Raw genomic sequence first — 45595 nt, forward strand, 5'->3', positions numbered from 1 at the left:
ATGTATCCCCGGTTTGGTCAGCCTGTGTCACGCGTTAGCGTATCTTGAGGGCTATCTTGGAAACCGGGGGATTATAGCTCCCCCACGCCCCCTCTTTTCTCTAAGCCCCTGCTCCTGGCTGGGGTCTTTCCGTGGGGGCCACGGGGGGTGGGCTAGGAGGCAGGAGGAGGAGCCTGAGCACCTCTCCCACCTCCTCCACGAAGGTGATCTCCAGGTCCTTGAGGATTTCCTCCGGAACCTCCTTGAGCTCGGGTTCATTCTCCTTGGGCAGGACCACGCGGAAGATGCCCGCTTGGTGGGCGGCCAGGAGTTTTTCCTTCACCCCGCCGATGGCCAGGACCTTGCCCCTGAGGGTGATCTCCCCGGTCATAGCGATGTCCATGCGCACGGGGCGCCCCGTGAGGGCACTGGCCAGGGCTGTGGCCATGGTGATGCCGGCGGAGGGGCCGTCCTTGGGGGTGGCGCCCTCGGGGACATGGATGTGGAGGTCGTATTCCTTGTGGAAGCCTTCCGGCAGACCCCACTCCTCCCGGTGGGCCCGGAGGTAGGTGAGGGCGGCGTGGGCCGATTCCTTCATCACCTCCCCCAGGTTGCCGGTGAGGTTCACCTTGCCTGTCCCGGGTACGGCCACGGCCTCAATGGTGAGAAGGGCACCGCCATAGGGCGTCCAGGCCAGACCCTGAGCCACCCCCACCTGGGGGGCCTTCTCCGCCCGGTCCGGGCGGTACTTGGGCACGCCCAGGTAGGCCTCGAGGTCCTGGGCGTCCACCACCCGCACGCCCTCCCAGGGGCTTTCCAGGTAGTCCTTGGCTGCCTTACGGGCCACCTTGGAAAGCTCCCGGTCCAGGTTCCGCACCCCTGCCTCCCGGGTGTACTCCTGCACGATGCGCTCTATGGCCCGGTCGGTGATCTCCAGTTTGCCCTCGAGGCCCGCTTCCTTCACCTGGAAGGGCCAGCGGAAGTGACGGGCGATGGCCCGCTTCTCCGGGAGGGTGTAGCCTGGGATCTCAATGACCTCCATCCGGTCCAGAAGGGGCTTGGGAATGGTGGAAAGGGTATTGGCGGTGGTGATGAAAAAGACCCGGGAAAGGTCGTAGGGAACGTCCAGGTAGTGGTCGGTGAAGGTGTGATTCTGCTCGGGGTCCAAGACCTCCAAAAGGGCCGAGGCCGGGTCCCCCCGCCAATCGGAGGAGAGCTTGTCAATCTCGTCCAGGAGGAAGACGGGGTTCACCACCCCCACCTGCTTCATCCCCTGGATGATCTTCCCTGGAAGCGCCCCAATGTAGGTGCGCCGGTGGCCCCGGATCTCCGCCTCGTCCCGCACGCCACCTAAAGAGATGCGGTGGAACTTGCGGTTCATGCTTCGGGCGATGCTCTTGCCCAAGGAGGTCTTGCCTACCCCGGGAGGCCCCACGAAGCAAAGGATGGGAGCGTGGCCCTTGACCTCCTTCTCCTTGGTCAGCTGGCGCACCGCAAGATACTCCAGGATGCGCTCCTTTACATCCTTGAGGCCATAGTGGTCCTCGTCCAGGACCCGCTTGGTTACAGCAATATCCAGGACCTCCGAGTCGGCTTCGGTCCAGGGAACCTCCAGAAGCCAGTCCAGATAGGTCCGGCTCACCGTGGCCTCGGGAGAGCCGGGTTGCATGCGCTCCAGGCGCTTTAGCTCCTTTAAGGCCTTTTCCTTGACGGCCTCGGGCATGCCCTTTTTCTCAATCCGCTCGCGGAGCTCCTCGATCTCAGAGAGGAAATCCTCCCCACCCCCGAGCTCCTTCTGGATGGCCTTCATCTGCTCCCGGAGGTAGTACTCCCGTTGATTCTGGTCCATCTGCTCCTTGACCCGGGCGGCGATCTTCTTGTCCAGCTCAAAGCGCTCCAGGTCGCGAAGAAGCAGGGCCAGGACCTTTTTAAGCCTTTCCTCCACCTCCGGGGTTTCCAGGATGGCCTGTTTGTCCAAAAGGTCCCAGGTGGCGTGGTGGGCCACCAGGTCGGCCAGGATGGCGGGGTCTAGGGTGCTCTTGACTGCTTCCTGCTGGTAGCGGTCCAGGCGCAGGGTTTTGTGGTTTTGCAGGTAGCGTTCAAAGGCCTCCTGCACCTCGTTCACCAGGACCCGGGCGAGGCTTGGGTCCTGCAGGGGAGGCTCGGACAACACCTCTCCCACGGCCCTCAGGTAGGGGGCGGCCACATAGGAAACCAGGCGGGCCCGGTTCCTGGCCTCCACCATCACCTGCAGGGTGCCGTCGGGGAGGCGCATGGCCTGCTTGACCACCGCCAGGGTGCCCACCGCGAAAAGGTCCTCAGGGGTGGGGTCGTCCACCTCGGGGTCCTTCTGGGTGACCAGGAAGATGTAACGATCGGCGTTAAGGGCCTCCTCCACCGCCCTTTTGCTCTTGGGGCGGCCCACGTCCACCCCGGTGGTGGTGTGGGGGAGGATCACGGTGTTCCTCAGGGGAAGTACGGGAAGTTCCAGGCGCAAGACGTCCTTCATCTAGCCCTATCATAGCGCCGGCAGGGGCAAAGAAAAAACCCGGGGGCACAAAGGACCCCGGGGGTATGGTCTTGGTCCACTACAGGCCTACCGTCACCGTGGCCTTGGCGTTTTTGAGGGTGAAGGTCACCATGCTGGAGGGCAGGCTCTGAGCCTCGAGGCCCAGCCAGAACTGGCCCTGAGCGATGCCTTGGGTGAGCTTGGCGCCTTGGAGGGTAAGAGAAGCTTGTGTGCCCTGGAACTGCGCTTCCCCCACCTTTTCATCGGCAGGCCCAACAGGGCAAGCGTAAGCGGGAATGCCGTAAAGGGAAAGGTCTTGGCAGGTCTTGCTGGGGTCCTCGAGGCGCACGTAAAAGCTAATGGTGGTGTTCAGGGTCTGGCTGGCCTCGAGGGTCCCGGTGAGCACCACGCTCTTGGGCGCTACAGGAGGCGGGTTAAATCTGGTGGCTTCCTTAGGGTAGAGGATCTGGCCTTGGGGGTTCGGCAGAGCCTGCGCTTGGAAATCTTTGTCAGGGATATCCACGGTAACGGTGAAAGAGCAGGCAGCCAGGGTTAGAAGAAGGCTTCCCAGTAGCCACAAGAGGGGGCGCTTCATGGCGGAGATTTTATCCTTCCTCCTTGAGCGGTCGTCAAGATACCATGGACCCGTATGCACCGCCTGCTCTTTGCCCTGGATCCGGAGGAAGCGCATGAACTCAGCCTGAGGCTCCTTTCCCTGTGGTCGGAGAGGGGCCCCATTTTGGAGATTCCCGCCAAGCTTCTACGGGTGGAGGACCCAAGGCTTGTGGTGGAGGCCATGGGGCTTCGTTTTCCCAATCCCTTAGGCCTGGCGGCGGGGATGGATAAGGACGCCCGGGCCTTGGGGGCCTGGTGGGCTTTGGGCTTCGGCTTCACCGAGGTGGGTACCCTCACCCCCAGGCCCCAGGAGGGGAACCCCAGACCCCGGCTTTTTCGGCTGGTGGAGGACCATGCCCTTATCAACCGCATGGGTTTCAACAACCAAGGGGCCGAGGAGGCGGCCAGGAGGCTTAAGCGCTTCCGGGAAAGGGGGCTTCCTTTCCCCGTGGGGGTGAACCTGGGGAAGAACCGGGATACCCCTTTGGAAAAAGCGGCGGAGGACTACCTGGAAGCCTTGCGCATCCTGGAGCCCTATGGGGATTACTTTGTTTTGAACGTCAGTTCCCCCAATACCCCTGGGCTTCGCACCCTGCAGGAGGGTCCCTTTTTGGACGAGCTGCTTTCAAAGCTCCGCCCAGCCACAAGTAAGCCCCTTCTCCTCAAGGTGGCCCCGGACCTCAGTTTTGAGGCCTTGGACCAGGTGGTGGAGCTTTGCCGAAAACATGGGTTAGAGGGCCTGGTGGCGGTGAACACCACCCTAGAGCGGCCTGGCCTGAAAAGCCCATTGGCGGAGGAGGCTGGGGGGTTATCGGGAAGGCCTTTAAAAAGGCGGTCTCTGGAAGTGCTCCGTTACCTTGCGGGGGTGAAGGACCTAACCCTGGTGAGCGTGGGTGGGGTGGAGGGCCCCATGGATGTGTGGGAGCGGCTTAAGCTGGGGGCCCGGTTGGTGCAGGTTTATACCGGTTTTGTCTATGGAGGCCCCCTTTTCCCCCGTAGGACCCTGAAAGGCCTCCTAAGGCTGATGGAGGCGGAAGGGGTGAGGAGCTTAACGGAGCTTTGGGTCTCTATACCGTGAGGGTGCAGCCGCAAAGGAGTTCCAGCTCCACCGGGGATACGTGCCGCCAGGCGCCATCGTGGCGTAGGTGGAGGACGAGAAGGGTGTGGGGGTCAAAGACCACCACGTCCTTGACCCCTTGGGACAGGTAGAACCGGGGGGCGATCTCCAGGTCCTTGGCCTCGTAGCCCCGGCTCACCACCTCCACCACCGCTTCCGGGAGCAGGGTGATGGCCTCGTCCAGCTCCTCGGGTTCCCGGCAAAAGAGGGCGATGTCGGGGCGCTGGTAGGACCCGTCGGGAAAGCGCACGTAGACGTCGGCCACGTGGATGCAGGGGCAGGAAGATGCTTCCTTCGGGCGGATGCTCTGCCGGATGCGGTCCACCGCTTTTTGATGCCGGTAAGTGGGCTGGGCTTCCCAAAGGGGGAGCCCTCCCACCCATTCCAGGCGTAGCCCCAGCTGATCGGCCTCCAAGAGTTTTTTTAGCATGCCCCTATTCTAGCGCCTGGTGCACCACCTGCCCCTCCACCAGGGTTAAGACCGGCCACCCCCCTAAGACCCATCCTGCCCAGGGGGAAAACCGGGCCTTGGAGGCGAAGTTCCTGGGCTCCACGGGGCGCTCCTTGGGGTCCAGGAGGACAAGGCTGGCCTCGGCTCCCTCCTCCAGATGGATGGGCTTCAGGCCCAGGATGCTTCGGGGACCGTCGGTGAAGAGCTCCACCAGGCGCTTCAGAGGGAAGCCCCGCTTCAGGTGAAGCTCGGTGTATAGAAGGGGAAAGGCCACCTCGAGGCTCGGAATCCCAAAGGGAGCCCTTAAGAGGTCCATTTCCTTTTCCGCCTGGGTGTGGGGGGCGTGGTCGGTGGCGATGGCGTCCAGGGTGCCATCCAGAAGCCCTTCTATAAGGGCTTCCAGATCCTCCTGGGTGCGGAGGGGTGGGGCCACCTTGAGGATGGGGTCAAAGGACTTTAGGGCCTCCTCGGTGAGGGTCAGGTGGTGGGGGGTGGCCTCGGCGGTCACGGGGAGCCCGGCCTTTTTGGCTTCCCTTATGAGCTCCAGTCCCCGCTTGGTGGAAAGGTGCTGGATGTGGAGATGGGGACGGGTGGGGCTTCGGCGTACGGCGTAGCGCAGGACCTCGAGGTCCCGGGCGATCCGGGCGGCTTCCGCCTCCTTCGGGTTTCCTGGAAGGCCCAAAAGGTCGGCCAGGGGGCCATCGTTCATGACTCCACCCCGGCGCAAGGAGGCATCCTCCGCGTGCACCGCCACGGGGAGGCCGAAGGCGGAAGCCTGCAGAAGCCCTGCCGCCAAGATTCCAGCATCCTCGTTGGTGTGGCCGTCGTCGGTGAGGAGGGAGGCACCGGCCTCCTTAAGGAGGCCGGCTTCCGTGAGGGCCTTTCCCTCTTGGCCCTGGGTCAGGGCGGCCGCGGGGTGGAGCCGGGCGAGGCTTAGGGCGTGGGCCTTTTTCTTAAGGGCCCGCACGGCTTCCGGGGTGTCCACGGGGGGGGTGGTGTTGGGCATGGAAACCACATCCGTGTACCCTCCTCGCACGGCAGCCAAAAGCCCGGTGGCAAGCTCCTCCTTTACCTCCTGCCCGGGTTCCCTAAGGTGGGCGTGGAGGTCCAAAAAGCCGGGGGCCAGGAAGAGACCCGTTCCGTCAATGACCGTTTCCGCCTCCCCGCCATCAAGGCTCAGGATTTTGCCTTCCCCGATGAGCACATCCGCAGGACCCCGTTTCCCTGAGGCATCCACCAGCGTGACATTCTTGATGAGCAGCATGCTTTCCTCTCCCTTCAAAGGGGTCTTTTACCCTTCCCTCCCCACCAGGAGGTGGTAAAGCACCGCCATGCGCACCGCCACCCCGTTCCGCACCTGGCGGTTCACCAGGCTTCTTTCCGAGTCCGCCAGGGTGCCTTCCAGCTCAATGTCCCGGTTCATGGGGCCAGGGTGGAGGAGGAAAGCCCCTGGTTTGGCCTTCTTCAGACGCGCTTCCGTTACCTGGTAATGGGCAATATAGTCCTGCAGGTGGATGAGGCCGGCTTCCATGCGCTCCTTCTGGAGCCTCAGCACCATAACCGCATCCGCTTCCGCCAAAGCCTCGTCCAGGTGAGGGGTGAGCCTGGCTCCGGGAAGGCTTTGGGGGAGAAGGGTGGGGGGGCCTGCCACCCACACCTCAGCCCCGAGAAGAGGGAGAAGCTCCACGTTGGAGCGGGCCACCCGGGAGTGAAGGATATCCCCCACGATGGCGATCTTCCTGCCCTCCAGGGTTCCCAGGGCCTCCAGGAGGGTGTAGGCGTCCAGAAGAGCCTGGGTGGGATGGGCCCGGCGGCCATCCCCCCCGTTCACCACCACTCCCTTTACCCATCGGGTGGCCTGGTGGGGAACCCCGGCGCTGTCGGCGCGGATGATGTAGGCATCTATGCCCATGGCCTCGAGGGTAAGCAGGGTGTCCTTGTAGCTTTCCCCCTTTTGCAGGCTGCTGGCCTGGGCCGCGAAGGACACCACATCCGCGGACATGCGCCGGGCTGCCAGTTCAAAGGAGATGCGGGTGCGGGTGGAGGGCTCAAAGAACACCGTGGCCACGGTGAAGCCCTGGAGGGCGGGCACCTTCTTCACCGGCCTTTCCAGCACCTCGGCCATCACCCTAGCGGTGTCCAGGGTGTTTTCCACCTGGGCTTTGGTCCAGCCCTGGAAATCCAGGAGGTGCCTCATGCTTCCTCCCTTTCCCAAAGCTCCACCCGGTCCTCCCCGTCCACTTCCTCCACCTTCACCTTGACCACCTCGTTTTTGGCCGTGGGGACGTTCTTGCCCACGAAGTCGGCCCGGATGGGGAGTTCCCTGTGCCCCCGGTCCACCAGGACTGCCAGGTAGATGCGCCTGGGACGGCCTAGGTCCATGAGGGCATCCAAGGCTGCCCTGGCGGTGCGGCCCGTGTAGAGCACATCGTCCACCAGGACCAGGGCCTTCCCCGTGATGTCAAAGGGAATCCGGGTCTGGCGCACCTGGGGTCGGATCCCGATCTCGGAAAGATCATCCCGGTAGAGGGTGATGTCCAGCATTCCCACCGGTACCTCCTTCCCCTCAAACTCCCGGATGTAACGGGCGATGCGTTCGGCTAAGGGAATGCCCCGGGTGTGGATGCCCACAAGGGCCAAGCCCTCCACTCCCTTGTTGGCCTCCACGATCTCGTGGGCGATGCGGTAGAGGGCCCGGCGCATCTCCTCGGCGTTTAAAAGCTCGGCCTTAAAACGCACGGTTCACCTCCAAAAAGAAGCGGAGGCCAAGGCCTCCGCCCAGCTTCTTTCTTTTGCCGTTCTGGTATCGTTCCATTTTCCCCCTTTCCGGCCTCGCGGGACCGGTTTAAAGGCCACCCCTACCTTACACCCCCTGACCCGCCCAGACAAGGGGAACCCCCGCCCGAGCGAGACCCCGGGCAGGGGCCAGGCGGCCTAGGCTTAGGCTGCCTTGGGCGTTTCCCGGGTGACGCTCAAGGCCAGGGCCCCTACCAGAACGCCCACGATCACCGCGTTCCACAGGGCGTTGGCCATCCCGCTAAACCCCAGGATCCAGGGGGAGAGGATGAGCCAGATGCCCAGGACCACGTTCACCCACTCCTCCCACAAGGGGCCACCCCGGAGGTGCATGAGGGCCATGAGCCCCACCACTACCCCCACGATGACCGCGTTCCACATGGCGGCGGGGGTGCCGCTAAAGCCCAAAAGCCACGGGGAAAGGATGAGCCAGACGCCAAGGACAAGGTTAGCCCAGTCCTGCCAACGCCGCATACACCCTCACCTCCTTCCAACCGAAGCTTAACCTCCTTGAGTCCAACAAATAGTGAGATTACTTACTTTCTCCGGCTGGGGAGCGGAGGTACCGCCAGGAAGTCCATAAGAGCACCATGGCGAAGACCACGCGCAGGGTGGCCTCGGGTAGAAAGTGGGCGGCTTCGCCTCCCAAAAAGGTGCCCAAGAGTACCCCAGGTACCAGGCCAGGGGCCAGGAGGGTGTCCACGTTACCCAGGCGGTAGTGGGTGTAGGCTCCCACCAGGCTGGCGGGTACCATGGCGAGGAGGCTCGTGCCCTGGGCAGTGTGCTGGTCCATGCCCAAGACCAGGACCATGGCCGGAACCATGATGGTCCCTCCCCCCACCCCCATCATGCCCGAGAGGAAGCCGGTGAGGCCTCCCGCCAGGAGAAGGGTGAGATCCTCCCAAACCTCGCCCCGCACCAGGCCCACGGGGGCCAGGTAGGGTTTCAGGAGAAGCAGAAGGGAAACAAAAAGGAGGAAAAACCCAAAGGCCCGCTTGAGGTCCTTTTCCGCCAGGCTGTGGGCGTAGCGGGCCCCTAGGCGGGCGGTGAGGATGGCGGTAGCCGCCAAAAACAAGGCGGCCTTGAGGCTCAAGGACCCCTGGAGCCCGTAGGTGAGGGCTCCCATGAGCCCGGTGAAGAAGACCGCCACCAGGCTGGTGCCGTGGGCCTTGTGCTGGGAAAGCCTGAGAATCCCCACCATCAGGGGGATCATCACCGTGCCTCCCCCAAGCCCCACGAGCCCCCCAAAGCCCCCACCGAGAAGGCCGATGACGAAGCTCATGGGGCTCATACTACCGGGTTTGGTGGCTCCCTGCCCTCCAGGGCAAAGAGGAGGTTCTCCACCGCTATCTCCGCCATGCGTTCCCGGGTTCGCCTTCCTGCCGAGCCAATGTGGGGGGTGATGACGGCGTTGGGAAGGGTGTAAAGGGGATGCCCTGGGGGCAGGGGCTCGGGATCGGTGACGTCCAGGCCAGCTCCGAAAAGATGCCCCTTTAGGGCCTCCACCAGGGCTTCCGTGTCCACGAGGCCTCCCCGGGCGGTGTTGATCAGGATGCTTCCCGGCCTCATGGCGAAAAGCCTTTCCCGGTTCATGAGGCGGTGGGTTTCGGGGGTCAAGGGGGTGTGAAGGCTCACGATGTCGGATGTGGCCAGGAGTTCCTCCAGGGAAAGGTGAGGGTAGGGGAGGGGCTTTGGAGCACGGCTCGTATAGACCACCTTCATCCCGAAGGCCTCGGCCCTTTGGGCCACCGCCTGGCCGATACGGCCCATGCCCACGATGCCCAGGGTGGCGCCCTGGAGGTCCATTCCCAGAAGGAGTTCGGGATGCCAGGCCCGCCAAAGGCCCCTTCGGGCGTAGTCCACTCCCTCCACCACCCGCCTGGCCACCGCCAGGAGAAGGGCCAAGGTGAGGTCAGCGGTAGCCTCAGTGAGCACCCCGGGGGTGTGGGTCACGCGGATGCCCCGGGCTTTGGCCGCCTCGAGGTCCACGTGATCCACTCCCACGCTGTAACAGGCGATGACCTTAAGGCCTGGGGCGCGGTCCATGACCTCGGCGTCGATCCGGTCCTCCACGGTGGGGATGAGGCCTATGGCTCCCTCCACCCTCTTGAGGAGATCTTCCCGGGGAAGGAAAAGCCCTTCGTGGACCTCCACCTGGTAACCTGCTTCCCGTAAACGGTCCAAGGCCTTTCCCGGAAGGCTGCGGGTTACAAGGATTTTTCCCTTGGGCATCAGGGCACCACCTCGAGCTCAGGGAAGGCAAGCCGGTAAGGCCTGGGGTCAAAGGTGGCCAAGCGTAGGCCGTGGAAAAGGGCATGGGAACCAATAAGGAAGTCGGCTAGGATGCGGCGGGGCAAGCGGGCTTTTCGCCTCTTTTGAGCGTAAAGGCCAAAGCGCTCGCCGGCCAGTTCCCAGACCGGAAGGGGCATCCCATCTTGCAGGCGGATACTGAACTGGTCAAGGAAAGCCTCTACTAAGGACCAACCGGGTCCGGCCCGCAGTTCAGCGTAGACCGGAGGGCTGACAAAAAGGGCTTGCCGGGATAGCCCATCCAGCAAGGCGATGGCCTTCTCATGTTGGGCATCCTTGGGGTCCAGGGCAGAAAGGATGACGTTGGTGTCCAGGCTGGTCATCCCTTACGCAGTTTCCGAATATAGCCCACGGCATCGTGCCCTGTGGTCTTTTGCAGGGCTTCGGCCTCATCGGGATAGGCCTCGAGAAGTTCCTGCAAAAGCTGCCGCACCGGTGGGCGCCAAGGGCGTAAGCGGATTTCTCCTTCCACCACTTCCACCAGGAGCTTTTCCCCGGGATGGAGCCCCAAAGCCTGCCGAACCTCGGCGGGAAGGGTGATCTGGTATTTGGGGCTGATGGTGACCGTGGCCATGCCTTTAGCTTAGCAAAAACCACTAAGCGTATTTTGCTTTACCCTATGCCCCGGCAAAGGAGAGCTCCGCCACCGCCACCGTGGGGCTACCGTAGGCGGCGTCCAGGAGGGTCCAGTCCAGGTCGTCCCCCACCGCCTCCACCCCCTGGAGAAGCTCCAGGAGGTTCCCGGCCACGGCGAAGTTCTCCACCGCGTGCCGCACCTCCCCCTCCTCCACCCAAAGCCCTAGGGCCTGGAGAGAGAAGTCCAGGCTCACCGGGTTCGCCCCGGCGTGGAGGCCCATGAACTCGGTTATCAGGACCCCCTTTTCCAGGCGCAGGTTGCCCACGGGTTCCAGGTAGAGGTTGGTGGGAGCCACGTCCAGGATTCCGCGGTAGGTGCGGAAGGCGTGGCCGGTGTTCTCCTGGCCCAAGGCCCTGGCGGTTTCTGCGTTGTGGAGGAAGGTTTTGAATACCCCCTTCTCCACCACCACCGTGCGCCGGGCCGGGGTGCCCTCGGCGTCGAAGGGGCGGGAAAGGAAGCCCTTTTCCAAGGTGGGGTCGTCCACCAGGGTGACCCACTCCGAGGCGATTCGCTCCCCAAGCCGGTTTAAGAGGCGGCTTTTGCCCTCGAGGGCGCTTTTGGCGGAAAGGGAGCGGGAAAGCACCAGGAGAAGCTCTGCCATGGCTTTAGGCTCCAGATAGGCCCGGTAGCGGCCCGTGGGGAGAGGTTTGGCGTTCAAAAGCCTCGCGGTCTTCTCCCGGATCTCCAAGGCGGTGCGGCCGGGGTCCAGGGCGTGGAACTCCTTGGCCAGCTTGAAGTCCCAGCCTTGCTTGAGGCTTGGGCCATCCCCCATCACCAGGCTACCCCCCAGCCCAGCGAGTCCAGTGCGGAGGGCACCCTCGGCCCCTAAGGTGCTGGAGAGGGCCATCCGGACCTCCTTTTCCATGTAGCCCCCCATGAGGACGCTTCGGGTTCGGGGGTCGTCCCGTAAGGCCCTTTCCAGTTCTAGGGCGCTTTGCTTCTTGGCTTCCAGGGGGGCAGAAAGGCCCTCTCCCAGAAGGTCGTGGCTTCCCAAAGCCTGGCCCGGGGGGATGAAGCCCTCCTTTCCCGCAAGAAGGGCGTTATCCCTGGCCTCCGATAGGGCCCACTCTAAAGCCTCCGGGGAAAGCTCTTCCGTGTAGGCGTAGCCCACGTGGCCTTGGACCACCACCCTGAGGCCGATTCCCCCCTGGCGGGCCTCCTTGATCTCCTCCAGGGTACCTTGCCGGGCCCTTAAGGAAAGCTCCCGCTCCTCCTGGAAGAGGACTTCCGCCTCGAGGCCCAGTTCCTTCGCCCGTCTTAACAGGTACCGCTTGGCTTCCTCCAGCGTCATGCCCTACCTCCCACCACGATCTCGGAGACCAGCACATGGGGCTGGCCCACCTCCACGGGCACCATTCCCGAGAGGCTCCCGCACATCCCGGGGGCGTTTTCCCAGTCCTTGGCCACGGCCACCACCTTCCTGATGGTCTCCGGCCCCTTGCCCACCAGCATGGCCCCGCGCACGGGTTCTTCCAGGCGCCCGTGGCGGATGATGTATCCCTCCTGCACGGCGAAGTTGTACTCCCCCGAGCCCGGCTTCACCTGGCCGCCTCCCAACTCCTTGGCGTAGAGGCCGAACTCCACGCTGGCGATGAGGTCTTCCACCTCCTTGTCCCCCGGGGCGATGAAGGTGTTGCGCATCCTCGAGGTGGGGGCGAAGGTGTAGTCCTGCCTGCGGCCCGAGCCGGTCATGGGGTAGCCGGTGAGAAGGTGGCCCAGGCGGTCCACCATGTAGCTTTTGAGGATGCCCCTTTCGATGAGCACCGTGCGCTCCGTGGGGCGGCCCTCGTCGTCCACCTCCGTGGAACCCCAGGCGTGGGGGAGGGTGCCGTCGTCGATGTAGGTCACCGCGGGGCTTGCCACCTCCTCCCCAAGCCTATCGGCCAGGACGCTGGCCTTTTTGGCCACACTGGTGGTTTCCAAGAGATGTCCCAGGGCCTCGTGGAAGATAACCCCGCCGAAGGCGTTCCCCACCACCACGGGCATGGTCCCGGCGGGGGCGGGCTTGGCCCGCAGGTTGGTGAGGGCCTGGCGGGCGGCCTTGGCCCCCACCTCCTTGGGGGGGAAGAGGTCGAAGAGTTCCAGCCCCACGCTCTTGCCAGGGGCCGCGTAGCCCGTTTGCACCTCCGTGCCGTCTTGGGCCACCGCCAGCACGAAAAGCCGGGTGCGGACCCTCTTTTCCTCGGCCCACGTGCCCTCCGTGTTGGCGATCAGGACTTCCTGCTCCCATTCCTGGAGGCTGGCCTCCACCTGCCTGATCTCCGGGGCGATCCTGGCCCCGGCCTCCGCCTCCAGAAGCCTTTCCAGACGGTAGCGCTTGTCCTTTTCCTCGTAGGGCGTTCTGGGGGTGTGAAGGCCCTTGGGCAAAGCCTTGCGGAAGTCCAGGCCTCCGGCACCCCGCTCGTCCACCTGGCCCAGGGCTCCCTTGGCCCGGAGGAGGGTTTCCAGGGCTTCCAGAAGGCCTTCGCGGGTGAGCTGGTTGGTGTAGGCGTAGACCACCTCGGTGCCGAAGAAGAGGCGGAGGCCCGCCCCATAGTCCAGGCCGGAGATGGCCTCCTCCAGGCGGCCCGAACGCACGATCACGCGCCGCCTCCGGGAGCGCTCCGCATAGATCTCGGCGAAGTCGGCTCCGCCGTTTAGGGCTTGCCGCAGGAGGGTTTCCACCAGATCTGGGCTTAGCATGGAAGGAGGCTAACCCAGGACTGACCCGCGGGTCAACTCCTTAGGGGAGAATTCCCTGGAGGACTCCTTTGGGGAGTCTCACGCAGGTTCTGCCGGGGTGAGGTGGAGGAGGGTGTAGACCGCCCTTTCCAGGGCCAGCCAGGGATCCTTGCCCTCCTTGGCCCGGCGCTCCGCCTGGATCAAGGCGTCCAGGCTGGCCTCGAGGGCTTCCTTCGAGAGGCCTCGAGCCAGCTCCAGCGCCCTCTTGGCCGCGTAGGGATGGGCCTCGAGGCGGGCGAGGTCGGCTTCCGTGGGCCTGGGGTTTTCCTCAAGGAGCATCCAGGTCCTGGCCAGAAGGGAAAACTGCCAGGCGAAGGCCCCAAGGAGCCTTAGGGGCTCCTCCCCCTCCTCCCTTAGCCGCCTTAGGTGGCGAAAGGCGGCCTTGGCCTCCCCTTCCAAAACCGCCCGCACCAGGTCAAACCCGCTTACGGGGGGCTTTAGGGCCACCACCCGTTCCACCTTCTCCAGGGTGAGGGGAGGTGGGAGAAGGGCGAGCTTCTCCAGCTCCCGTTCCAGGGCCTCGAGGTCCCCTTCCAGGGAGGCCAGGTACTGGGCGATGCCGGCGGGTAGCCTGAACCCCAGCCGCTTGGCCCGGTTTTCCAGGTGGCGGACGAGGTCCTTGCCCTTCGGGGTGGGGAAGTCCCGCCGCTCCCGGGTGCGGTAGAAGGCGGCCCGGGCGGTGGTGGGCTTGGGATCAAGGATAAGCACGGCCACCTCCTCGGGGACGTTTTCCAGAAGGGGCTTTAACGCCTTCCACTCCCCCTCGCTCACCTCCCTCAGGTCCAGCATGGCCCCGGCTTGCCCGAAAAGCCCGGGGCTTAGGGTCTCCGCCAGGGCTTCCGGGGTGGGTTCGCTGAAGTGGGTGAGGCCCCGAAGGGAGGCCTCCTGGAGGAGGGCCTCCTTGGCCAGAAAGGGATCCCCTGTGAAGGCGATGACCATGCTTTAGAAGGCGCTCAGCCCCGTGGCCTCCCGCCCCAGGACCAGAGTGTGGATGTCGTGGGTGCCCTCGTAGGTGTAGACGGTTTCCAGGTTGAGCATGTGGCGGATGGCGTGGTACTCCAGGGTGATGCCGCTTCCCCCCAGGATGTCCCGGGCTAGGCGGGCGGCCTTAAGAGCCTTCCACACGTTCTGCCGCTTGGCCAGGGAAACCTGGGCCGGCTTGAGCTTCCCCTCGTCCTTTAGCCGGGCCAGGCGCCAGGCGAGAAGCAGCCCCTCCGTGTGATCCGCCAGCATCTCCGCCAGCTTGGCCTGCACCAGCTGCTTTTTGGCGATGGGCTCGCCGAAGGTGCTCCGGCTTTTGGCGAACTCCACTGCCTCGGTGTACACCGCCTCCAAGGCTCCCAGAACCCCCCAGGCGATGCCGAAGCGAGCCTGGGTGAGGCAGGAAAGGGGGGCCTTGAGGCTCTCAGCCTTGGGCAGGCGCAGGGCCTCGGGCACCCTCACCTCCTCCAGCACCAGCTCGCTGGTCACCGAGGCCCTCAGGCTCATCTTGTGCTTCACCTCCTGGGCCTGGAAGCCCGGGGTGTCGGTGGGAACGATGAAGCCCAGAACCCGCCCCTCCTCGTCCTTGGCCCAGATGAGGGCGATATGGGCCAGGTTGCCGTTGGTGATCCACATCTTGGTGCCGTTCAGGACCCAGGTGTTCCCCTCGAGGCGGGCTTTGGTCTTCATGTTGCCGTAGGGGTCCGACCCCCCATCGGGTTCGGTGAGGCCGAAAGCCCCCACCATCTCCCCCCGGGCCAGCTTGGGCAGGAACTCCCGCTTCTGCTCCTCGCTGCCAAAGGCGTAGATGGGGTACATGACCAGGGAGCTTTGCACGCTCACGAAGCTCCTAAGCCCTGAGTCCACCCGTTCCAGCTCGTAGGCGATGAGCCCGTAGGCGGCGCTGGAAACTCCTGCCCCTCCGTACTCCGGGGGCAGGGTGGGGCCTAGGAAGCCCAGCTCCGCGAACCGGGGTATGAGGTGGGTGGGGAAGACGCCGCCTTCCTCCCACCAATCCCGGATATAGGGCAGGGCCTCCTTTTCCAGGAAGCGACGGGCGGCCTTTTGGATCCCCTTCTCCTCCGGGGTGAGGAGGTCTTCTAGGGCGTAGAAGTCCAGCATGGGGCACCTCGAGGGGCAGTTTACCGGAAGAGGAGGGGGAATAGCCCCTCATGACACCTCGGCGAAAGCCAAGGTGGGGTGGCATCAGAGCATCCCCGCCAAAAAGCCCTCTTCCCGGATGGTGCGGAGGAGGTCCATCACCGTCAGGACCTGGGGGTCGTACTCCACCAGGACCTGGGCAGGGCCGGTGGCCTGGACCTGGGAGGTGCCCTCGAGGTCCCGTAGCGCCTTAAGGATCCGCTCCATCCCCTCGGGGGTAGGTTCTCCCCGGATGCCGATGAGAACCCGGTTCATGGTCCCTATTCTAGGACGCCCCGGGTTTCTCCCCTTTGCCCCCGGCTTCCCAGGACCCTCACCGCCAGGACCAAGGGTCCGATGGCAAATCCCTGGGCCTGTAAGGCCGCCTGAAGGTCCTCCCGTGTGGGGTCCAGGTGCAGGGCCACCTCGTAGACCCCAGCGTCGTAGGCGCTTTTCACCACGGCGGCCAGGAGGCCCTCCAGAACGGCCTGGTTCCTGCCCTCCACCCGGGTGACGAGAACCGTGGTGGCCTCCCCCTGCCACACCGCCTGGGCCAGGGCGAAGCCCATGGGCTCCTCCCCCTCTTCCGCCAGGAAGGAGTGGCCGGTGCGGGCGAAAAAGCGCACGGCGCCCAGGCTCAAGGGCCGGCTACCCGCCACCCGGTTGAGGAGGTGCAGATCCAGCTCGGTGAAAGGACGGAAGCGCATGGGCCCATTATGCTTCCTGGGCCCGGGGTTTGGGGCGGAAGAGAAGGGCCTCGAGGAGGAGCACCAAGGCGGCGAGGAGGGCGAGGAACCGGCCTGTCCCTCCCTGGCTTGGAGGAAGAAAGCTGGGTCCGGGGGTGGGAAGAAGGGTTTCCACAGGGGCAAGGAGGCCCGTGCGCACCTCCCGGTAGGGTTTGAGGAAGTTGTAGACCAGGAGGGGGAAGAAGGGGCGCTCCTGGATGGCGGCCAAAGGAGGCAGGTAAAGCCCTCCTTCCGCGAAGTAGACAAGGCCCACCCCATCCTCCCCTTCCACCAGGGGCCGCCAGGAACTGGGGGGCGGGGGAGGAGGGGGCAGGCGCTCCCCCAAAAGGGCCACTCCTTCCAGGAGGGGATGAGGCGTAGCGAGGAGAACCGGGATAGGGTTTCCCCCAGAGGGGGCCAGGTAGAGGGTTGGCCTATCGGGAAGCCCCTGGGGTACCCCGATGCGCACCCGCACCTCGTCCCCAGGGGTGGTGCCCAGGAGGCGGAAAAGCCGGGTTAGGGCTGGAAGGGGTGGGTAGTCTACCCCAAGCCGCTTAAGGCCGAAGCTGGCTTCGTCGTCCAGATCCAGGGCACCTCCATTCAGGAGCCGGGCGGTAAAGGTGGAGGGAAGGTTCTCCAACTGGGCGAAGCCCCGAGGCGGAACCCGCACCTCCTCCACCCTGCCCCCCACCTCTACCTGGGCGACGAGGGTGCGGCTTGCGCTATTCCCTAAGGCCAAAAACCCCTGGGCCACGGCCACGATCCCCAGGTTCTCCCTGGGGCTTCCTACCCCGATGTACCCCTCTGCCCCAGGGGGCGGGGGGCCGTCCGTGGCCACCAGGACCGGAGCCTTTAGAAGCCTCCGTCCCAGGGCGATGGCCTCCTCCAGCCGGGCTTCCCGGTCCCTTGCCTCCAGCGCCAGGAGCTGGGTCCTCAGGGCGATGCCGGGGGCAGGGCCATAGGCTTCTGGCTTTTCCCCAGCCCGCACCAAGACGGCCTCCGGGGTTCTTTCCAAAAGGGGGAGAAGCCTTTCCTTGGCCAGGTCCAAACGGGTCTTGGCTCCTTCCCGAGTGGCCATACTGGCGGAGGCGTCCACCACGAAGATCATGGGGGAGGGACCCAAGGGGGGATCCTCGAGGGCCAAGACCATCAAGGCGGCCGCCAGGAGAAGTAGGAAAAGCCTTAGGTCCAGCCGGGGCCGAAAGCGCTTCCTCCTGCCCCTCTGCCAAAGCCACACCCCGGCCCAGGGGCGCACCCTGGGCCTCCTCGCCCGGTAAAGGAGGTAGACGAGGAGGAGCACCGGAAGGAGGAGCCAAAGCATTGCCCTTAGCCTAGTCCCTTCTTGAGGGTATCTGCTAGAGTAACAGGAGGTGATACCATGCCCGGGGTGCTGGTGCACTTGAGGCTTCCGGAAGAGCTTGTAAAGCGCCTGGACGAGGAGCGGAAGGGGCGTTCCCGAAGCGAGGTGGTGGCGGAGGCCCTGGAAGACTACCTCAGGCGGGTGCGGCTTCTCTCCCTGGTGGAGGAGGTGGCGGGTTCCGTGGGTTTTGAGGAGGCTCCCCACTGGGCCACGCCGGAGGATGTGGTGGGCTATGTCCGGACTTTGAGGGGGGAAGCGGAGGCCCGTTTGGATGCGTTATCTCCTGGACAGCACGGTGATCATTGATCTCTTCCGGGGCCATCCCCGGGTGGTGGCCGCTCGGTGCTGGATCCGGGGGAAGGATAGCCATGTGGATTTTGGGCATTGACACCTCCTGCGACGACACGGGGGTGGGCCTGGTGAAGGACGGGGAAGTGGTGGTGAACCTGGTGGCCAGCCAGGTGGCCCTGCACCAGGCTTTCGGCGGCGTGGTGCCGGAGCTCGCCAGCCGGGAGCACCTGAAGGCCCTCCCGGCCCTGGTCCAGAGGGCCCTGGCCGAGGCGGGGATAGGGCCCAAGGATCTTTCCTTGGTGGCGGCTACCCGTGGCCCTGGGCTCATCGGGGCCCTGCTGGTGGGGTACACCTTCGCCAAGGGCCTGGCCTGGGCTTTGAGGAAGCCCTTCTATGCCATCCATCACCTCGAGGCCCACATCGCCGCTGCCTGGCCTCCTGGCCTGAACCCCCCTTTCTTGGCCCTGGTGGCCTCGGGTGGGCACACCCACCTTTTCGCGGTGGAGGCCCTGGGCCGCTACCGGCTTCTCGGGGCTACCCGGGATGATGCCGCCGGGGAGGCCTTTGACAAGGTGGCGAGGCTTCTCGGCCTGGGCTTTCCCGGGGGACCCGAGATCGAGCGCCTGGCCCAGGAGGCCAGGGAGAAGGTGCCCTTCCCCGTCCCCCTCAAGGACCAGAAGGGGTATGAGTTCAGCTTCTCCGGCCTCAAGACCAAGGCGGTGCAGCTGGTGGAGGCTGGGCATCCCGCCCCGGCCTTGGCCAGGGGGTTTCAGGAGGCGGCGGTGGAGCACCTGGCCCAGGTGGTCATCCGGGCTGCCCAGGACACGGGCCACCGGGTGCTTCTGGTGGCGGGAGGGGTGGCCGCCAACCGGGCCTTGCAGGCTCGCTTCCAGGAAGCGGGGCTCACCGTGTACTTCCCCCCCAGGGGCCTTTCCCAGGACAACGGGGCCATGGTGGCCTTGGCCGCCTGGCGCCGTTACGAAGCAGGCTTTCCCCCTAGCCCCCTGTCGCTTGGGGCCACCGCCTACTGGCCCCTCGAGGAGGCCTGAAGGCTTTCTCATCCTGTAGGGGTACAATCGGCCTTAGGATGCTGGGCCTCATACGGAAGCTTTTTGACAACAACGAGCGGGAGATTGCCCGCTACTACAAGCAAGTGGTGGAGCCCACCAACCGGCTGGAGCCGGAGGTGGAGAAGATTACCGACTTGGCCTCGGCCTACGCGGAGCTCAAGGAGAAGCACGAGAGGGGAGCGAGCCTCGATGAGCTTCTCCCCATGGCCTTCGCCTTGACCCGCGAGTCCGCCAAGCGCTATTTGGGCATGCGCCACTTTGACGTGCAGCTCATCGGCGGGGCGGTGCTCCACGAGGGCAAGATCGCGGAGATGAAGACCGGGGAGGGCAAGACCCTGGTGGCCACCCTGGCCGTGGCCCTGAATGCCCTAAGGGGTAAGGGTGTCCACGTGGTCACGGTGAACGACTACCTGGCCCGCCGCGACGCCGAGTGGATGGGGCCCGTGTACCGGGGCCTGGGCCTCACGGTGGGGGTCATCCAGCATAGCTCCACCCCCGAGGAGCGCCGCAAGGCCTACCTGGCCGACGTCACCTACGTGACCAACTCCGAGCTGGGCTTTGACTACCTCCGGGACAACATGGCCATCAGCCCGGACCAGCTGGTGCTTCGCCACGACACTCCCTTGCACTACGCCATCATCGACGAGGTGGACTCCATCCTCATCGACGAGGCCCGCACCCCTTTGATCATCTCCGGCCCGGCGGAGAAGGCCACGGACCTCTACTACAAGATGGCGGAGATCGCCAAGAAGCTGGAGCGAGGCCTTCCCCCGGAGCCCGGAGTGCGCAAGGAGCCCACGGGGGACTACACCATTGAGGAGAAGAACCGCTCCGTGCACCTCACCCTCCAGGGCATTGCCAAGGCGGAAAAACTCCTTGGGGTGGAGGGGCTTTTCAGCCCCGAGAACATGGAGCTCGCCCACATGCTCATCCAGGCCATCCGGGCCAAGGAGCTTTACCACCGGGACCGGGACTACATCGTCCAGGATGGCCAGGTCATCATCGTGGACGAGTTCACGGGCCGCCTGATGCCAGGGCGGCGCTACGGGGAAGGCCTCCACCAGGCCATTGAGGCCAAGGAGGGGGTCAAGATTGAGCGGGAGAACCAGACCCTGGCCACCATCACCTACCAGAACTTCTTCCGCCTCTACGAGAAGCGGGCCGGGATGACCGGCACCGCCAAGACCGAGGAGAAGGAGTTCCAGGAGATCTACGGCATGGACGTGGTGGTGGTGCCCACCAACCGCCCCATGATCCGGCAGGACTTCCCCGACGTGGTCTACCGGACGGAAAAGGGAAAGTTCTATGCGGTGGTGGAGGAGATCGCCGAGAAGTACGAACGGGGCCAGCCGGTCCTGGTGGGCACCATCAGCATCGAGAAGTCCGAAAGGCTTTCCCAGATGCTCAAGGAGCCCCGCCTCTTTCTGCCCCGGCTGGAGATGCGCCTGGAGCTTTTCAAGAAGGCCAGCCAGAAGCAGCAGGGGGAGGAATGGGAGCGCCTAAGGAAGCTTCTGGAAAAGCCCACCCAGCTTAAGGATGAGGACCTTGCAGCCTTTGAGGGCCTCATTCCCCCGAAGGGCAACCTGCGCGCTGCCTGGGAGGGTTTAAAGCGGGCGGTGCATACCCTGGGCATCCTGCGCCAGGGCATTCCCCACCAGGTCCTGAACGCCAAGCACCACGCCAAGGAGGCGGAGATCGTGGCGCAGGCGGGCCGGAGCAAGACGGTCACCATCGCCACCAACATGGCGGGCCGGGGCACGGACATCAAGCTGGGGGGGAACCCCGAGTACCTGGCGGCAGCCCTATTGGAGAAGGAGGGCTTTGACCGGTACGAGTGGAAGGTGGAGCTCTTCATCAAGAAGATGGTGGCGGGCCAGGAGGAGGAGGCCCGGGCCCTGGCCCAGGAGCTGGGGATCAAGGAAGAGCTTCAGGAAAAGATCCGCCAGATCCGGGAGGAGTGCAAGGCGGACGAGGAACGGGTGCGGCAACTGGGAGGGCTTTTCATCCTGGGCACCGAGCGGCACGAGTCCCGCCGCATCGACAACCAGCTTCGGGGCCGGGCCGGGCGCCAGGGGGACCCGGGGGGAAGCCGCTTCTACGTGAGCTTTGACGACGACCTCATGCGCCTTTTCGCCTCAGACCGGGTCATCGCCATGCTGGACCGCATGGGCTTTGACGACTCTGAGCCCATAGAGCACCCCATGGTGACCCGTTCCATCGAGCGGGCCCAGAAGCGGGTGGAGGACCGCAACTTCGCCATCCGCAAGCAGCTTTTGCAGTTTGACGACGTGATGGCCCGCCAGCGGGAGGTCATCTACGCCCAGCGCCGCCTGATCCTTCTGGGTACGGATGAGGAGGTGAAGGAGGCGGCCTTGGGCATGGTGGAGGAAACGGTGGCGGGGATTGCGGAAAACATCCTGAATCCCCAGGTGCACCCCGAGGACTGGGACCTGGATGCCCTAAAGGCCACCCTCCTGGACACCGTGCCCCAGCTTGCGGACTTCCCCTTTGAGGAGCTTCGCACCTTAAAGCCCGAAGAAGGCGTGGAGCGCCTGGTGGAGGCGGCCTTGAAGGCCTACGAGGCCAGGGAGCAGGAGCTTTCCCCTCCTCTGATGCGGGCGGTGGAGCGCTTCGTGATCCTCAACGTGGTGGATTCCGCCTGGAAGGAGCACCTGCATAATCTGGACGTGCTCCGCCAGGGCATCTTCCTGCGGGGCTATGGTCAGAAGGACCCCTTCCAGGAGTACAAGATCGAGGCCACCCGGCTTTTCAACGACATGGTGGGCTTCATCAAGGGGGAGGTGGCCAAGTTCCTCTTCCGCCTCAAGGTGGAGGCGGAGCCCATGCGCCCGGTGCGGGAGGCTCCTTACGTGCCCGTGCCCGCTCCCCAGGAGGAGGCCCGGCCCTTCGGCGTGGAGAAGAAGCGCCCCACCACCCCACCGCCCCAGCCCGGCCTTTCCCGGGCCGAGCGCCGAAGGCTCATGCGGGAGGAGAAGAAGCGCAAGAAGGAGTGAGGAAGCCGGCCCGGGACTACCCCCGGGCCGGAAAGCTAGTTCGGCTAGGCCTCCACCTGGAGGCTAGCGGGGTCCAGGTTGGTGTAGACGTGCTGCACGTCGTCCAGGTCCTCCAAGGCTTCCACCAGGCGCATCACCTTGGCGGCCTCCTCAGGAGGCAGGGCCACGGTGTTCTGGGGATGCTGCACCACCTCCACCGCCTCCACGGGGATGCCCCGCCTTTTAAGTTCCTCGGCCATGCGGTAGGCCTCGGCGGGATCGGTGTAGATGGTGAGGCTTTCCCCTTCCTCCTCGAGGTCCAAGGCCCCGAGTTCTATGGCTGCCTCCTGGGCGGCCTCGGAGTTCTGGCAGACGATCACGCCTTTGCGCTCAAACTGCCAGGCCACGCTGCCCGTGGCCCCCAGGGAGCCGCCGTACTTGTTGAAGACGTGGCGCACCTCGCCGGCAGTGCGGTTGCGGTTTTCCGTGAGGGCGTAGACCAGAAGGGCCACCCCGCCCGGGGCGTAGCCCTCGTAGATGATCTCCTCGTACTGCTCGGCTCCTTCCCCTCCCCCTTGCAGCTTCTGCAGGAGGCGCTCGATGTTTTCCATGGGGACATCGTCGGCGCGGGCGGCTTCAATGGCGTTGCGAAGCTGGACGTTGGCCTCGGGGTAGGGGCTTCCCCCCGCCCGGGCAGCCGCCTGGATGGCCCGTAGGTGCTTGGAGATGATCTTGCCGCGTTTGAGGTCGTTGGCGGCTTTTTTACGCTTGATCTGTGCCCACTTGCTATGACCGGCCATGGCTCACCCCACCCATTATAGCCAGCCTTTCCAGCACCTTCTCCGCCAGGCGTTCCCCGGCCTCGCGGAAGGGGTGGAAAAGGAGGGTAACCCCCGCCCCCTCAAGGGCCGGGTCCTCCTCCGGGTAGAAGCTGGTGGCGGCCACCAGACCCCGGAAGCCCCGCTCCTTAAGCCAGCGGGCGGCGAGGAGCTTGGCCTCGAGGTCGGGCAGGGCCAGCACCACGGCCTTAAGGCCCGCAAGGTCCAGGCGTTCCCAAAGCTCTGGGTCCTCCGCATCCCCGTAGAGGACCCGCCGCCCCTTGGCCTGGTGGCGGGCCACCTTCTCGGGGTCGGCGTCCAGGCCCACGGGGCGTTCCCCCCTTGCCTCCAGGATGCGGTAGACGGCTCCCCCGGTGCGCCCCATGCCCACGATGAGCACCGTGGCCCCATCCAGGCGTTCGGGTTCCCGGTCGGGGTGGGCCACCTTGCGCTCCAGGGGAAGGAGGCGGGCCTCGAGGCGCTTGTAAAGGCTATGGCTATACCGGGCGAGGGGAGCGGAAAGGGCCATGGAAAGCGCCACCCCTAGGGCCAGGGTGGAGAGGCTATAGGGCAGGAGCCCCGCCCGCTCCAGGACGACCCCCACGATGAGAGCAAACTCCGAGTAGTTGCCCAGGTACATGCCGCTGACGAAGGCGGTGCGGGCCCGAAGCCCGAAGAGGAGAAACAGGGCGAAGAAGAGAGGGGTTTTGACCAAGGCCAGGAGGAGAAGGGACAGGACCACCCCGAGTTCCACGCCCTGTAGCCCTTCCCTGAGGCCGATATCCAGGAAAAAGGCCACCAGAAAGGCTTCCTTGAGGCTCCAAAGCCCCTTGGCCATCTCCCCTCCCTTTTCGTGGCCCGAGAGGAGGATGCCCATGATTAAGGCTCCCAGTTCCGGGGATAGCCCCATCTGGCGGAAGCCCTCGCCTCCCAGTAGGGCAAGGCCCAGGCCGAAGAGCACGAGTAGCTCGTCGTGGCCGCTTTTTTCTAGAAGCCAGGCCACGGCAAACCTGAGAAGGGGCAGGAGGAGAACCAGCCCTACCCAGGGGCTTATTTGGTTCTCGCCATACAGGGTGATAAGGCCCACCGCCACCAGGTCTTGCAGGATCAGGATGCCCACGCTTAGGCGGCCATGGTAGGTGGTGAGCTCCTTTTTGTCCTCGAGGACCTTCACCACCAGCACGGTGCTGGAAAAGGCCAGGGCAACGGCCAGGGGAAGGTTTCCCACGAGGAGGAAGGCAAGCAGGGCGAAAAGCAGGAGGTGGAGGCCGCCCACTCCCAGGATGCGGGGCTCGAGGAGGTCTTGAAAGCGGAGCTTTAACCCCACGGTGAAAAGGAGAAGGAGCACCCCGATCTCCGCCGCGCGGTGCAAAAACTCTGTCTCCCTCAAGCCCATCCTGTGAAGGGCAAACCCTGCCCCCAGGTAGCCCACCAAGGGGGGAAGCCCCAGGCGGCTGGCCAGCAAGCCCAGGGCAAAGGCGGTGGCCACCCAGAGAGCCTCCATGGGTCCCAGGGTAGCAAACCAACAAGAAACAGGGAGGGTTTACCCCCCTGTGTTTCTACACCCGCCGGCTCACTTCTTCTCGGCCAGGGCCTTATCCAGGAGGCCCTTCCACTCCTCGTAGGGCAGGAAGCCCGTGCGCTTTTCCCCTGCGATGAAAAAGGTGGGGGTGCCGGTGAGGCCCAGGTCCGTGGCCAGCTTCTGGTCGGCCAGGACCCCCTCGCGGTGCTTATTGGAGGAAAGGCACTGGCTAAAGGTGTTCTCGTCCAGCCCCATCTGCCCCGCCAGGTCCACCAAGTAGCGGTCCAGCACGCTCCCCTGCAGGTTTGCCCAGCTGGAGGCTGCCCGGAAGAGGACCTCGTGGTACTCGTAGTAGCGCCCTTGGTCGGCGGCGCAGGCGGCGGCCTCGCTGGCCCGGATCACGTTGGCCTGGCCGGGGAAGGGGAAGTCGCGGAAGAGGTAGCGCACCTTGCCGGTGTCGATGTACTCGGCCTTAAGCCGGGGAAGGACGTTTAGGGCGTGGTTCTGGCAGTGGGGGCAGAGGTAGTTGGAGAAGTCCACCACCACCACGGGGGCGTTGGGGTCGCCCAGGGCAAAGCGGGCACCTTGGGCGGGGTCCAGCCCGGCTTTCCCCTTGGGACCCCAAAGGATCCAGCCCAAGCCGAGAACGGCCAGGGCCACCACTACGAGAACTATGGCGCGCTGCATGGGTTTACTCTACCACGTCCCGGATGAGAAGCCTCAAGCCCGACCCGGTGGGCCAGAAAAAGGCTTTACTGGCCCCGGTAGGGGGCCTGCCGGGCCTCCCCCTCCGGGGTCACGTAGAAGGGGTTTTGGTCGGTGGATACCAGGGTCTCCTTGTCTATGGCTTCCTGGAGATCCTTGGGCAAAACGAACATGGCCTCGAGGTAGGGGGCGGAGAGGTGCCTTAAAGCCAGCTGCCGCTCCCGGATGCGGGCCTCGATGACCCCTTCCGAGAAGGCCGCGGGGTCAAAGGCATCCGAGGCCAGGAGGAAGCCAAAGTTCAGGAAGAAGCTGGGGATGTGGTTCTTGTAGCTCCGCACGTAGCGGAAAGCCTCCCGCACCGTGCGGTGCACCACGGGATGCACGCGGTAGTGGGTAAGCATGATCATCCCCGCCTGCATGCCCATGATCCCGCCCGGGTTCAGGTGGGCCTTAACCAGGCGGTAAAACTCCACCGTGTAGAGAAGCCTTGCGGGGTTGTCCTCCCCCACGGGGTCCGTGAGGTCGATGATGATGACGTCGTACGTGTCCTGGGTGCGCTCCAGGTAAGCCCGGGCATCCTGGATGATCAGGGTGGTCCTGGGGTCCTCAAAGGCTCCCTGGTGCCACTCGGGCATGTGGCGCTTGGCCACCTCCACCAGCTCCCCGTCGATGTCCACCATGACCGCCTTTTCCACCGTGGGGTGCTTGAGGACCTCCCTTAAGGTGGCACCTTCCCCGCCTCCCACGATGAGCACGGTCCTGGGCTCGGGGTGGGAGAGCATGGCGGGGTGGACCAGGGTTTCGTGGTAGACGTACTCGTCCCTTTCCGTGCTCTGCACGTCCTTGTCCAGGACCAGCACCTTGCCGAAGCCCTTGGTTTCAAAGAGAAAGTAGTCCTGGTACTTGGTGCGGCCGGAGGCGATCACCCTTTCCATGCGCCGCACCATGGTTTCGTAAGGGGTGATGTGCTCAAAAAAGTACATGCCGTAGTCCATAGCTTCAACCTCCTTGCTGGCCGCCAAAGGTCCGGCGCTTGATGGCGTGTTCCGTTCCCCGCCAGTAGCGGAAGGCCGATTCCTCCTTGGCCCCGAAGGCCCGGGAGAGCCCCTTCAGGACCTCCTCGGGGTCCACTCCATCCCGGTAGAAGTAGAGGTCCAGGGTGGCGGAGGCGTTGTCCTCGGGCCAGGTGTGGATCATCACCGCCGCCACCGGGCTTACCACTGCCGCCGAGAGCCCCTGGGGATGAAACTTGTACACCACCGACTGGGCTGAGCCCCTGGGTGCCCCCAGGCGCATCACCGCATCCAGGAGGGCTGCCTCCACCATCTTGGGGTTTTCCAAGACATCCAGGTCGCAGCCATAAATTTCCGCCACCCAACGCCCACCCGGCACCGCTTCCACAAAGGGCCATGATAGCACACCTCTAGCCGAAGAAGTCCTTGAGCTGCTCTTTGCTGATCAGCACCTCCCGGGGCTTGGAGCCCTTGGAGGGACCCACGATGCCCATGGCCTCGAGGGCATCCATGAGCTTCCCGGCCCGGGCGTGGCCGATGGAAAGGCGGCGTTGCAGGCGGCTTACGGAGCCGTAGCCCTCCTCCACCACGATCTCCGCCGCCTTCTTGAGAAGGGGATCCGAGAAGTCCACCTCGCCGGGGCCCGCGCCCTCCGGCCCCTTGGGGGGCTCAAAGTCCTGGCCGTAGGCCTCGGCGAAGCGGTCCTCGTAACTCTGGCCCCTGAGGAAGCCAGCCAGGCGCCCTACTTCCTCCTCGGAGAGGTAGGGTACCTGCAGGCGCACGGGCTTGGTGAGCCCGGGCTGGTAGAAGAGGGCATCCCCCTGGCCGATGAGCTTTTCCGCTCCCTGGGTGTCCAGGATGGTGCGGGAGTCAAAGCCGCTGGACACGGCAAAGGCCAGGCGGGCGGGGATGTTCACCTTGATGAGGGAGGTGAGGATGTCCACGCTGGGCCGCTGGGTGGCCAGGATAAGGTGCATGCCCGTGGCCCGAGCCATCTGGGCCAGGCGCAAAATGGCGGATTCCACCTCCTTGGGGGCGGTCATCATCAGGTCGGCCAGCTCGTCCACCACGATGACCAGATAGGGAAGGGTTTCCCCGCCCTCCTTCTCCATCTTGGCGTTGTACTGTTCCAGGTTGCGGGCCCCCACCCCGCTTAGGAGGCGGTAGCGCCGTTCCATGTGGGCCACCGCCCCCTGCAGGACCAAGGCAGCCTCCTCGGGGCTGGTGACCACGGGGCGCACCAGGTGGGGGATGCCCTCGTAGGGGGTGAGCTCCACCATCTTGGGGTCGATGAGGAGGAAGCGCAAGGAGGTGGGGAGGTGTTTAAAGAGGAGGCTTGCGATAAGGACGTTGATGGCCACGCTCTTGCCGCTTCCCGTGGAGCCGGCGATGAGGAGGTGGGGCATTTTGGCGAGATCCCTCACCCAGATCTCCCCCTCGATGCTCTTGCCGAGGACCAGGGGCAGAAGGGCCTTGGCGTTTTGGAAGGCAGGGGAGAGGACCGCCTCCGAGAAGCGCACCAGCTCCCTTTTGGGGTTGGGCACCTCGAGGCCCACGGTGTTCTTCCCGGGAATAGGGGCTTCGATGCGCACCGCCCCCACCGCCAGGGCCCGGGCCAGGTCGTTTTGCAGGCTCTGGATGCGGCTGATCTTTTCCCCGGGGGCAGGCAGAAGCTCGTAGCGGATCACGGAGGGGCCGCGGGCATGGCCCACCACCTCCGCCTGCACCCCGAAGTGCTTGAGGGTGTCGGCGATGGTGCGCTTCAGCCTTTCCACCTCCTCCTCCAGGCCCCGGGCGGTTCCCTTGAGCTCCGGGGGGTCCAGGAGGTCCGGGGTGGGGAGGGCCAGGGCCGTGCTCTGGGGACGGGAGCGGGGCGGTGAAGGAGGGTCCGGCTGGACCTGGGCTGGGGAGGGTTCGGGGAAGACCAGGTCCAGGTCAAAGGGTTCCGGTTCAGGGGCAGCGGGTGGGGGAGAAATAGCGGGCGGGGGGTTCCCCGTGAGGAGGGCCCTAAGCCCCTCGGCCTGGGCCTCGGGATGCCGGGAGAGGAAGGATAGCCAAGAGGAAAGCTCCTCGTAGCGCCCCTCGAGGTCCAGGACCAGACCGGAAAGCTCCTCCCAACGGGCCTTGCGCTCTTCCCGAAGCCTTAGGCCCTGGACCAGGCCTCCCACGCTGGGCTTCGGCGCAGGAAAGGTGAGAAGGGCTTTTAAGCGGGATAAAAGGGCCTGGGCCTCGAGGTGAAGGGCTGCCCGCCGTTCCTCCAGGGCATCCCGCAGGGGACCTTCCCCCGGCACAGGGGTTTTCAAGCCTTGGAGGAGGGCTTGGAGCCGGGGTTCCAGGGGCCTTTGGTCCTCTTCCATCTGCCGCTTCAGCTCGGCGGCCCGTTCCTTCAAGAACTCCCTTAAAGCCTTTTCCACCCCCGGGAGTTCCGCAGGGGAGAGGTTCTGCGCCAGGGCCTTTAGGGCGGTGTGTTCAGGGTAAAGGCGGGCGAGGAAGCCGATCCTTTGCCTGAGAAGAAGGGCTTTCAGGCGGTGGCGGATCCGGCGCACGCCCTCCACCCCCAGGTGCAGGCCGGTGAGGAGGAGGTGAAAAGGAGGTCTTCGCCGCCAGAGGTCCAGGACCAAGGAGGCCAGGATGGGGGGAAGGAGGAAGCCCAAGGCCCCTGCCTTGGCTTCCAGGAAGGAGCGCACTTCCTCGCCCATCCGGCCCGAAAGGGGTTGCCCCAGGAGGGGAAGGAGGGCGAAGGCCAGGAGGTAAAGGAAAAGAAGGTGGCGAAGAAGAGGCTTTAGGGGTTTGTTCCGGAAGAGGAAGGCCCCCAGGAGGAAAAGGCTTGGCGGAAGGAGGTAGGCGGGTAGGCCCAGCGTCTGGTAGAAGGTTTCCCGGAGGAAGGACCCGAAGGCCCCTGTGGGCAAGGGTAGAAGGGGAGCGGCGAAGAAGACCCCCGCCCCCAAGGCCACGGTACCCAGGGCCTCGAGGTCGCGGTTTCGGCTGGGCCTAGCCGGTTTCCGCTTCGCCATCGGAAGGATTATAACCTGGCGGCATGGAAGGGCAAAGGAAAGCCCGGGGCATACCTCCCCCGGGCCTGAGGTTAAGGGGCTACTTCTTCAGCTCCTTAATCACCGCCTGGGTGAGGTCGGTGTCCTCGCCGGCGTAGACCACCAGCCCCGACTGGGCCGCCACCTGGCGGCTCATGACCACGGCGAAGCCCTGGGCCTTGGCCACCTTGGCGATGGCCTGGTCCACCTCCTCCAGGATGGGCCTAAGCACCGGGTTCTGCCGGTCCTGCCATTTCTTTAGGGTGTCCTGGTAGGTCTTGAGGAGGGCCTCGTAGTCCTGGCGCTCCTTGGCCGTGGCCTGTCCCGAACGGATCTTTTGGTCCAGGGGCTTGAGTTTCTCCTCCAGGGGAGCCAGCTCCTTGCGAGCCTGGGCCTGGAGATCCTGTACCTTCTTGTAGTCGGGGTGGGCCTGCACCAGGGCATCCGCATCCACGAAGCCCAGCCGGGTGGCCACGTTTCGGTTCTGGGCCAGCATGGGGGTGAGGAGGGCACCGAGGGCCAGGGCAAGGGCCACTAGGGGAAAGCGTTTCATAGGGGAAAGCCTAAGGCCTTAGGGTGAAGGGTGTGTGAGAGAAGCCTATCTTTCGCTTGGGCCCGGATAGGGGTATCATACCTGGAGGAGGTGGATTATGCGCAAGATGCTTCTGGTTTTGGCATTGTTGGCTTTGGGCACGGGGGCTTTTGCCCAGCGGGCGGTTTCCTTCCGCCTTTCCCTGCCCCCGGCAGGGCTGGGACTGGGCCTCGAGGCGCCCTTGGAGCGCAACCTGGCCTTCCGGGGATTTGTGGACCTCTTTCCCGGCGGACCCAGTTTCCTGGCGGCGGGCGAGGTTCTCTTCAAGCCGGACCTGGGCCAGCTGGACCGGGACCTGCGGGGGATTAGGCCCTACTTCGGCGGTGGGCTTGGGGCCAGGATCGCGGGCGCAAGCTCCGTGGGGGTGCACCTCTCCTTGGGGGCGGAGGTCCTTTTTGACCCCCGCACGGGCGTTTTCCTGGACGGGGAGTACTACTACCCCTTCAGTGGGGGCGGGTCCAGCCGGGTCGTCCTCGGCGTGAACCTGCGCTGAAGTAGGAAGCGTGCCTTCCCGCCCCCACGGGGGCGGGACATTTTTCTCTGGATTTCGGGCGTAGACTTGCCCCTAGGAGGTGGCAGGATGTTGGTCAGGGACTGGATGACCAAGGACCCCCTCACCGTGGCCCCGGATACCCCGGTGCTGGAGGCCATCAACCTTTTGAAGAGCAAGGGCTTCCGGCGCTTGCCAGTGGTGAAGGGCGGGAAGCTCGTTGGGCTGGTCACCGACAAGGACCTCAAGGACGCCATGCCCTCCAAGGCCACCACCCTTTCCGTTTGGGAGATGAACTACCTCCTCTCCAAGCTCACGGTGCAGGAGGTCATGGCCAAGCCCGTGATCACCGTGGAGGCCGACGCACCCCTGGAGAAGGCAGCCCTTTTGATGGAGGAGAAGAAGATTGGCGGCCTTCCGGTGATGGAGGGGGAGAAACTGGTGGGCATCATCACCGTGACCGATGTCCTGAGGGCCTTTATTGAGGTGTTGGGGCTTAAGATGGGGGGCTTGCGCATCACCGTGGACATCCCGGATGTGCCCGGGGCCCTGGCCCAGATGGCCCGGGCGGTTCCCCCAGCCAACATCGTTTCCATCGCCACCGCGGCCCACCTCCCGGGCTACCAGCGCCTGGTCCTCAGGGTGGTGGGTGAGGATGTGGAGGGGGTTCCCGACCGGTTAAGGGCCGCCGGGGAGCGGGTGGTGGACGTACGCCCCGGTTAGGCTCCGTTGCGGTAGGCGGGATAGGAGCCCAGGACCTTGAGGAAGGCGGCCCGCCTGAGAAGGCCCAGAAGGGCCTGGGCGGGGCCGGGGTCTTCCAGGTGGCCCTCGAGGTCCAGGTAGAAGAGGTAGCTGAAGGGCTTATCGCGCCTGGGCCGGGACTCCAGCTTGGTGAGGTTCACCCCGGCCTCGGCGAACACGGAAAGAGCCTCCAGAAGCCCCCCGGGCCGGTGGCGCACGGCGAAGACGATGCTGGTCTTGTGGGGGCCTTCCCCCTTAGGGGCTTCCTCCCGCCCGATGACGAAGAACCGGGTGTAGTTGTGGGGGTAGTCCTCAATGTTTTCCGCCAGAACCTCGAGGCCGTAAAGCTCTGCCGCCCGCCGGCTGGCGATGGCCCCCACCCCGGGCTCGGGGTTCTCCGACAGGGACCGGGCTGCCCCTGCCGTATCAAAAACCGGGATGGGAGTAAGGCGCATGCGGGCCAGGAAGCCGTCGCACTGGGCCAGGGCCTGGGGGTGGCTTTTGACCGCCTTGAGGTCTTTGAGCTCGGTGCCCTCGGGAGCGAGGAGGCAGTGCTCCACCCGGTGGATGATCTCCCCCACCACGTGGAGGTCGCTTTCCAGAAGCAGGTCGTAGGTCTGGTTGATGCTGCCTGCGGTGGTGTTCTCCACGGGCACCACCCCGAGATGCGCTTCGCCTGCTTCCACCGCCTCGAAGACCTGGTGGAAGGTGGGAAAGCCTATGGGGGTGGAGCCGGGAAAGTTCCTGAGCAGGGCCTCCTCGCTATAGGCTCCTTCCGTTCCCTGGAAGGCGATCCTCATGCCCTTCATCCTACCGCTTCCCGTAGACAGGAGAAAGGCGCTTCCCCTTAGCATGGCCCTTGTGGCGCGGCTGCTTGTGGTGGACGACGACCCCCGCATCCCCCGGGTGCAGGACCCCCGCCTGGCTTCCCACCTGGAGGCCTATCTGGAGGAGAAGCGGCTACCCCTGGAGGGGAATGGCCTTCTGGAAGAGCTGGCCCAGGCCCTGTACGCTTAGGGGGTGGCCGAGCTTTTAGAGATCACCGATCCTGAGGCCTGGAACCGGCTGGTTTCCAGCCTCCCCATCACCAGCGCCCTGCAGTCCTGGGGCTGGGGGGAGGTGAAGCGGCTTTCCGGCTGGGTGCCCAGACGGTTTGCGGTCTACGGAAAGGAGGGGCTTCTGGGGGCAGCCCAGGTGCTGCTGCGCCCCCTGCCCGGCGGCCTCCGCCTGGCCTATGCCCCTAGGGGACCTGCCCTTTCCCGCCTCGAGGACCTCCCCCTGGTGGCCAAGGCCCTGGCCCAGGGGGTGCGGGGTACCCACCTGGTCCTCGAGCCCGAGGCGGGATGGCCGGCGGAGGAACCTCCCCCCACCTTTCCTGGCCTCCTCCTCGAGGAATCCGTCCAGCCCGCCTATTCCCTATGGCTGGACCTCACCCAAGGGGAAGAAGCCCTCCTTAAGGGGATGAAGGAGATGCACCGTCGCAACGCCCGCCTGGCCCTCAAGCGCACGGAGCTTGGCGTGGAGGGGGAGGAGGCCTTTCCCGAGTTTTTCCGCCTCTTTGAGGAGACCAACCGCCGGGCCAAGCTCCTGCAACACGCCAAGGAGTACTACCAGGCGGTGCTCAGGGAGATGAACCAGCCCTATGGGGAGGCCTTCTTGGCCGTGGCCCGTAAGGGTGGGGAGGCCTTGGCGGCGGGGCTTTTTGTGGCCTTCGCCGGCAAGGTGGACTACCTTTATGGAGGAAGCAGCCGCGCCCACCCCGAGGCCAAGGCTCCCATGGGCATGCACCTGGCGGCCATCCGCCATGGGATCGGACGCGGCTACCGCATCTACGACCTCTGGGGCGTGCCCAGGACCCCGGAGGGCAGCCATGCGGAGGGGATATGGCGGTTCAAGGAGGGGTTTGGGGGTAGGCGCGTCCACTTTCCCGCCTACACCCTGCCCCTTTCCCCCCTCTACCGTCCCTTGAAGCTTCTCCTGCGCTTGCGCAAGACCTGGGTGAACCTGCGGGTACGGGGGAACCCGCGGGATGTCCTGGGCTGAAAGGGCTTGCGGCTCTTGTCATCTTTCTCAAGGGGCCTTGGGTAAGGTGGGAAGGTGGTGCGGCCGCTTCTTGCTCTCCTTGTCGCCTTGGGGTTTCTCCTCTGGTGGTTTCTGCAATCTGCCCCCAAGCCTCCTCCCGCGAACGAAGGGGTGCGCCTAAGGGGGGTGGAGTTCCTCCTTTTTCCCGAGGAAAAGGGGGTGGAGTGGCGGTTTACCGCGGAGGAGATGGTGGAGGAGGGAGGGGGTTTCCGCATCCAGGGGGGGCTTAAGGGGGAACGCTATGTGGAGGACCGGCTGGACCTGCGCCTTTTCGCCCCCGAGGTGGCGGTGGAGCCAGGGGATAACCTGCGGGCTCCTTTCGCCCGGGTGGAGATCCTGAAGGGGTGCTACCGCCTGGAGCTTTCCCGGCCCGGCCTCGGGGACGTCCTCATCCGGCAGAAGGAGGGGTTTTCGGCCCCCTGGGTGCGGATTGAGGCGCCCAACCTCCGGGGCGAGGCGGAGCGCTTCCGCTCCGACTTCGCCCTGGAGCGGATTGAGGCGGAAAACCCTCGGTTTGAGTTCCCCGCCGGGGGGAGCTTTGGACCTTGCCAGGTGGAAGGAGGAAGCGGATGAAACGGATGGGATGGGTGCTCTTGGCGATGGCTTTGGTCTTCGCGGCCTCGGAGGTGCGGGTGATCCGGGTGGAGGGAGGGCGGCTTTCCGGGGACCTCCGCTACGGTCCCTGGGTCTTTGAGGGGGAGGTGCGGGGCCGGGTGAAGGACCTCACCATCCTCGCCCCCAAGGCCACCCTCATCGCCCCGAAGGGGAAGACCATGCAGGAGGCGGAGGGGGAGAGGGAGGCCCGGTTTGAGGGGGGCGTGGTGGTGCGGAGGGGCCGGGTGGAGGCCCGGGGGCCGGTTCTGGTCTACCGGGAGAAGACCGGGGAGGGAGAGCTTCTGGGCCCGGCCCGCATGCGCCAGGAGCCCAAGCCGGGGGAGGACCCGGTGGAGGTGGAGGCCAGCCGCATGACCTTCCAGGTGGACACGGACACCTCCAGCAGCAAAAACGCCATTCTTAAAAGCGGGAACCAGGAGGGGCGGGCCGCCTTTGTCTACTACGAGGAGGAAAAGGGCCTTGCGGTCTTCACCGACCCCAAGGAGGTGGTCCTGGTGCGCAAGCGCAAGGACGGGGACCTGGTGATCCGGGCCAAGGAGGTGCGAAGCCTCACCGGTTCCAAAAAGCTCATCGCCACCGGGGGGGTGCGGCTCCAGGACGGGGATCTGGTCACCACGGGGGAGAGCCTCTACTACGACGATACCACCGGGGAGGCCATCGTTTTGGGCAGGCCGGCGGTGAGCGAGAACAAGAAGGAAGGGTTCAGGCTTTCCGGGAACACGCTCCAGCACAATGTAAACCGCCACCAGGTGCGGGTTTATGGCAAGGGGTTCCGCCTGCCCGTGGGGGAGTTTAGGAAGCTTGGGGAGAAGTAAGCGGGGTTTAAGGTGCTCCCCTCTCGCCCTTGCCGCCATGCCCTAAGGTTCCTCCTTGGGGTGGCCGCCCTTTGCCTCCTCGCCCTGGCCCAGGAGGTCTTCCACCCCCAGGTGGAGCTCACCCGCAAGGAGAAGAAGGTGGTGGCCTGGGTGAGGGGGGAGGAGGGAAGCCTCTTCTACGCGGACTACGGGGACCTCCTGGTGGGGGAGCTGCAAGCCCTTTCCCCCGAGAGGGTCCAGGTGGAGAACCGAGCCTTCTTCCGGGATCTGGGAAGCGCGGTGGAGGAGGGGCTGAAGGTGGGGGAAAGGGTGGAGGTGGCCTATAACCCCGATTGGGAACAGGAGGGGCTTCCCTACCTGATGCGTTTGCGAAGGGCTGGCGAAGGGAAGGGGGAGCGTTACCTCCGCCTCGTCCTCTTTGACCCCAAGGGGGTGGAGGTGCGCCTGGGGGAGGAGGTGGAGGCCAGGGGGCCCCTGGCGGTGGTGGAGCGGGGTGGGGTGGAGGAGCTCTTCCTCTCCGGGGGAGAGGCCCGGTACCTGGAGGAGGAAGGCCGGCTGGAGCTAAGGCCAGCTCCCGGAAAGGTGGCGGTGGCCCAGGGGCAGGTGTGGGTGGAGGGGCAGAGGCTCCGCTACCAAAACGACACCGGGGAGGCCCTATTGGAGGGTCCTCTGGAAGTGCGCCGCGAAGGGGAAAAACCCCTTTCGGGCAAGGCGGGTTCCTTGCGCTATCTTCTGGATGAGGACCGGCTTTGGCTTCTCGGAGGGGTGGAGCTTACCCAGGGCGGGCGCACCACCAGGGCCGAGCGGGCGCTTCTCCGGGAAAAGGAAGGGTACGCCTTCCTGTATGGGAAGGTGGAAAGCCGGGACGAAAGGGGTGTGGTGCGGGGGGAACGGGTGCGCTACGCCCTGAAGACCGGGGAGGTGGTGGTCCTGGGCGGGGTGGCCGGGGAGTTCCGCGGCGACTAGGCGGGCACGCCCGCCATCAGAAGGCCCAGGCGCTCTTCCTTGGCTTCTTCCGGGCTGAGTTCCCCCACGATGCGTCCCTCGTACATGACCAGGATGCGGTCCGAGAGGCTGATCACCTCGGAAAGGTCGGCGGAAACCAGAAGCACCGCCAGGCCCTGGTCGCGGGCCTCCACCAGGCGCTGGTGGATAAACTCTATGGCTCCCACGTCCACGCCCCGGGTGGGCTGGGCGGCGATGAGGAGGCGGGGCCCCCGCAAAAGCTCCCTGCCCACCACGATCTTCTGCTGGTTCCCCCCGGAGAAGCGCCGGGCGGAGAGGTCCGTGGAGCGAGGGCGGACGTCAAAGGTTTCCACCAGGGTCCGGGCGTGCTGCTCCATGGCCTTTCCGTCCAGGAAGCCCAGGAAGCCCCGGAAGGGGGGGCGGTGCTGGTCCCCCAGTATGGCGTTTTCCCGCACGGAGAAGTCCAGGACCAGCCCACGGGCAAGCCGGTCCTCGGGGATGTGGCTCACGCCCGCCTCCCGTACCTTGAGGGCCAGGTGGGGAAGAGGATGGCCCAGGTAGCGCACCGTTCCCCGGTACTTGCGCAGGCCCGCCAGGGCCTCCACCAGCTCGGTCTGGCCGTTTCCTTCCACCCCGGCGATGCCCACGATCTCCCCAGCCCGCACGAAGAAGCTCACCCCCCTTAGCCTGGGGGGCGCCTCGAGGCCCTCCACCTCCAGCACCACCTCGCCGGGCCGGGCAGGGCCCTTTGCTACCCTCAGGACCACCTCCCGGCCCACCATCATCCGGGCCAGGGCCTCCAGGCTGGTCTCCTTGGTGCGTACCGTGCCCACCACCTTGCCGTCCCGGATCACGGTGATGCGGTCGGAGACCTCCAGCACCTCCTTCAGCTTGTGGCTGATGAAGATGGCGGCGTTGCCCTTCTGCACGTAGACCCGGAGGAAGCGAAAAAGCTCCTTCGCCTCCTGGGGGGTAAGGACGGCGGTGGGCTCGTCCAGGATGAGGATCCTGGCCTCCCGGTAGAGGGCCTTGAGGATCTCCACCCGCTGCTGCAACCCCACGGGGAGGTTCTCTACCTTCTCGTCCAGGGGGACCTCAAAGCCCAGCTCCTCCATGAGCTTCTCAGCCCGCTTTCGGGCGGCCTCGAGGTCCAGGAAAAGGGGGCTTCCCGGTTCCAGGCCCAAAACCAGGTTCTCCAAGACGGTGAAGGGCTCCACCAGCATGAAGTGCTGGTGGACCATGCCAATGCCGGCCCCTATGGCGTCCAGAGGGCTTTTAGGCCTATAGGGCTTCCCGTCCACCCACATTTCTCCGGCGTCCGGGGGCTGAAGGCCGTAGACGATCTTCATCAGGGTGGACTTGCCGGCACCGTTTTCCCCCACCAGGGCCAAGACTTCGCCCCACTCCAGGTCCAGGCTGATGCGGTCGTTGGCCAGAACCAGGGGGAAGCGCTTGGTGATGTCCTTGAGGACCAGGGCCTTCGCCACGCCAGGAGTATACGGGAAAACCGGGGCCAGAAGGCCCCGGCCTTCAGCCCAAAGCCCCCTTAGCGGGTTTCGGGCACCTGGATCTCCCCGTTGATGATGGCCTGCTTCAGCTCCTCGAGGCGGGCCTTCACCTCCTCGGGGATCAGGGCCTGGTTGTACTCGTCCAGGGCGTAGCCCACGCCGTCCTCGGCGAGGCCCAGGTCCTTGACCCCGCCCTGGAAGGTACCGTCCACGACGCTCTTGATGGTGTCGTACACGGCCACGTCTACCCGCTTGACCATGGAGGTCAGGCCGTGGTTGAGGGTGGTGGGGTCGTTGTCGGTGTCGCCCAGATAGTTCTGGTTGGAGTCCACGCCGATGAAGAAGAGGGGTGTGGTGCCCTCGCCGCACTTCTCCTCGTAGGCGGGGTACTTGGGCACGCCGGCGAAGCGGTCCTCGCGCACGAAGCGCACGGCCCCGCCTTCCCTGAGGCACATCTCCTCCTTCACGAAGTCAATGAGGCCGAGGCCGGAGCCGCCGGCGGCGGCGTAGATGATGTCCGCCCCTTGACGGGCCTGGCTGGAGGCGATCTCCTTGGCCTTGGCGGGGTCGTTCCAGGCGGCGGGGGTGTTGCCCACGTACCCCACCAGGACCTTGCCCTGGATCTTGTCCTCCTTGAAGGCGTACTCCGCCCCGGCCCGGAAGCCCGCCTCAAACTTGTGGATGAGGGGGATGTCCATGCCGCCGATAAAGCCCACCACCCCGGTGCGGCTCATCTTGCCGGCGATGTAGCCCACCAGGAAGCTTCCCTCCTGCTCCCGGAAGACCAGGCCCACGGCGTTGGGCAGCTTGCCTTCCCCGGGAACGGCGTCGATCACCGCAAAGTTCACCTTGGGGAACTCCTTGGCGGTGGCGGTGATGGCGGGCTCGTTGGCGAAGCCCACGCCGATCACCAAGTCAAACCCTTCCTCGGCGAAGGTGCGGATGCCCTGGCCCACCTGGGAGGGATCGGCGGGCTCAAAGTCAAAGATCTGGACGCCAAGCTCCTGGGCCGCCCGTTGCGCTCCTTCCCAGGCGGACTGGTTGAAGGAGCGGTCAAACTTGCCGCCGGCGTCAAAGGCAAGCCCCACCCGGACGTTGGCCCCGGGAAGGCTCGTTTCCTCAGTCGGAGCCGCCTCCGCGCCGGCCTGCTCCTCCGCTTTTCTGGGGCAGGCCGTAAGGGCCACGGCGAGCGCGCCTAGGGTGAGCAACCACAAAAGCCTCCTCATAACGCCTCCTTTCGGGATAGGGGATGCGCCCCTGTCTCCAAAGGAAAGTATAGCCCAAGGTAGACTAGGGCCATGACCCTGGAAGAGGCGAGGAAGCGGGTGAACGAGCTCAGGGATCTCATCCGCTACCACAACTACCGCTACTACGTCCTGGCGGACCCCGAGATCTCCGACGCCGAGTACGACCGGCTCCTTAGGGAGCTTAAGGAGCTTGAGGAGCGCTTCCCCGAGCTTAAAAGCCCGGACTCCCCCACGGAGCAGGTGGGGGCTAAGCCCCTCGAGGCCACCTTCCGCCCCATCCGCCATCCCACCCGCATGTACTCCTTGGACAACGCCTTCAACTTTGACGAGCTCAAGGCCTTTGAGGAGCGGATTGGGCGGGCCTTGGGGCGGGAAGGCCCCTTTGCCTACACCGTGGAGCACAAGGTGGATGGCCTCTCGGTGAACCTTTACTACGAGGACGGGGTCCTGGTCTGGGGGGCCACCCGGGGGGACGGGGAGGTGGGGGAGGAGGTGACCCAGAACCTCCTCACCATTCCCACCATCCCGAGAAGGGTCAAGGGGGTACCGGAGCGCCTCGAGGTCCGGGGCGAGGTGTACATGCCCATAGAGGCCTTCCTCCGCCTCAACGAGGAGCTGGAGGAAAAGGGAGAGAAGATCTTCAAAAACCCCAGAAACGCCGCCGCCGGCTCCCTCAGGCAGAAGGACCCCCGGATCACCGCAAGGAGGGGCCTCAGGGCCACCTTCTACGCCCTGGGCCTCGGCCTGGAGGAAAGCGGGCTCAAGACCCAGCTGGACCTCCTTCACTGGCTTAGGGAGAAGGGGTTTCCCGTGGAGCACGGCTTCGCCCGGGCAGAAGGGGCAGAGGGGGTGGAAAGGATCTACCAGGGCTGGCTGAAGGAGCGGCGAAGCCTGCCCTTTGAGGCGGATGGGGTGGTGGTGAAGCTGGATGAGCTTTCCCTCTGGCGGGAACTGGGGTACACTGCCCGGGCCCCGCGCTTTGCCATCGCCTACAAGTTCCCCGCGGAGGAGAAGGAAACCCGCCTGCTTCAGGTGGTCTTCCAGGTGGGGCGCACGGGCAGGGTGACGCCGGTGGGCATCCTGGAGCCCGTCTTCATTGAGGGAAGCGAGGTCAGCCGGGTTACCCTGCACAATGAAAGCTACATTGAGGAGCTGGACGTGCGCATCGGGGACTGGGTCCTGGTGCACAAGGCGGGGGGGGTGATCCCCGAGGTCCTCAGGGTCCTGAAGGAGAAGAGGACCGGGGAGGAGAGGCCCATTCGCTGGCCGGAAACCTGTCCCGAGTGCGGCCACCGCCTGGTCAAGGAGGGCAAGGTGCACCGCTGCCCCAATCCCTTGTGCCCGGCCAAGCGCTTTGAGGCCATCCGCCACTACGCCTCCCGCAAGGCCATGGACATCGGGGGTCTTGGGGAGAAGCTCATTGAGAAGCTCCTGGAAAAGGGCTTGGTGAAGGATGTGGCCGACCTTTACCGCCTTAAGAAGGAGGATCTCCTGGGCCTGGAGAGGATGGGGGAGAAGAGCGCGCAAAACCTCCTCCGCCAGATTGAGGAGAGCAAGGGGCGGGGCCTGGAGCGCCTCCTCTATGCTCTGGGACTGCCGGGGGTGGGGGAGGTGCTGGCCCGCAACCTGGCAGCCCACTTCGGCACCATGGACCGCCTCCTCGAGGCCAGCCTGGAGGAACTCCTCCAGGTGGAGGAGGTGGGGGAACTCACCGCCCGGGGGATTTACGAAACCCTGCAGGACCCTGCCTTCCGGGACCTGGTGAGGCGCCTCAAGGAGGCTGGGGTGGAGATGGAGGCCAAGGAACGGGGGGAAGAGGCTTTAAAGGGCCTTACCTTCGTCATCACCGGGGAGCTATCCCGGCCGCGGGAGGAGGTGAAGGCCCTTCTTCGGCGCCTTGGGGCCAAGGTGACGGATTCCGTGAGCCGCAAGACCAGCTACCTGGTGGTGGGGGAGAACCCTGGAAGCAAGCTGGAGAAGGCCCGGGCCCTGGGGGTGCCCACCTTGACGGAGGAGGAGCTGTACAGGCTCATAGAGGAGCGCACGGGGAAGCCTGTGGAAACCTTAGCTTCCTAGAGCGGGTGGCTGCGTGGGAAGATCTTTTCCAGGGCCTCCTGGAGCCTGGAACCGGACAAGCCAAGCTCTTTGAGGGCCTTTTCGTAAAGCTCCGGGGTGAGAAGCCCCTGGAGGGCCTTAATTTCCGTATGGGAGAGATGGGCTCCCTTTAATACGTGCTCCTCAAAGCTCTGCCAGGCCAGGGGCACATGGGCCTTAACTATTTCAGCAATGGCCTTGGCGTACTGCCTTATTTCCCACTGGGCATGGGGGTCCAGGCGCAGGGCCAGGAAGTGGAAAAGATTGTGGAGGTCTTGCTTCCAGTAGAACTCGGTGTAGAGGTTTAGGGGCAGGACCATGCGGGCCATCTCCCGGGCGATCCCCTTTTCCAGAAGGGTTTGGTAGGCCTGGTAGGCTTCCCGCTCCACCCCTTTGAGGAGAAGGGAGGCTTCCTCATCGGAAAGCTCCCCCTCGGAACCCTGCTTGTTCCGCCGGGCTTGTTTCCGCCACGCTTGTGGCTCGTAAAACTCCTCCTTGAGGACGGAGTAGCGACCGGAGATCTCGTTCACGCTGGCGGTGCGGTGGCGGAACCACTGGCGCACCACGAAGATGGGAGCCTTCACGTGGAACTTGAACTCCACCATCTCAAAGGGGCTGGTGTGGCGGTGGCGCATGAGGTAGTCGATAAGGGCGGCATCCTCCCGCACCGTCTTGGTGCCGGAGCCGTAGGAGACCCTGGCTGCCTGGACGATGGAGGCATCGCTTCCCATCACCTCCACCAGGCGCACGAACCCCTTGTCCAAAACCGCAATCTCCATGCCCTTGAGTCTACTTGCCCTTTGGCCCAAAGGGGTCTACCCTAAGCTCATGCGGGTCCGCACCCCCTTTGCCTACAAGTGGCGGCACGGGCGCTACAGGCCCTCTTGACCTTGGCTCTAAGGGCTTGCGGCATGTAGGATGGATAGGCTTTGTGGCGCCTGTGCGCCCATTTTCGGAGCGAGTATGTTGAGGTTGCCAGACTTTCCCCTGCCCGACCCTCGAGGACGCTTCGGTCCTTACGGAGGAAGGTACGTTCCCGAAACCTTGATCCCGGCCCTGGAGGAGGTGGAGGCCGCCTACAGGGAGGCCAAGAAGGACCCGGCATTCTTGGCGGAGCTTGAGTACTACCTCAAGACCTTTGCCGGTCGGCCCACTCCCCTGTACCACGCCAGGAGGCTTTCCGAGTACTGGGGCGGGGCCCAGGTTTACCTGAAGCGGGAGGACCTCCTGCACACCGGGGCCCACAAGATCAACAACACCCTGGGCCAGGCCCTCCTGGCCCGGCGCATGGGCAAGAAGCGGGTCATCGCCGAAACCGGCGCCGGGCAGCACGGGGTTTCCGTGGCCACGGTGGCCGCTCTCTTTGGCCTGGAATGCGTGGTTTACATGGGGGAGGAGGATGTAAGGCGGCAGGCCCTGAATGTCTTCCGCATGAAGCTTCTGGGGGCGGAGGTGCGGCCCGTGGCCGCGGGAAGCCGTACCCTTAAGGACGCCACCAACGAGGCCATCCGGGACTGGCTCACCCATGTGCGCACCACCTTCTACATCCTGGGCTCGGTGGTGGGCCCCCACCCCTACCCCATGATGGTGCGGGAGTTCCAAAGCGTGATCGGGGAGGAGGTGAAGGAGCAAAGCCTCAAGCTTTTTGGCCGCTACCCCGATGTCCTCATCGCCGCCGTGGGGGGAGGGTCCAACGCCATCGGCCTCTTCGCTCCCTTTGCCTACCTTCCCGAGAAGGAGCGCCCCCGGCTCATTGGGGTGGAGGCCGCCGGGGAAGGGCTTTCCACCGGCAGGCACGCCGCCAGCATCGGGGCGGGAAAGCGGGGGGTGCTTCACGGAAGCTACATGTACCTCCTCTACGACCACGATGGCCAGATCACCCCGGCCCACTCGGTTTCCGCCGGGCTGGACTACCCCGGGGTGGGACCGGAACACAGCTACTATGCCGACCAGGGCATCGCCGAGTACGCTGGGGTGACGGATGAGGAGGCCCTCGAGGGCTTCAAGCTCCTCGCCCGCCTCGAGGGGATCATCCCCGCCTTGGAATCCGCCCATGCCATCGCCCACGCCGCCAAGGTGGTCCCGGAGATGGACAAGGACCAGATCGTGGTCATCAACCTCTCGGGCCGGGGAGATAAGGACGTGACCGAGGTGATGCGCCTTCTGGGAGGGGAGCTATGACTACTAGGGAAGCCTTCGCTCGGGCCAAGGCCGAGGGCCGGGCCGCCTTAATCCCCTACCTCACCGCGGGCTTCCCCAGCCGGGAAGGGTTCTTGCAGGCGGTGAAGGAGGTGCTGCCCTACGCCGATCTTTTGGAGATTGGCCTCCCCTACTCCGATCCCCTGGGGGACGGCCCGGTGATCCAGCGGGCCAGCGAGGAGGCCTTGAGGAAGGGGATGAGCGTCCAGGGCGTTTTGGAGCTCTTCCGGGAGGTGCGGGCCCTCACCGAAAAGCCCCTTTTCCTCATGACCTACCTGAACCCCGTGCTGGCCTGGGGGCCGGAGCGGTTCTTCAGCCTTTTCAAGCAGGCGGGGGCCACGGGCCTCATCCTGCCCGACCTTCCTCCCGATGAGGATCCTTCCCTGGTGCGCCTGGCGCAGGAGATCGGCCTGGAAACGGTATTTCTCCTGGCCCCCACCTCCACGGATCGGCGGGTGGAAACCGTGGTGGGCTACGCCACCGGGTTCATCTATGCGGTTTCCGTCACCGGGGTCACCGGGGAGCGGGAGCGCCTGCCCGACGAGGTGCGGGACCTGGTGCGGCGGATCAAGGCCAAAACCTCCTTGCCCGTGGCCGTGGGCTTTGGGGTTTCGGGGCGGGAAACCGCGGCCCAGGCGGCGGTGGCCGACGGGGTGGTGGTGGGAAGCGCCTTGGTCCGGGCCTTGGAAGAGGGGAGGCCCCTTGCGCCCCTTCTCCAGGAGATCCGCCAGGGCCTCCAGCGCCTCGAGGCCAACCCCGGCTTGAGAGAAGGTTAATTTCGTTTTAATAAGAAACCGCTATCCTGAACCTTGGAGGGCAAACCTATGCGACAGTGGACTTTAGTTTTGGCAGGCGGCCTTCTCCTCGGAGCCTGTGGGCTTATTCCAGGTTTTGGGGGGCCTAAGGTTTCCGGGCAGTTTCAGGGCAACTGGTCCGACGTGGCCCAGGGCCTGCGCCTGGCCCTGGTGGGCCTTACCACAGAGGGGCGGGTGAACTACAGCAACCAGCTGGAGATCAAAGACCCAAGCCTCACCAAGGGGTACCTGATGGAGCTTCCCCCGGAGGCCACGGAAGGGAGCTACCGGGTGGTGGCCTACCGGGACGATGACAACAACGGCCGCTACAGCGATGGCGACACGGCCTTGGGCAACACCTGCGGCAAGTACCTCCTTTACGCCAACGGCTCCGGTACCAAGCTCTACTGGGTGGGAAGCCCGAAGCAGCTCAAGGTGAAGCACGGCTGGAACGGGTACGACGCCCAGAAGGGGGGCGACCCCTACCAGGCCTCGGTCTACAGCGATTACGACCTTTACCGGTCCGGCCAGTGCCCCTAGGCCAGGGGGAGCTCCAAGGGCTCAGGCTCCTTAAGGATGGCCTCGGGGTCGGGGTAGCGCAGGATGCGGTAGAGGGGATCCCGCTCCGCCGGTCGGAAGCCTGCGTCCACGATGTGGCGCACGATCTCCCGAACCGTGGCGTGGGTGCGCCCATGCCCTCCTGCCGCCGAGACCACGTTTTCCTCCAGCATGGTGCTGCCGAAGTCGTCGGCCCCGTAGTAAAGCGCCGCTTGGGCCACCTTGAACCCCAGGGTGGGCCAGGAAGCCTGGAGGTGGGCGAAGTTGTCCAGGGCGAGCCGGGCGATGGCCAGGGTTTTCAGGTACTCGTGAGCGGTGGCCCCGGGAGCCTTGCCCTTCAGGCGGGTGTGCTCCACTTGCAGGGTCCAAAGGGCGAAGGCGGCAAAGCCATTCCGGTACTGCTTCAGGGCCTTGTCTTGCTGGGCGCGGATACCTAAGAGGTGAAGGGTGCGCTCCCTTGGGCCTTCCCCGAAACCGATCACCATGCTGGCCAGGGTGTAAAGCCCCAGGGCCTGGGCGGCGTCCACGATGCGGTACCAGTCGGCGGTCTGGATGCGGGCAGGGGCGGCCTTGTGGCGCACCTCGTCCACCAGGATCTCTGCCCCGGCCCCCGGCATCCCGTCCAGGCCAGCCTCCATCAGCTTTTCCAGGATCTCCCCAGCCTTAAGCCCGGTAAGCCGTTCCAGCCCCAGGATCTCCTCGGGGCTGAAGGCATCGATGCGCAGGTCGGGGAAGCGGTTCTTCAGGTAGCGCAGGAGGTCCAGGTACCACTCCAAGGGCAGGTCCGGATTAACGCCTCCTTGCATGAGGATGCGCCTTCCCCCCACCTGGTAGAGCTCCTCCACCTTCCTGGCGATTTCCTCGTAGGTGAGGGTGTAGGCGTCCTCTTGCCGCCGGGTGCGGTAAAAGGCACAGAAGGCGCAGGCCACGGTGCAGACGTTGGTGTAGTTGATGTTGCGGTCTATGAGGAAGGTGACCACCTCGGGGTCGGTCTTCTGCAAGCGCACCTCGTGGGCAGCGGCGGCCAGCTCGGGAAGGGGCAGGTCAAAGAGGGCCATGACCTCCGCCTCGGAAAGCCTTTCTCCTGCTACGGCCTTTTCCAGCACATCCATGGGCCTTATGCTACATCCTTAGGGCTTCGCCGGTTGGAGGCTGGGCCACGGGTAAAATGGAGGCATGGAACTCAAGGTAATCCCCATCGAGAAGCCGGAAAACCTGAACGTCATCCTGGGCCAGGCCCACTTCATCAAGACGGTGGAGGACCTGCACGAGGCTTTGGTGACCGCCGTGCCGGGCATCAAGTTTGGCCTGGCCTTCTCCGAGGCCAGCGGCAAGCGCCTGGTGCGGCGCTCGGGCACCGATCCCGAGCTTACCGAGCTTGCGGTCAAGAACCTCCTCAACCTGGCGGCGGGGCACACCTTCCTCATCGTTTTAGGGGAGGGGTTTTACCCCATCAACGTGCTCCATGCGGTGAAGGCCTGCCCGGAGGTGGTGCGCATCTATGCCGCCACCGCCAATCCCCTCAAGGTGGTGGTGGCGGAGGAAGGGGAGCAGCGGGCCATCCTGGGGGTCATGGATGGCTTTAAGCCCCTGGGGGTGGAGGACGAGGCCGAGGTGGCCTGGCGCAAGGACCTTCTCCGCCGTTTTGGCTATAAACTTTAGAGAAAAGAGGGGGTGTGGGGGAGCTATAATCCCCCGGTTTCCAAGATAGCCCTCAAGATACGCTAACGCGTGACACAGGCTGACCAAACCGGGGATACATGGGTCAGCGGTCACGCAGTCACGCGCAGCGTACCTTGCAGCGTACCTTGCAGCTACATGCGACCGAAGGGAGCTTAGCTCCCCCACGCAGACTTGACCGCTATACCGCATAGAGCCCCAGGAAGCGCAGGGCGGAGAGGGGGTTGAAGGAGAAGGCCTCCAAGGCCGCCTTCTTCTCCCTGACCCCTTGGCGGTGAAGCATGGAGACCAGAAAGGCCCGGAGGGCCGCCAAGACCTGTGCCCCCACCCCCCGCACCTGGCAGGCATCCTCGTGGAGGAGAACGTCCCGTACCCAAAAGGACCGGTTCTCTACCTCCCACCGGTAAAGGAGAAGCTCCCCAAGCCGCC

46 protein-coding genes and 1 pseudogene are annotated in these 45595 nt (G+C 65.1%); 16 read left to right on the top strand and 31 right to left on the bottom strand.

Features of this window, described 5'->3' with window-relative positions; genetic code table 11:
• Nucleotides 1-100: 100 nt before the first annotated feature.
• Entirely contained in the window at nucleotides 101-2488 is a 2388-nt protein-coding gene (lon, locus tag F604_RS0106500) for an endopeptidase La (RefSeq protein WP_019550936.1), read from the bottom strand.
• A 79-nt stretch (nucleotides 2489-2567) separates the two neighbouring features.
• Nucleotides 2568-3083: a hypothetical protein gene (locus F604_RS0106505; protein ID WP_019550937.1), complete on the bottom strand. Its 516-nt coding sequence runs from the start codon at nucleotides 3081-3083 to the stop codon at nucleotides 2568-2570.
• Nucleotides 3084-3137: 54 nt separating this feature from the next.
• Here F604_RS0106505 and F604_RS0106510 point away from each other — a divergent pair, with 54 nt between their 5' ends.
• Entirely contained in the window at nucleotides 3138-4181 is a 1044-nt protein-coding gene (locus F604_RS0106510; RefSeq protein ID WP_019550938.1) for a quinone-dependent dihydroorotate dehydrogenase, read from the top strand.
• Here F604_RS0106510 and F604_RS0106515 read toward each other — a convergent pair.
• From F604_RS0106515 to F604_RS0106595, 16 genes are all read right to left on the bottom strand, one after another.
• Entirely contained in the window at nucleotides 4171-4650 is a 480-nt protein-coding gene (locus F604_RS0106515; RefSeq protein ID WP_019550939.1) for a Uma2 family endonuclease, read from the bottom strand. The two genes, F604_RS0106510 and F604_RS0106515, sit on opposite strands and share 11 nt — an antisense overlap.
• Nucleotides 4651-4654: 4 nt before the next feature.
• The gene (locus F604_RS0106520; protein WP_026329032.1) at nucleotides 4655-5935 is read right to left on the bottom strand and encodes a dihydroorotase; all 1281 of its coding nucleotides are present in this window, start codon (nucleotides 5933-5935) and stop codon (nucleotides 4655-4657) included.
• 27 nt (nucleotides 5936-5962) lie between these two features.
• Entirely contained in the window at nucleotides 5963-6868 is a 906-nt protein-coding gene (locus F604_RS0106525) for an aspartate carbamoyltransferase catalytic subunit (protein WP_019550941.1), read from the bottom strand.
• On the bottom strand, nucleotides 6865-7410 hold the full coding sequence (pyrR, locus tag F604_RS0106530) for a bifunctional pyr operon transcriptional regulator/uracil phosphoribosyltransferase PyrR (RefSeq protein ID WP_019550942.1): 546 nt from the start codon (nucleotides 7408-7410) through the stop codon (nucleotides 6865-6867). Before pyrR ends, F604_RS0106525 begins: the two co-directional genes overlap by 4 nt.
• A 201-nt stretch (nucleotides 7411-7611) precedes the next feature.
• A complete protein-coding gene (locus F604_RS0106540) occupies nucleotides 7612-7941 on the bottom strand; it encodes an SPW repeat protein (protein WP_019550943.1) in 330 nt (109 codons plus the stop codon).
• Between the two features lie 58 nt (nucleotides 7942-7999).
• Nucleotides 8000-8749 (bottom strand): sulfite exporter TauE/SafE family protein, encoded by a 750-nt coding sequence (locus F604_RS0106545; protein ID WP_026329033.1) that lies wholly within the window; start codon nucleotides 8747-8749, stop codon nucleotides 8000-8002.
• Between the two features lie 5 nt (nucleotides 8750-8754).
• Complete coding sequence (locus F604_RS0106550) at nucleotides 8755-9699, bottom strand: 2-hydroxyacid dehydrogenase (protein ID WP_019550945.1); 945 nt, start codon at nucleotides 9697-9699, stop codon at nucleotides 8755-8757.
• The gene (locus F604_RS0106555) at nucleotides 9699-10100 is read right to left on the bottom strand and encodes a type II toxin-antitoxin system VapC family toxin (RefSeq protein WP_008632193.1); all 402 of its coding nucleotides are present in this window, start codon (nucleotides 10098-10100) and stop codon (nucleotides 9699-9701) included. The genes F604_RS0106550 and F604_RS0106555 overlap by 1 nt, the downstream gene beginning before the upstream one ends.
• Nucleotides 10097-10351 (bottom strand): AbrB/MazE/SpoVT family DNA-binding domain-containing protein, encoded by a 255-nt coding sequence (locus F604_RS0106560; RefSeq protein ID WP_008632194.1) that lies wholly within the window; start codon nucleotides 10349-10351, stop codon nucleotides 10097-10099. The genes F604_RS0106555 and F604_RS0106560 overlap by 4 nt, the downstream gene beginning before the upstream one ends.
• Before the next feature lie 43 nt (nucleotides 10352-10394).
• A complete protein-coding gene (locus tag F604_RS0106565) occupies nucleotides 10395-11705 on the bottom strand; it encodes a TldD/PmbA family protein (RefSeq protein WP_019550946.1) in 1311 nt (436 codons plus the stop codon).
• On the bottom strand, nucleotides 11702-13096 hold the full coding sequence (locus F604_RS0106570; protein WP_019550947.1) for a TldD/PmbA family protein: 1395 nt from the start codon (nucleotides 13094-13096) through the stop codon (nucleotides 11702-11704). Before F604_RS0106570 ends, F604_RS0106565 begins: the two co-directional genes overlap by 4 nt.
• Nucleotides 13097-13174: 78 nt before the next feature.
• Entirely contained in the window at nucleotides 13175-14074 is a 900-nt protein-coding gene (gene holA, locus F604_RS0106575; protein WP_019550948.1) for a DNA polymerase III subunit delta, read from the bottom strand.
• A 3-nt stretch (nucleotides 14075-14077) separates the two neighbouring features.
• Entirely contained in the window at nucleotides 14078-15238 is a 1161-nt protein-coding gene (locus F604_RS0106580; RefSeq protein WP_019550949.1) for an acyl-CoA dehydrogenase family protein, read from the bottom strand.
• 84 nt (nucleotides 15239-15322) lie between these two features.
• A complete protein-coding gene (locus tag F604_RS0106585) occupies nucleotides 15323-15532 on the bottom strand; it encodes a hypothetical protein (protein WP_019550950.1) in 210 nt (69 codons plus the stop codon).
• Between the two features lie 5 nt (nucleotides 15533-15537).
• A complete protein-coding gene (locus F604_RS0106590) occupies nucleotides 15538-15963 on the bottom strand; it encodes a DUF1999 family protein (protein ID WP_015717698.1) in 426 nt (141 codons plus the stop codon).
• A 7-nt stretch (nucleotides 15964-15970) separates the two neighbouring features.
• Nucleotides 15971-17302 (bottom strand): vWA domain-containing protein, encoded by a 1332-nt coding sequence (locus tag F604_RS0106595; protein WP_019550951.1) that lies wholly within the window; start codon nucleotides 17300-17302, stop codon nucleotides 15971-15973.
• Nucleotides 17303-17359: 57 nt separating this feature from the next.
• On the opposite strand from F604_RS0106595, the gene F604_RS0106600 reads away from it, so the two are divergent.
• The 3 genes from F604_RS0106600 (at nucleotide 17360) to secA (ending at nucleotide 21716) form a co-directional block, all read left to right on the top strand.
• Nucleotides 17360-17647, top strand: a complete 288-nt coding sequence (locus F604_RS0106600) for a ribbon-helix-helix domain-containing protein (RefSeq protein ID WP_015717696.1) — start codon at nucleotides 17360-17362, stop codon at nucleotides 17645-17647.
• A 62-nt stretch (nucleotides 17648-17709) separates the two neighbouring features.
• Nucleotides 17710-18681 (top strand): tRNA (adenosine(37)-N6)-threonylcarbamoyltransferase complex transferase subunit TsaD, encoded by a 972-nt coding sequence (gene tsaD / locus F604_RS0106605; RefSeq protein WP_019550952.1) that lies wholly within the window; start codon nucleotides 17710-17712, stop codon nucleotides 18679-18681.
• Nucleotides 18682-18719: 38 nt separating this feature from the next.
• The gene (gene secA / locus F604_RS0106610; protein WP_019550953.1) at nucleotides 18720-21716 is read left to right on the top strand and encodes a preprotein translocase subunit SecA; all 2997 of its coding nucleotides are present in this window, start codon (nucleotides 18720-18722) and stop codon (nucleotides 21714-21716) included.
• A 44-nt stretch (nucleotides 21717-21760) separates the two neighbouring features.
• Here secA and F604_RS0106615 read toward each other — a convergent pair whose 3' ends face one another.
• The 7 genes from F604_RS0106615 to F604_RS0106645 all read right to left on the bottom strand — a co-directional run bounded on the left by F604_RS0106615 (nucleotide 21761) and on the right by F604_RS0106645 (nucleotide 29338).
• Entirely contained in the window at nucleotides 21761-22495 is a 735-nt protein-coding gene (locus tag F604_RS0106615; RefSeq protein WP_015717692.1) for a YebC/PmpR family DNA-binding transcriptional regulator, read from the bottom strand.
• Entirely contained in the window at nucleotides 22482-24017 is a 1536-nt protein-coding gene (locus F604_RS0106620) for a cation:proton antiporter family protein (protein ID WP_019550954.1), read from the bottom strand. The genes F604_RS0106615 and F604_RS0106620 overlap by 14 nt, the downstream gene beginning before the upstream one ends.
• 69 nt (nucleotides 24018-24086) lie before the next feature.
• Nucleotides 24087-24722, bottom strand: a complete 636-nt coding sequence (locus F604_RS0106625; protein ID WP_019550955.1) for a DsbA family protein — start codon at nucleotides 24720-24722, stop codon at nucleotides 24087-24089.
• A gap of 65 nt (nucleotides 24723-24787) precedes the next feature.
• Nucleotides 24788-25735, bottom strand: a complete 948-nt coding sequence (speE, locus tag F604_RS0106630; RefSeq protein ID WP_026329034.1) for a polyamine aminopropyltransferase — start codon at nucleotides 25733-25735, stop codon at nucleotides 24788-24790.
• 4 nt (nucleotides 25736-25739) lie between these two features.
• The gene (gene speD / locus F604_RS0106635) at nucleotides 25740-26141 is read right to left on the bottom strand and encodes an S-adenosylmethionine decarboxylase (RefSeq protein ID WP_026329035.1); all 402 of its coding nucleotides are present in this window, start codon (nucleotides 26139-26141) and stop codon (nucleotides 25740-25742) included.
• Between the two features lie 22 nt (nucleotides 26142-26163).
• Entirely contained in the window at nucleotides 26164-28767 is a 2604-nt protein-coding gene (locus F604_RS0106640; RefSeq protein ID WP_019550957.1) for an FtsK/SpoIIIE family DNA translocase, read from the bottom strand.
• Nucleotides 28768-28846: 79 nt separating this feature from the next.
• On the bottom strand, nucleotides 28847-29338 hold the full coding sequence (locus F604_RS0106645; protein ID WP_019550958.1) for an OmpH family outer membrane protein: 492 nt from the start codon (nucleotides 29336-29338) through the stop codon (nucleotides 28847-28849).
• Between the two features lie 97 nt (nucleotides 29339-29435).
• Between F604_RS0106645 and F604_RS0106650 the strand changes: the two genes are divergently transcribed.
• The gene (locus F604_RS0106650; RefSeq protein ID WP_019550959.1) at nucleotides 29436-29870 is read left to right on the top strand and encodes a hypothetical protein; all 435 of its coding nucleotides are present in this window, start codon (nucleotides 29436-29438) and stop codon (nucleotides 29868-29870) included.
• A gap of 87 nt (nucleotides 29871-29957) precedes the next feature.
• Nucleotides 29958-30590, top strand: coding sequence for a CBS and ACT domain-containing protein (locus tag F604_RS0106655; RefSeq protein WP_019550960.1), 633 nt, complete (start codon nucleotides 29958-29960; stop codon nucleotides 30588-30590).
• On the opposite strand, the gene pheA is transcribed toward F604_RS0106655, so the two are convergent.
• On the bottom strand, nucleotides 30587-31408 hold the full coding sequence (pheA, locus tag F604_RS0106660) for a prephenate dehydratase (RefSeq protein ID WP_026329036.1): 822 nt from the start codon (nucleotides 31406-31408) through the stop codon (nucleotides 30587-30589). The two genes, F604_RS0106655 and pheA, sit on opposite strands and share 4 nt — an antisense overlap.
• 61 nt (nucleotides 31409-31469) lie before the next feature.
• Between pheA and F604_RS12890 the strand changes: the two genes are divergently transcribed.
• Genes F604_RS12890 through F604_RS0106685 form a run of 5 tightly spaced genes read left to right on the top strand, consistent with a single transcriptional unit; the run spans nucleotide 31470 to nucleotide 35086 of the window.
• Complete coding sequence (locus F604_RS12890) at nucleotides 31470-31625, top strand: hypothetical protein (RefSeq protein WP_239725438.1); 156 nt, start codon at nucleotides 31470-31472, stop codon at nucleotides 31623-31625.
• 3 nt (nucleotides 31626-31628) lie between these two features.
• A complete protein-coding gene (locus tag F604_RS0106670) occupies nucleotides 31629-32651 on the top strand; it encodes a lipid II:glycine glycyltransferase FemX (protein WP_019550962.1) in 1023 nt (340 codons plus the stop codon).
• A gap of 54 nt (nucleotides 32652-32705) precedes the next feature.
• Complete coding sequence (locus F604_RS0106675; protein ID WP_019550963.1) at nucleotides 32706-33263, top strand: hypothetical protein; 558 nt, start codon at nucleotides 32706-32708, stop codon at nucleotides 33261-33263.
• Nucleotides 33260-34120: an LptA/OstA family protein gene (locus tag F604_RS0106680; RefSeq protein ID WP_019550964.1), complete on the top strand. Its 861-nt coding sequence runs from the start codon at nucleotides 33260-33262 to the stop codon at nucleotides 34118-34120. Before F604_RS0106675 ends, F604_RS0106680 begins: the two co-directional genes overlap by 4 nt.
• 12 nt (nucleotides 34121-34132) lie before the next feature.
• Nucleotides 34133-35086, top strand: coding sequence for a hypothetical protein (locus F604_RS0106685; RefSeq protein ID WP_019550965.1), 954 nt, complete (start codon nucleotides 34133-34135; stop codon nucleotides 35084-35086).
• Here the strand turns inward: F604_RS0106685 and F604_RS0106690 are convergent.
• Both F604_RS0106690 and F604_RS0106695 read right to left on the bottom strand, forming a co-directional pair.
• Nucleotides 35083-36573, bottom strand: a complete 1491-nt coding sequence (locus tag F604_RS0106690; protein ID WP_019550966.1) for an ABC transporter ATP-binding protein — start codon at nucleotides 36571-36573, stop codon at nucleotides 35083-35085. The two genes, F604_RS0106685 and F604_RS0106690, sit on opposite strands and share 4 nt — an antisense overlap.
• A gap of 59 nt (nucleotides 36574-36632) precedes the next feature.
• Nucleotides 36633-37820: a BMP family lipoprotein gene (locus F604_RS0106695; RefSeq protein ID WP_019550967.1), complete on the bottom strand. Its 1188-nt coding sequence runs from the start codon at nucleotides 37818-37820 to the stop codon at nucleotides 36633-36635.
• Between the two features lie 72 nt (nucleotides 37821-37892).
• Between F604_RS0106695 and ligA the strand changes: the two genes are divergently transcribed.
• Nucleotides 37893-39917 carry an NAD-dependent DNA ligase LigA gene (gene ligA, locus F604_RS0106700; RefSeq protein WP_019550968.1) on the top strand — a complete coding sequence of 675 codons (2025 nt, stop codon included), beginning with the start codon at nucleotides 37893-37895 and terminating at the stop codon, nucleotides 39915-39917.
• On the opposite strand, the gene thyX is transcribed toward ligA, so the two are convergent.
• Nucleotides 39914-40714 (bottom strand): FAD-dependent thymidylate synthase, encoded by an 801-nt coding sequence (thyX, locus tag F604_RS0106705; protein WP_019550969.1) that lies wholly within the window; start codon nucleotides 40712-40714, stop codon nucleotides 39914-39916. The two genes, ligA and thyX, sit on opposite strands and share 4 nt — an antisense overlap.
• Nucleotides 40715-40898: 184 nt before the next feature.
• Here thyX and trpB point away from each other — a divergent pair, with 184 nt between their 5' ends.
• Genes trpB through F604_RS0106720 form a run of 3 tightly spaced genes read left to right on the top strand, consistent with a single transcriptional unit; the run spans nucleotide 40899 to nucleotide 43468 of the window.
• Nucleotides 40899-42116 carry a tryptophan synthase subunit beta gene (trpB, locus tag F604_RS0106710; protein ID WP_019550970.1) on the top strand — a complete coding sequence of 406 codons (1218 nt, stop codon included), beginning with the start codon at nucleotides 40899-40901 and terminating at the stop codon, nucleotides 42114-42116.
• Nucleotides 42113-42910 (top strand): tryptophan synthase subunit alpha, encoded by a 798-nt coding sequence (trpA, locus tag F604_RS0106715; protein ID WP_019550971.1) that lies wholly within the window; start codon nucleotides 42113-42115, stop codon nucleotides 42908-42910. Before trpB ends, trpA begins: the two co-directional genes overlap by 4 nt.
• A 48-nt stretch (nucleotides 42911-42958) precedes the next feature.
• Nucleotides 42959-43468 (top strand): hypothetical protein, encoded by a 510-nt coding sequence (locus tag F604_RS0106720; protein WP_026329038.1) that lies wholly within the window; start codon nucleotides 42959-42961, stop codon nucleotides 43466-43468.
• On the opposite strand, the gene mqnC is transcribed toward F604_RS0106720, so the two are convergent.
• Entirely contained in the window at nucleotides 43465-44598 is a 1134-nt protein-coding gene (gene mqnC / locus F604_RS0106725) for a cyclic dehypoxanthinyl futalosine synthase (protein ID WP_019550973.1), read from the bottom strand. The two genes, F604_RS0106720 and mqnC, sit on opposite strands and share 4 nt — an antisense overlap.
• A 64-nt stretch (nucleotides 44599-44662) precedes the next feature.
• On the opposite strand from mqnC, the gene F604_RS0106730 reads away from it, so the two are divergent.
• Nucleotides 44663-45148, top strand: coding sequence for an adenosine diphosphatase (locus tag F604_RS0106730; RefSeq protein ID WP_019550974.1), 486 nt, complete (start codon nucleotides 44663-44665; stop codon nucleotides 45146-45148).
• Nucleotides 45149-45347: 199 nt separating this feature from the next.
• Here the strand turns inward: F604_RS0106730 and F604_RS0106735 are convergent.
• A pseudogene (locus tag F604_RS0106735) lies at nucleotides 45348-45595 on the bottom strand (transposase); the annotation flags it as partial.

The organism is Thermus scotoductus DSM 8553 (assembly GCF_000381045.1).
In the GTDB taxonomy this organism is placed as follows: domain Bacteria; phylum Deinococcota; class Deinococci; order Deinococcales; family Thermaceae; genus Thermus; species Thermus scotoductus.

Bases quoted from the DNA above. Each gene is read 5' to 3' on its own strand.
- lon (WP_019550936.1), bottom strand. From the start codon at position 2,488: ATGAAGGACGTCTTGCGCCTGGAACTTCCCGTACTTCCCCTGAGGAAC.
- F604_RS0106505 (WP_019550937.1), bottom strand. From the start codon at position 3,083: ATGAAGCGCCCCCTCTTGTGGCTACTGGGAAGCCTTCTTCTAACCCTG.
- F604_RS0106510 (WP_019550938.1), top strand. From the start codon at position 3,138: ATGCACCGCCTGCTCTTTGCCCTGGATCCGGAGGAAGCGCATGAACTC.
- F604_RS0106515 (WP_019550939.1), bottom strand. From the start codon at position 4,650: ATGCTAAAAAAACTCTTGGAGGCCGATCAGCTGGGGCTACGCCTGGAA.
- F604_RS0106520 (WP_026329032.1), bottom strand. From the start codon at position 5,935: ATGCTGCTCATCAAGAATGTCACGCTGGTGGATGCCTCAGGGAAACGG.
- F604_RS0106525 (WP_019550941.1), bottom strand. From the start codon at position 6,868: ATGAGGCACCTCCTGGATTTCCAGGGCTGGACCAAAGCCCAGGTGGAA.
- F604_RS0106540 (WP_019550943.1), bottom strand. From the start codon at position 7,941: ATGCGGCGTTGGCAGGACTGGGCTAACCTTGTCCTTGGCGTCTGGCTC.
- F604_RS0106545 (WP_026329033.1), bottom strand. From the start codon at position 8,749: ATGAGCTTCGTCATCGGCCTTCTCGGTGGGGGCTTTGGGGGGCTCGTG.
- F604_RS0106550 (WP_019550945.1), bottom strand. From the start codon at position 9,699: ATGCCCAAGGGAAAAATCCTTGTAACCCGCAGCCTTCCGGGAAAGGCC.
- F604_RS0106555 (WP_008632193.1), bottom strand. From the start codon at position 10,100: ATGACCAGCCTGGACACCAACGTCATCCTTTCTGCCCTGGACCCCAAG.
- F604_RS0106560 (WP_008632194.1), bottom strand. From the start codon at position 10,351: ATGGCCACGGTCACCATCAGCCCCAAATACCAGATCACCCTTCCCGCC.
- F604_RS0106565 (WP_019550946.1), bottom strand. From the start codon at position 11,705: ATGACGCTGGAGGAAGCCAAGCGGTACCTGTTAAGACGGGCGAAGGAA.
- F604_RS0106570 (WP_019550947.1), bottom strand. From the start codon at position 13,096: ATGCTAAGCCCAGATCTGGTGGAAACCCTCCTGCGGCAAGCCCTAAAC.
- holA (WP_019550948.1), bottom strand. From the start codon at position 14,074: ATGGTCATCGCCTTCACAGGGGATCCCTTTCTGGCCAAGGAGGCCCTC.
- F604_RS0106580 (WP_019550949.1), bottom strand. From the start codon at position 15,238: ATGCTGGACTTCTACGCCCTAGAAGACCTCCTCACCCCGGAGGAGAAG.
- F604_RS0106585 (WP_019550950.1), bottom strand. From the start codon at position 15,532: ATGAACCGGGTTCTCATCGGCATCCGGGGAGAACCTACCCCCGAGGGG.
- F604_RS0106590 (WP_015717698.1), bottom strand. From the start codon at position 15,963: ATGCGCTTCCGTCCTTTCACCGAGCTGGATCTGCACCTCCTCAACCGG.
- F604_RS0106595 (WP_019550951.1), bottom strand. From the start codon at position 17,302: ATGCTTTGGCTCCTCCTTCCGGTGCTCCTCCTCGTCTACCTCCTTTAC.
- F604_RS0106600 (WP_015717696.1), top strand. From the start codon at position 17,360: ATGCCCGGGGTGCTGGTGCACTTGAGGCTTCCGGAAGAGCTTGTAAAG.
- tsaD (WP_019550952.1), top strand. From the start codon at position 17,710: ATGTGGATTTTGGGCATTGACACCTCCTGCGACGACACGGGGGTGGGC.
- secA (WP_019550953.1), top strand. From the start codon at position 18,720: ATGCTGGGCCTCATACGGAAGCTTTTTGACAACAACGAGCGGGAGATT.
- F604_RS0106615 (WP_015717692.1), bottom strand. From the start codon at position 22,495: ATGGCCGGTCATAGCAAGTGGGCACAGATCAAGCGTAAAAAAGCCGCC.
- F604_RS0106620 (WP_019550954.1), bottom strand. From the start codon at position 24,017: ATGGAGGCTCTCTGGGTGGCCACCGCCTTTGCCCTGGGCTTGCTGGCC.
- F604_RS0106625 (WP_019550955.1), bottom strand. From the start codon at position 24,722: ATGCAGCGCGCCATAGTTCTCGTAGTGGTGGCCCTGGCCGTTCTCGGC.
- speE (WP_026329034.1), bottom strand. From the start codon at position 25,735: ATGGACTACGGCATGTACTTTTTTGAGCACATCACCCCTTACGAAACC.
- F604_RS0106640 (WP_019550957.1), bottom strand. From the start codon at position 28,767: ATGGCGAAGCGGAAACCGGCTAGGCCCAGCCGAAACCGCGACCTCGAG.
- F604_RS0106645 (WP_019550958.1), bottom strand. From the start codon at position 29,338: ATGAAACGCTTTCCCCTAGTGGCCCTTGCCCTGGCCCTCGGTGCCCTC.
- F604_RS0106650 (WP_019550959.1), top strand. From the start codon at position 29,436: ATGCGCAAGATGCTTCTGGTTTTGGCATTGTTGGCTTTGGGCACGGGG.
- F604_RS0106655 (WP_019550960.1), top strand. From the start codon at position 29,958: ATGTTGGTCAGGGACTGGATGACCAAGGACCCCCTCACCGTGGCCCCG.
- pheA (WP_026329036.1), bottom strand. From the start codon at position 31,408: ATGAGGATCGCCTTCCAGGGAACGGAAGGAGCCTATAGCGAGGAGGCC.
- F604_RS0106680 (WP_019550964.1), top strand. From the start codon at position 33,260: ATGAAACGGATGGGATGGGTGCTCTTGGCGATGGCTTTGGTCTTCGCG.
- F604_RS0106695 (WP_019550967.1), bottom strand. From the start codon at position 37,820: ATGAGGAGGCTTTTGTGGTTGCTCACCCTAGGCGCGCTCGCCGTGGCC.
- ligA (WP_019550968.1), top strand. From the start codon at position 37,893: ATGACCCTGGAAGAGGCGAGGAAGCGGGTGAACGAGCTCAGGGATCTC.
- thyX (WP_019550969.1), bottom strand. From the start codon at position 40,714: ATGGAGATTGCGGTTTTGGACAAGGGGTTCGTGCGCCTGGTGGAGGTG.
- trpB (WP_019550970.1), top strand. From the start codon at position 40,899: ATGTTGAGGTTGCCAGACTTTCCCCTGCCCGACCCTCGAGGACGCTTC.
- trpA (WP_019550971.1), top strand. From the start codon at position 42,113: ATGACTACTAGGGAAGCCTTCGCTCGGGCCAAGGCCGAGGGCCGGGCC.
- F604_RS0106720 (WP_026329038.1), top strand. From the start codon at position 42,959: ATGCGACAGTGGACTTTAGTTTTGGCAGGCGGCCTTCTCCTCGGAGCC.
- mqnC (WP_019550973.1), bottom strand. From the start codon at position 44,598: ATGGATGTGCTGGAAAAGGCCGTAGCAGGAGAAAGGCTTTCCGAGGCG.
- F604_RS0106730 (WP_019550974.1), top strand. From the start codon at position 44,663: ATGGAACTCAAGGTAATCCCCATCGAGAAGCCGGAAAACCTGAACGTC.